61 protein-coding genes, 2 pseudogenes and 1 riboswitch (1 of these 64 running past the window's edge) are annotated in these 53,835 nt (G+C 37.4%); of the genes and pseudogenes, 21 read left to right on the top strand and 42 right to left on the bottom strand.

The features are described from left to right. Window positions 1-77: 77 nt before the first annotated feature. Window positions 78-362 (bottom strand): annotated as a pseudogene (locus tag PLX19_RS13880) (NUDIX domain-containing protein); the annotation flags it as partial. Between the two features lie 166 nt (window positions 363-528). Then, entirely contained in the window at window positions 529-1,737 is a 1,209-nt protein-coding gene (locus tag PLX19_RS13875; protein WP_272189225.1) for an NAD(P)/FAD-dependent oxidoreductase, read from the bottom strand. 572 nt (window positions 1,738-2,309) lie between these two features. Here PLX19_RS13875 and PLX19_RS13870 point away from each other — a divergent pair. The 4 genes from PLX19_RS13870 to PLX19_RS13855 all read left to right on the top strand — a co-directional run bounded on the left by PLX19_RS13870 (window position 2,310) and on the right by PLX19_RS13855 (window position 5,931). Beyond that, complete coding sequence (locus PLX19_RS13870) at window positions 2,310-3,299, top strand: NAD(P)/FAD-dependent oxidoreductase (RefSeq protein ID WP_272189224.1); 990 nt, start codon at window positions 2,310-2,312, stop codon at window positions 3,297-3,299. 207 nt (window positions 3,300-3,506) lie between these two features. Continuing rightward, window positions 3,507-3,983: a GyrI-like domain-containing protein gene (locus tag PLX19_RS13865; RefSeq protein ID WP_272189222.1), complete on the top strand. Its 477-nt coding sequence runs from the start codon at window positions 3,507-3,509 to the stop codon at window positions 3,981-3,983. 206 nt (window positions 3,984-4,189) lie between these two features. Further along, window positions 4,190-4,507 (top strand): DUF4870 domain-containing protein, encoded by a 318-nt coding sequence (locus PLX19_RS13860; RefSeq protein WP_272189233.1) that lies wholly within the window; start codon window positions 4,190-4,192, stop codon window positions 4,505-4,507. 173 nt (window positions 4,508-4,680) lie between these two features. Then, window positions 4,681-5,931, top strand: coding sequence for an MFS transporter (locus PLX19_RS13855; protein WP_272189220.1), 1,251 nt, complete (start codon window positions 4,681-4,683; stop codon window positions 5,929-5,931). A 16-nt stretch (window positions 5,932-5,947) separates the two neighbouring features. On the opposite strand, the gene PLX19_RS13850 is transcribed toward PLX19_RS13855, so the two are convergent. Further along, a complete protein-coding gene (locus PLX19_RS13850; protein ID WP_272189219.1) occupies window positions 5,948-6,838 on the bottom strand; it encodes a helix-turn-helix domain-containing protein in 891 nt (296 codons plus the stop codon). A gap of 97 nt (window positions 6,839-6,935) precedes the next feature. On the opposite strand from PLX19_RS13850, the gene PLX19_RS13845 reads away from it, so the two are divergent. After that, on the top strand, window positions 6,936-7,388 hold the full coding sequence (locus PLX19_RS13845; protein ID WP_272189218.1) for a DUF523 domain-containing protein: 453 nt from the start codon (window positions 6,936-6,938) through the stop codon (window positions 7,386-7,388). 794 nt (window positions 7,389-8,182) lie between these two features. Here the strand turns inward: PLX19_RS13845 and PLX19_RS13840 are convergent. From PLX19_RS13840 to PLX19_RS13810, 7 genes are all read right to left on the bottom strand, one after another. Continuing rightward, complete coding sequence (locus PLX19_RS13840; protein ID WP_429756838.1) at window positions 8,183-8,335, bottom strand: FbpB family small basic protein; 153 nt, start codon at window positions 8,333-8,335, stop codon at window positions 8,183-8,185. 576 nt (window positions 8,336-8,911) lie between these two features. After that, window positions 8,912-10,249, bottom strand: a complete 1,338-nt coding sequence (locus PLX19_RS13835) for an amino acid permease (protein WP_272189216.1) — start codon at window positions 10,247-10,249, stop codon at window positions 8,912-8,914. A 346-nt stretch (window positions 10,250-10,595) separates the two neighbouring features. Next, entirely contained in the window at window positions 10,596-10,766 is a 171-nt protein-coding gene (locus tag PLX19_RS13830; protein ID WP_272189215.1) for a hypothetical protein, read from the bottom strand. 86 nt (window positions 10,767-10,852) lie between these two features. Beyond that, on the bottom strand, window positions 10,853-12,106 hold the full coding sequence (locus PLX19_RS13825) for an ATP-binding protein (RefSeq protein WP_272189214.1): 1,254 nt from the start codon (window positions 12,104-12,106) through the stop codon (window positions 10,853-10,855). Window positions 12,107-12,559: 453 nt separating this feature from the next. Next, window positions 12,560-12,913 carry a HesB/IscA family protein gene (locus PLX19_RS13820; RefSeq protein ID WP_272189213.1) on the bottom strand — a complete coding sequence of 118 codons (354 nt, stop codon included), beginning with the start codon at window positions 12,911-12,913 and terminating at the stop codon, window positions 12,560-12,562. Window positions 12,914-12,954: 41 nt separating this feature from the next. Continuing rightward, window positions 12,955-13,821: a diaminopimelate epimerase gene (dapF, locus tag PLX19_RS13815; RefSeq protein WP_272189212.1), complete on the bottom strand. Its 867-nt coding sequence runs from the start codon at window positions 13,819-13,821 to the stop codon at window positions 12,955-12,957. A 252-nt stretch (window positions 13,822-14,073) separates the two neighbouring features. Further along, window positions 14,074-14,313 carry a YuzB family protein gene (locus tag PLX19_RS13810; RefSeq protein WP_098917996.1) on the bottom strand — a complete coding sequence of 80 codons (240 nt, stop codon included), beginning with the start codon at window positions 14,311-14,313 and terminating at the stop codon, window positions 14,074-14,076. 228 nt (window positions 14,314-14,541) lie between these two features. Here PLX19_RS13810 and PLX19_RS13805 point away from each other — a divergent pair, with 228 nt between their 5' ends. Continuing rightward, entirely contained in the window at window positions 14,542-15,612 is a 1,071-nt protein-coding gene (locus PLX19_RS13805; protein WP_272189209.1) for an NAD(P)/FAD-dependent oxidoreductase, read from the top strand. A 62-nt stretch (window positions 15,613-15,674) separates the two neighbouring features. Here PLX19_RS13805 and PLX19_RS13800 read toward each other — a convergent pair whose 3' ends face one another. From PLX19_RS13800 to PLX19_RS13790, 3 genes are all read right to left on the bottom strand, one after another. Continuing rightward, window positions 15,675-16,472 (bottom strand): nucleotidyltransferase domain-containing protein, encoded by a 798-nt coding sequence (locus PLX19_RS13800; RefSeq protein WP_272189208.1) that lies wholly within the window; start codon window positions 16,470-16,472, stop codon window positions 15,675-15,677. After that, window positions 16,460-16,750: a hypothetical protein gene (locus tag PLX19_RS13795; RefSeq protein ID WP_272189207.1), complete on the bottom strand. Its 291-nt coding sequence runs from the start codon at window positions 16,748-16,750 to the stop codon at window positions 16,460-16,462. The genes PLX19_RS13800 and PLX19_RS13795 overlap by 13 nt, the downstream gene beginning before the upstream one ends. A gap of 81 nt (window positions 16,751-16,831) precedes the next feature. After that, complete coding sequence (locus tag PLX19_RS13790; protein WP_272189206.1) at window positions 16,832-17,140, bottom strand: YuzD family protein; 309 nt, start codon at window positions 17,138-17,140, stop codon at window positions 16,832-16,834. A gap of 178 nt (window positions 17,141-17,318) precedes the next feature. Here PLX19_RS13790 and PLX19_RS13785 point away from each other — a divergent pair. Further along, window positions 17,319-17,537 (top strand): annotated as a pseudogene (locus PLX19_RS13785) (NifU family protein); the annotation flags it as partial. Window positions 17,538-17,825: 288 nt separating this feature from the next. Here PLX19_RS13785 and yutH read toward each other — a convergent pair. Continuing rightward, window positions 17,826-18,827 carry a spore coat putative kinase YutH gene (yutH, locus tag PLX19_RS13780; RefSeq protein WP_272189205.1) on the bottom strand — a complete coding sequence of 334 codons (1,002 nt, stop codon included), beginning with the start codon at window positions 18,825-18,827 and terminating at the stop codon, window positions 17,826-17,828. A gap of 117 nt (window positions 18,828-18,944) precedes the next feature. Here yutH and PLX19_RS13775 point away from each other — a divergent pair, with 117 nt between their 5' ends. Beyond that, window positions 18,945-19,436: a phosphatidylglycerophosphatase A family protein gene (locus tag PLX19_RS13775; protein ID WP_272189204.1), complete on the top strand. Its 492-nt coding sequence runs from the start codon at window positions 18,945-18,947 to the stop codon at window positions 19,434-19,436. Between the two features lie 146 nt (window positions 19,437-19,582). Here PLX19_RS13775 and PLX19_RS13770 read toward each other — a convergent pair whose 3' ends face one another. Continuing rightward, window positions 19,583-20,053: a GNAT family N-acetyltransferase gene (locus PLX19_RS13770; RefSeq protein WP_272189203.1), complete on the bottom strand. Its 471-nt coding sequence runs from the start codon at window positions 20,051-20,053 to the stop codon at window positions 19,583-19,585. Between the two features lie 173 nt (window positions 20,054-20,226). On the opposite strand from PLX19_RS13770, the gene PLX19_RS13765 reads away from it, so the two are divergent. Both PLX19_RS13765 and PLX19_RS13760 read left to right on the top strand, forming a co-directional pair. After that, entirely contained in the window at window positions 20,227-20,808 is a 582-nt protein-coding gene (locus PLX19_RS13765; RefSeq protein ID WP_272189201.1) for an NAD(P)H-dependent oxidoreductase, read from the top strand. Between the two features lie 71 nt (window positions 20,809-20,879). After that, window positions 20,880-22,240, top strand: a protein-coding gene (locus PLX19_RS13760) for an IS3 family transposase (protein WP_272189200.1) whose coding sequence is annotated in 2 segments (ribosomal slippage) — window positions 20,880-21,336 and window positions 21,336-22,240 — 1,362 coding nt in all. Because the reading frame shifts where the segments join, the coding sequence is not laid out codon by codon here. A gap of 50 nt (window positions 22,241-22,290) precedes the next feature. Here PLX19_RS13760 and PLX19_RS13755 read toward each other — a convergent pair. The 6 genes from PLX19_RS13755 to hepT form a co-directional block, all read right to left on the bottom strand. After that, window positions 22,291-22,824, bottom strand: coding sequence for an iron ABC transporter substrate-binding protein (locus tag PLX19_RS13755; protein ID WP_272189199.1), 534 nt, complete (start codon window positions 22,822-22,824; stop codon window positions 22,291-22,293). 152 nt (window positions 22,825-22,976) lie between these two features. Beyond that, window positions 22,977-23,426 carry a hypothetical protein gene (locus PLX19_RS13750; RefSeq protein ID WP_272189198.1) on the bottom strand — a complete coding sequence of 150 codons (450 nt, stop codon included), beginning with the start codon at window positions 23,424-23,426 and terminating at the stop codon, window positions 22,977-22,979. A 38-nt stretch (window positions 23,427-23,464) separates the two neighbouring features. After that, window positions 23,465-23,527, bottom strand: coding sequence for a tetracycline resistance efflux system leader peptide (locus PLX19_RS26220; protein WP_429757379.1), 63 nt, complete (start codon window positions 23,525-23,527; stop codon window positions 23,465-23,467). Window positions 23,528-23,829: 302 nt separating this feature from the next. Continuing rightward, window positions 23,830-24,594 carry a TIGR01457 family HAD-type hydrolase gene (locus PLX19_RS13745; RefSeq protein WP_272189197.1) on the bottom strand — a complete coding sequence of 255 codons (765 nt, stop codon included), beginning with the start codon at window positions 24,592-24,594 and terminating at the stop codon, window positions 23,830-23,832. A gap of 92 nt (window positions 24,595-24,686) precedes the next feature. After that, window positions 24,687-25,322: a helix-turn-helix transcriptional regulator gene (locus PLX19_RS13740; RefSeq protein WP_272189196.1), complete on the bottom strand. Its 636-nt coding sequence runs from the start codon at window positions 25,320-25,322 to the stop codon at window positions 24,687-24,689. Between the two features lie 72 nt (window positions 25,323-25,394). Beyond that, on the bottom strand, window positions 25,395-25,835 hold the full coding sequence (hepT, locus tag PLX19_RS13735; RefSeq protein WP_272189195.1) for a type VII toxin-antitoxin system HepT family RNase toxin: 441 nt from the start codon (window positions 25,833-25,835) through the stop codon (window positions 25,395-25,397). 148 nt (window positions 25,836-25,983) lie between these two features. Between hepT and glpX the strand changes: the two genes are divergently transcribed. The 3 genes from glpX (at window position 25,984) to PLX19_RS13720 (ending at window position 28,154) form a co-directional block, all read left to right on the top strand. Further along, window positions 25,984-26,955 carry a class II fructose-bisphosphatase gene (glpX, locus tag PLX19_RS13730; protein ID WP_272189194.1) on the top strand — a complete coding sequence of 324 codons (972 nt, stop codon included), beginning with the start codon at window positions 25,984-25,986 and terminating at the stop codon, window positions 26,953-26,955. A gap of 15 nt (window positions 26,956-26,970) precedes the next feature. Beyond that, entirely contained in the window at window positions 26,971-27,237 is a 267-nt protein-coding gene (locus PLX19_RS13725) for a DUF3055 domain-containing protein (protein WP_272189193.1), read from the top strand. Window positions 27,238-27,608: 371 nt separating this feature from the next. Beyond that, complete coding sequence (locus PLX19_RS13720) at window positions 27,609-28,154, top strand: cytoplasmic protein (protein WP_272189192.1); 546 nt, start codon at window positions 27,609-27,611, stop codon at window positions 28,152-28,154. Between the two features lie 88 nt (window positions 28,155-28,242). On the opposite strand, the gene PLX19_RS13715 is transcribed toward PLX19_RS13720, so the two are convergent. Beyond that, window positions 28,243-28,545: a YutD family protein gene (locus PLX19_RS13715; RefSeq protein WP_272189191.1), complete on the bottom strand. Its 303-nt coding sequence runs from the start codon at window positions 28,543-28,545 to the stop codon at window positions 28,243-28,245. Window positions 28,546-28,800: 255 nt separating this feature from the next. Between PLX19_RS13715 and PLX19_RS13710 the strand changes: the two genes are divergently transcribed. The 5 genes from PLX19_RS13710 to PLX19_RS13690 all read left to right on the top strand — a co-directional run bounded on the left by PLX19_RS13710 (window position 28,801) and on the right by PLX19_RS13690 (window position 32,208). Next, entirely contained in the window at window positions 28,801-29,373 is a 573-nt protein-coding gene (locus PLX19_RS13710; RefSeq protein WP_272189189.1) for a YhcN/YlaJ family sporulation lipoprotein, read from the top strand. 110 nt (window positions 29,374-29,483) lie between these two features. Further along, entirely contained in the window at window positions 29,484-30,260 is a 777-nt protein-coding gene (locus PLX19_RS13705) for a YhfC family intramembrane metalloprotease (protein ID WP_272189188.1), read from the top strand. A gap of 140 nt (window positions 30,261-30,400) precedes the next feature. Next, complete coding sequence (locus PLX19_RS13700) at window positions 30,401-30,979, top strand: histidine phosphatase family protein (RefSeq protein WP_272189187.1); 579 nt, start codon at window positions 30,401-30,403, stop codon at window positions 30,977-30,979. Between the two features lie 46 nt (window positions 30,980-31,025). Beyond that, on the top strand, window positions 31,026-31,718 hold the full coding sequence (locus PLX19_RS13695; RefSeq protein ID WP_272189232.1) for an N-acetyltransferase: 693 nt from the start codon (window positions 31,026-31,028) through the stop codon (window positions 31,716-31,718). A 22-nt stretch (window positions 31,719-31,740) separates the two neighbouring features. Further along, the gene (locus PLX19_RS13690; RefSeq protein WP_272189186.1) at window positions 31,741-32,208 is read left to right on the top strand and encodes a YbaK/EbsC family protein; all 468 of its coding nucleotides are present in this window, start codon (window positions 31,741-31,743) and stop codon (window positions 32,206-32,208) included. 29 nt (window positions 32,209-32,237) lie between these two features. Here the strand turns inward: PLX19_RS13690 and PLX19_RS13685 are convergent, their stop codons facing one another. Together PLX19_RS13685 and lipA are read right to left on the bottom strand one after the other, a co-directional pair. Continuing rightward, on the bottom strand, window positions 32,238-32,570 hold the full coding sequence (locus PLX19_RS13685; RefSeq protein ID WP_272189185.1) for a DMT family transporter: 333 nt from the start codon (window positions 32,568-32,570) through the stop codon (window positions 32,238-32,240). An 81-nt stretch (window positions 32,571-32,651) separates the two neighbouring features. Continuing rightward, window positions 32,652-33,548, bottom strand: a complete 897-nt coding sequence (gene lipA, locus PLX19_RS13680) for a lipoyl synthase (protein WP_272189184.1) — start codon at window positions 33,546-33,548, stop codon at window positions 32,652-32,654. A 189-nt stretch (window positions 33,549-33,737) separates the two neighbouring features. On the opposite strand from lipA, the gene PLX19_RS13675 reads away from it, so the two are divergent. Then, complete coding sequence (locus tag PLX19_RS13675; protein ID WP_272189183.1) at window positions 33,738-34,727, top strand: M23 family metallopeptidase; 990 nt, start codon at window positions 33,738-33,740, stop codon at window positions 34,725-34,727. An 18-nt stretch (window positions 34,728-34,745) separates the two neighbouring features. Here the strand turns inward: PLX19_RS13675 and yunB are convergent, their stop codons facing one another. From yunB to PLX19_RS13590, 17 genes are all read right to left on the bottom strand, one after another. Next, window positions 34,746-35,483: a sporulation protein YunB gene (gene yunB / locus PLX19_RS13670; RefSeq protein ID WP_020063096.1), complete on the bottom strand. Its 738-nt coding sequence runs from the start codon at window positions 35,481-35,483 to the stop codon at window positions 34,746-34,748. Between the two features lie 52 nt (window positions 35,484-35,535). Beyond that, complete coding sequence (locus PLX19_RS13665) at window positions 35,536-35,838, bottom strand: YunC family protein (RefSeq protein WP_272189182.1); 303 nt, start codon at window positions 35,836-35,838, stop codon at window positions 35,536-35,538. 69 nt (window positions 35,839-35,907) lie between these two features. Further along, window positions 35,908-37,299 carry a bifunctional metallophosphatase/5'-nucleotidase gene (locus tag PLX19_RS13660; protein WP_272189231.1) on the bottom strand — a complete coding sequence of 464 codons (1,392 nt, stop codon included), beginning with the start codon at window positions 37,297-37,299 and terminating at the stop codon, window positions 35,908-35,910. A 410-nt stretch (window positions 37,300-37,709) separates the two neighbouring features. After that, window positions 37,710-39,242 carry a thiol-activated cytolysin family protein gene (locus PLX19_RS13655; RefSeq protein WP_272189181.1) on the bottom strand — a complete coding sequence of 511 codons (1,533 nt, stop codon included), beginning with the start codon at window positions 39,240-39,242 and terminating at the stop codon, window positions 37,710-37,712. Window positions 39,243-39,470: 228 nt separating this feature from the next. Next, window positions 39,471-40,868, bottom strand: coding sequence for a Fe-S cluster assembly protein SufB (gene sufB, locus PLX19_RS13650; protein ID WP_272189180.1), 1,398 nt, complete (start codon window positions 40,866-40,868; stop codon window positions 39,471-39,473). A gap of 49 nt (window positions 40,869-40,917) precedes the next feature. Then, a complete protein-coding gene (gene sufU, locus PLX19_RS13645) occupies window positions 40,918-41,349 on the bottom strand; it encodes a Fe-S cluster assembly sulfur transfer protein SufU (protein WP_272189179.1) in 432 nt (143 codons plus the stop codon). Further along, entirely contained in the window at window positions 41,339-42,559 is a 1,221-nt protein-coding gene (gene sufS, locus PLX19_RS13640) for a cysteine desulfurase SufS (protein WP_272189178.1), read from the bottom strand. Before sufS ends, sufU begins: the two co-directional genes overlap by 11 nt. After that, window positions 42,559-43,851 (bottom strand): Fe-S cluster assembly protein SufD, encoded by a 1,293-nt coding sequence (gene sufD, locus PLX19_RS13635; RefSeq protein ID WP_272189177.1) that lies wholly within the window; start codon window positions 43,849-43,851, stop codon window positions 42,559-42,561. Before sufD ends, sufS begins: the two co-directional genes overlap by 1 nt. A 15-nt stretch (window positions 43,852-43,866) precedes the next feature. After that, window positions 43,867-44,652 carry a Fe-S cluster assembly ATPase SufC gene (gene sufC / locus PLX19_RS13630; RefSeq protein ID WP_272189176.1) on the bottom strand — a complete coding sequence of 262 codons (786 nt, stop codon included), beginning with the start codon at window positions 44,650-44,652 and terminating at the stop codon, window positions 43,867-43,869. A 235-nt stretch (window positions 44,653-44,887) separates the two neighbouring features. Next, complete coding sequence (metQ, locus tag PLX19_RS13625) at window positions 44,888-45,700, bottom strand: methionine ABC transporter substrate-binding lipoprotein MetQ (RefSeq protein WP_272189174.1); 813 nt, start codon at window positions 45,698-45,700, stop codon at window positions 44,888-44,890. 78 nt (window positions 45,701-45,778) lie between these two features. Next, on the bottom strand, window positions 45,779-46,444 hold the full coding sequence (locus tag PLX19_RS13620) for a methionine ABC transporter permease (protein WP_272189173.1): 666 nt from the start codon (window positions 46,442-46,444) through the stop codon (window positions 45,779-45,781). Then, a complete protein-coding gene (locus PLX19_RS13615) occupies window positions 46,437-47,462 on the bottom strand; it encodes a methionine ABC transporter ATP-binding protein (protein WP_272189172.1) in 1,026 nt (341 codons plus the stop codon). Before PLX19_RS13615 ends, PLX19_RS13620 begins: the two co-directional genes overlap by 8 nt. A 284-nt stretch (window positions 47,463-47,746) precedes the next feature. Continuing rightward, window positions 47,747-47,854, bottom strand: a riboswitch (SAM riboswitch). 127 nt (window positions 47,855-47,981) lie between these two features. Next, entirely contained in the window at window positions 47,982-48,326 is a 345-nt protein-coding gene (locus PLX19_RS13610; RefSeq protein ID WP_272189170.1) for a hypothetical protein, read from the bottom strand. A gap of 154 nt (window positions 48,327-48,480) precedes the next feature. Continuing rightward, the gene (locus PLX19_RS13605) at window positions 48,481-48,780 is read right to left on the bottom strand and encodes a thioredoxin family protein (protein ID WP_272189169.1); all 300 of its coding nucleotides are present in this window, start codon (window positions 48,778-48,780) and stop codon (window positions 48,481-48,483) included. An 11-nt stretch (window positions 48,781-48,791) separates the two neighbouring features. Beyond that, window positions 48,792-49,136, bottom strand: a complete 345-nt coding sequence (locus PLX19_RS13600; protein WP_272189168.1) for a toprim domain-containing protein — start codon at window positions 49,134-49,136, stop codon at window positions 48,792-48,794. 327 nt (window positions 49,137-49,463) lie between these two features. Continuing rightward, window positions 49,464-49,847 (bottom strand): glycine cleavage system protein GcvH, encoded by a 384-nt coding sequence (gene gcvH / locus PLX19_RS13595; protein ID WP_272189167.1) that lies wholly within the window; start codon window positions 49,845-49,847, stop codon window positions 49,464-49,466. A 42-nt stretch (window positions 49,848-49,889) separates the two neighbouring features. Then, window positions 49,890-50,255 (bottom strand): arsenate reductase family protein, encoded by a 366-nt coding sequence (locus PLX19_RS13590; RefSeq protein WP_272189166.1) that lies wholly within the window; start codon window positions 50,253-50,255, stop codon window positions 49,890-49,892. A 359-nt stretch (window positions 50,256-50,614) separates the two neighbouring features. On the opposite strand from PLX19_RS13590, the gene PLX19_RS13585 reads away from it, so the two are divergent. Beyond that, window positions 50,615-51,061, top strand: coding sequence for a DUF3978 family protein (locus PLX19_RS13585; protein WP_272189165.1), 447 nt, complete (start codon window positions 50,615-50,617; stop codon window positions 51,059-51,061). Window positions 51,062-51,206: 145 nt separating this feature from the next. On the opposite strand, the gene PLX19_RS13580 is transcribed toward PLX19_RS13585, so the two are convergent. Then, window positions 51,207-52,925 (bottom strand): methyl-accepting chemotaxis protein, encoded by a 1,719-nt coding sequence (locus tag PLX19_RS13580; RefSeq protein WP_272189164.1) that lies wholly within the window; start codon window positions 52,923-52,925, stop codon window positions 51,207-51,209. A gap of 447 nt (window positions 52,926-53,372) precedes the next feature. On the opposite strand from PLX19_RS13580, the gene PLX19_RS13575 reads away from it, so the two are divergent. After that, window positions 53,373-53,835: the 5' portion of a phosphatase PAP2 family protein gene (locus tag PLX19_RS13575; protein WP_272189163.1), read on the top strand. The gene runs 179 nt beyond the window's last position; 463 of the gene's 642 nt are visible here — the first part of the coding sequence; its start codon is at window positions 53,373-53,375; the stop codon falls past the right edge of the window.

Below are 53,835 nucleotides of genomic sequence, written 5' to 3'. Positions count from 1 at the left end.
CTTCTCAGAATGACAGTTCACTGTTGAACTGTAAGTTCGACAGCGCCTAAGCTTTTCACTTAGGAACGTGTCGCACCTCCTTTTGGATCTAAAAGAAAAATAATCATATTATCACTAATTTCATCCTGTATTACACCTGACCGCACACTTACGATTCCTTTCACACTCGTAACAATTCCTGTCTCTTCTAACACTTCACGTTGCACGGCTTGATCAATCGTTTCGCCTTCATTGACAAAACCAGCAGGCAATGACCATTTTCCTTTTAATCCGCCATATTTTTTTTTAACGACAAGCCACCTTCCATCTGACGTTACGACAAGACCACTTACCGCTAACCACACCTTTCCACGTTTACTCATTACTAGAAACCCCTTCCGGTCTAAAGGACAGAATATTCATTCTTTTCCCTCATTATACTACAAAGGTTCTAAAAGGTGAACGTGCCCTCTTACAAACACCTGAATATTCAGTAAAATAAAAAAAACAGAAATAGCTATGACAGCCATTTCTGTTTTAAATTACAAATTAATATAGTTTTAATTTACCTTTTTTAAGAACTAGTAAAGGTCCGCCAAGCATGAATAAGTAACGATTGTCGATTACTTTCTTCATGAATGAAGCTTTCCAACCAGTTAATTTTTTGCCCATTACAACGCCCATTGCATCGTCATGGCCTAATGAACATACAGAACCTTTGTTATCGAATACAAACTTCTGCATTTCGCCTTTACCACGAACAAGAACAGCTAAGTTATGTGCAATGTTGTAACCTTGTTGAATTGCGATTTGTGCTGTTGGTGGGTATGGACGGTTAATTTCTTCGTTAATAATTAACGCTGCATCACCAACCATAAATACTTCTTCATGACCTGGAGCGTGCATGTACTCGTCCACTTTTACACGGCCGCGCATTGCTTCAAAGCCAGACTCTTCTACAATACCATTACCGCGTACACCTGCAGCCCAAACTACAGTTGCAGATTTCAATAATTCTACATCGTCGCCGTTTGCAACAATAATACCTTCTTCATTTGCTTCTTTAATCGCCGTACCAATGCGGAATTCTACACCTTTTTTCTCTAATTGTTTTACAGCATACTCAACTAGCTCTGGGTCGAAACCAGGAAGTGCTGTTGGAGCAGCTTCAACACAAATGATACGTGCTTTTTCGCGAGGAACATCATACTCTTTGCAAAGCTCAGGAATACGATTTGCAAGCTCACCTACATACTCGATACCTGTAAATCCAGCACCGCCGACAACGATTGTAACTAACTCATCGCGTTTTTCTGAAGCATATAGAGAGAACATGTACTCCATATGATCACGAATTTGACGAGTTGCATTAATGTTAGCGATAGAGAATGCATGCTCTTTTAATCCTTTAATTCCAAACGTTTCAGACTCGAAACCAAGACCGATTACTAAGTAATCATACTCTAACTCACTATTTTTTAAGATAACGCGCTTTTCAGCTGCTTTAATTTCTACAACTGTGTCTTGTACGAAGTTTACTTTGTTTGTGTCGATTACATCTTTAATGTCTAAACGAACTTTATCGTGATGCAACGTACCAGCTGCACTTTCATGTAACCAAGTTGCTTGATAATGGTAGCTGTTATTATTTACCAATGTGATTTCAGCTTCACTTACAGATAATGTTTTTTGCAGACGAACAGTAGTAATCATTCCACCATAACCTGCGCCTAAAACTACGATTTTTGGCTTCTTCAAGCTAATCACACTCCTCTTCTTTATATAGATAGTTAAAAATAATAAAAATAGTGCTAAAACAAATTAAATGTTAAGAATGTACAGTTTTTCACATTCTTAACAAAACCAATAACAAGTTTGAAAAATGTTACGAAATTTGTCACAAAAAATTAATATTTTTACTTTCCTATATTAGTCGTTTTCTCTTTACTTTTCAAGCACTTGTAAAATTATCAATATTTTAAAATAACGTAGTCGTTTTAAGCTTTTCGACATTTCCTGAATCGCTAAGCGTATATAGCTTTTTAGCGATTTTTTCGCTTTCTGTTATGCCTTATATATATTTAAATTACGAAAAAATACACATAATTACCAAACATTACATCCTTTACTTATTGGCTAGTTTCTTCTATATAATAAATCTATATGAAGTGCATACACAATTCAGTCGTTTCTACGGTATTTTTTTATAAAATATGATATCATTTGTCTTGAGTGTGCTTGCACTCCGCTCATGGAAGTTTCGTATAACATACATACGAGTGTATATAGAAGAAGCACGAAAAATTTCCTAATTATAGGGGGAGTAAACAGTGACAGAAAATCAAAAGGTATACGACATCACTATTATTGGTGGAGGTCCAACTGGATTATTCACAGCTTTTTATGGCGGTATGAGACAAGCAAGCGTAAAAATTATCGAAAGCTTGCCACAACTCGGAGGTCAATTATCCGCATTATATCCTGAAAAGTACATATATGATATCGCAGGTTTTCCGAAAATTCGTGCACAAGAACTCATTAACAATCTAAAAGAACAAATGAGCAAGTTCGAACCAACCATTTGCTTAGAAGAAGCTGTACAAACGATAGAAAAACAAGAAGATGACGTGTTCAAACTTGTAACAAATAAAGAAACACACTATTCTAAATCCGTTATCATTACAGCAGGAAACGGCGCATTCCAGCCACGTCGTTTAGAATTAGAAGGCACAGAAAAATTCGAAAAAACAAACTTACACTATTTCGTTGATGATATGAATAAATTTGCGGGCAAACGCGTTGTTGTCTTTGGCGGCGGAGATTCTGCAGTAGACTGGACAATGATGTTAGAGCCAATCGCAGAAGAAGTTACAATCGTTCACCGCCGTGATAAATTCCGCGCACATGAGCATAGCGTTGAAACGCTACTGAACTCGCGCGCACAAGTGAAAACACCATACGTTCCCGTTGAACTGATCGGTGATGAAAAAATTAAACAAGTTGTCCTTCAACATGTCAAAACAGAAGAGAAAGTTGTCATTGATGTTGATGATGTCATCGTCAACTATGGATTCGTCTCTTCTCTTGGTCCAATTAAAGACTGGGGATTAGATATCCAAAAGAACAGTATCGTTGTAAACTCCAAAATGGAAACAAATATCCCTGGCATTTACGCAGCTGGTGATATTTGCACATATGAAGGTAAAGTAAAACTAATTGCATGCGGATTTGGCGAAGCACCAACAGCAGTAAACAACGCAAAAGCGTACTTCGATCCAAATGCGAAGCTGCAACCAATGCATAGTTCTAGCATGTTTTAATAGAAAGAGGATGATTCCAAAGGCACTTATGTGTCCTTGCGAATCATCCTCTTTTTTACGTCTCCAGCAATATATCGGCGATTCGACACACTTTAAAGACTCTTCGACGATGTTCGATAGACAATCCCCTATCCTCCGACTGTATAATTATGGTATAATCAATAAGAACACTTGTTCTTACGAAAAAAGAGAGAGGATGATACAATAATGCAACCTACGATTATAAAAAAAGAAGCTTTTCAAGCCATCGGGATTTCTATTACTACAAACAACGAACTGGAAATGTCCAGCGACGGAAAAATCCCTCACCTATGGAATCAATACTTCCAAAAACAAATCACCAACAAAATTCCAAACAAGGCTACGCAAACAGAAACGCTTGCACTATATTCCAACTATGAATCCGATGAAACAGGTCGCTATACGTTTACAATTGGTGTTCCTGTTTCCACTATCATTGATACACCAGAAAACATGACATCATTCACGATTCCAGCTGCTACATACGCTGTATTTACAACCCGTAGAGGGCCACTATCTGAAATCATCGCTGAAGCATGGCAAGGGATTTGGACCTGGTCAAAAGAAAATAAACGTGCGTTCACAACGGACTTCGAACTGTATGATGAACGAGCTTTCGATCCAAATGATGCTCAAGTTGATATTTACATTGCACTTGCTTAATACACCAAAAAGACACAGCGGCAGCTGTGTCTTTTTTCATGTTTATTCGTTCCTTGTTATATCGTTATAAAAGCCTTACATTCCATATCGCCGAATCTTACAAAACTGTTATGTTTCTGTAAGATTCGGCGATAGCAAGCCTACAAGTTCTCCTGCATAATAAACGTATAAACAACAAGCGAAAACAACTTTATGAGGTGATATATATGAATGGAAATAAAATATTAGCTGCTCTTTCATACTTTAGTGTTCTCTTTGCACCTATCCTGTTCCCGGTAATTGTTTGGATTGTAGGCGATTATGAAACAAGAAGTCATGCTAAACGTGCTCTATGGACACATCTTATTCCGGGCATTTCTACCATTATAGGACTTGCAGTATTAGGCATTATGAGTTTTGGTTTTAATCAGCCAGGTGCAACACTTGGTATTGGCGCATTGATTACCGTATGCATTTGCGGCCTAATTAGCCTATACTACTTTATTTGGAATATAGTAAAAGGAATTAAAGTCCTTAAAGGATAAAAACACAGCCACCCAATATCTCTCCTAAGAGACGTTTGGTGGTTTTTCCTTTTTCAACATAAAAAATACGCTGGGCAAATTTCGCTTTTTTGAATACAATAAAAAAGTATCTGTATAGAAAGAGAAGAAACTGTTAACAAAGATAAAAAGACATATGACAGAAAGGGATTCATATGGAGGAATTACAAAAAAGCAAACCCGTCCTACAAGAAATGGAAATGCCTTTATTAAAAAATACAAACTTCCTATTTCTTTGGGCCGCCACTCTATTTTCAAGCTTTGCCTTAGCATTTTTTACGTTTTCCCAAACGTGGTACATAGCAAAAACATTAAATTTAGAAGCATCACTCGGCGTTGTCTTTGTGGCTCTTAGTGTTCCGCGCCTTATCTTCATGATTATCGGCGGAGCTGTTGCAGACAAATTCCCGAAAAAGAACATCATGTTTTATTCTAATATTGTTCGGGCATTTCTTGTCACGATCATTCTCATTTGGTTTATTGTCGGTCACGTCACACTATACACATTTGCTTTATTTGCACTTTTCTTCGGATTAGCCGATGCCTTTTTCTGGTCTGCTGACGGTTCTATCTTACCTGAGCTCGTAGCGAAGCATCGTCTTACACAAGCAAATTCGCTTACACAAATGACGAACCAGGCATCAGTTATCCTCGGCCCTGTTCTTGGCGGGATACTGATTAAATTCAGTAATTATGAGACAATCTTTACTATAACCATTCTATTATTAATTGTCGCTGCCATACTGATTCAAAAGGTTCATTCAAATGTAGAACAAGAAGAAAAGCACAAAAATAAAGGCATGTTCACTTCTATTAAAGAAGGTATTCTTTATGTGAAAGAATCTTCGTTTTTATCAACATTCCTTATTTGCAGTGCCTTTTTGAACTTATTTTTAATCGGGCCAATGCAAGTCGGATTTCCACTGTTTGTTAAAAATGTACTGCACGGTGACTCTTTACAATTTAGTTATTTAGAAGCAGCGGTTGGCGGCGGGATGGCTATTGGCGCCGTTATCGTTGGACTACGAAACATTAGTCGCCGCCGTGGGTTATTTTGCATTATTATGATGCTATTGTCAGGTGTTTTCTTCCTGTCCATTAATTTCAGTACAACACTTTGGCAGGCGCTTCTTTCTGGCTGCTTTTACGGCATTACAATCGCTATGGCTATTGTGCCGTTAATGGCAATGATTCAATCGACTGTAAAAGAAGAAATGATGGGCCGCGTAATGAGCTTACTCATGTTATCATCAATGGGATTTATCCCGATTTCTTATGCAGTTACATCGCTTGCTTTAGCTGCTGGAATACCGATTGTTATAGTTATGAAAAGCGGTGCAATTGCGGTCATTGTCTTTGTACTCTTTATCGCAATCCGCGTTCCAACTGTACGGAAATTTGATTAACAGTAAGGGTTATGCTTCAAACGCATAACTCTTTTCTTTTTTTACATTCAAATGGATTATATAAAACAATCCCGCTGTTCCGCCTCGCCGCCGCCGCCCACTCTAATGCAACATCTAGAAATAACGCCTGTATCGTACTATACAAAAGCGCTCCAAAATCTTTGCGAATTTCACCGCACTTATACGCCCTGACCACACTTTTTGTCCGCCGCATGATTTGTACTTGTATATCATCTTGAGTCATCAGTTGCTCCCATAACAGCCCTACCTCGTACAAACCACTCTTTTTGTAAGCAAGTTCCACTTTACTCCAAGCAAAATTAATTGTTTGTGGATTTTGCGACATTGGTGCAATTGCATTTACAAATTGCTGTGGTATGTCATGACGACAATACGTTGCATCCATGTTATACGTTTTTGTTTTCTGTTTTATCTTTAAATTGTTTTCATAAACACTAGTTTCTATCTCCTCATTCAAGCGTTCCTCCTTACAGTCTCCTGTACTTTCCCCATTTTCACATACGGTCATTTGCATGCGGTCAATCATGCGGTCAACTGCCTGTTTCCGAAATACATACAAATTAGCACTATATCCGCCTCGCTTATGCCTTTCTTTTGTGAACACACGCTTAATAATCCCAAGTCGTTCAAGCTTTGCGACAGAACGGCGCACAGTTCGTATATTTTTCTCTATTTTCACAGCGATCGTTTCCATTAGCGGACATGCAACGCCAACTGTTTTTTGTTTTTCATTCACCGCATATCTCCCTAACAAACGAATGACTAGAAAATCCGTTTTGTTAATCTCCTTTTGATACTGCGTTAAAATTCGCTGCTGATAGGTGTTAAATTCTTCTTTATTTTGAAACTCACTATGTTGTTTCATTAATGAATACAATTTACTCATGTTCATCGCCCCCTTTTATAAATAAGAGAAAAAACATAAAAGTGGCGGAAGATTTTGTTGTATGATGGAAATAAATTCTTCCAAATGAGGTGAAGACGTGATTGTCATTAGTGCTTGTTTAGCTGGAATTGCTTGTCGTTATGATGGAAACGATAATCTCGTTGCAAAGATTGAAGAACTACTAGAAAAAGAAGAAACAATTCTTATTTGTCCGGAAGTGTTAGGCGGATTCCCAACGCCTCGTATGCCTGCTGAAATCATCGGAGGCAACGGAGATGATGTGCTAGATGGAAATGCGAAAGTTATAGATCGCGGCGGAAATGATGTGACAGAAATCTTTATTACAGGTGCCTACAAAGCGTTAGAGCAAATCAAAAATTTAAACCCTGAGTATATTATTTTAAAAGAACGCAGTCCGTCATGTGGAAGTTCTGTTATTTATACAGGGGAATTTAATGGGCAAAAACAAGATGGTTACGGCGTTACTACTGCATTATTTAGACGACATGGTTTTATAGTGATTTCAGAGGAGGCATTTATCAAAAAGTAAGGAGAGGGTCTTGTATTCCTCTCCTTACTTGATTTCTCCATAATTCCTCACTTATTAACGTAGTACCTATTCATAATTCGAACTTTTAGAATCTATGATTTCGGAATTGATGACTAAATTTGCGAAAGATTTTTAATATGAGATACTTCAGCGCCACACTTCTATCCGCCAAAAAATTTTCTATATAGAAACTAGAAGATACATAATGCTTGCTTATATCGGCATGTTCCATTCTATCATTCTATGCATATTATGTAATATCGCACTCAATAAATGAGAGATTATGGTACAACAAGAAGCCGCACCAGAAAAATTGATTTCAGTATGGACTGACACTTTAAGTGGGAGTCAAGATATCTTTGCTAACATTAATGAACAAACTCGCATCCCTATTATCAGCTGCCCTGCCAACATTATTAATTGTCGCTTGTATCCCAATAGATGCTGCCAGTAATACAAATATATATTACTAGTAATATAACCGTTAGCAATGCAGAACTAGAAACGTCCGTAAAAAAAGTAAAAGAAGATAACCCCATACTATATAAATCCATTTTGTTTCCATTTATATAGATAGTTATCTTCTTTTCATTTTCAGATATGAATTTATATTAATTTTCCAAAAAATAAATTGCCTCTATACAGTAAGTACAACATGCCCCGCACTTTCCTTCTTCTTTTGTTTGAAGCCTAGCACGCAACAAGAAACCGTTTCCATTTGAAACCAGACGCTTTTATCCCACCTAACAAGAAAGAGATTTTTCTGTCATTTTTTCAACTTATATATAGCTTTATTACGAGGCTGACTTTTTCATTTCATAACGCTGTTCAATGCGTTGTTCAATTTTTTCCATCTCTTGTTTATCATTTAGTATCTTTTGTTTATTTTCCTGTACCAATTCTTTAAATGATTTATTGAGAAATTTACAATGCTTTTTCACCTTCATCATTCCTCCTTATTTTCTATGAAACCAAGATTTAGAATGAAAAATACTCCGTAAAACTTTTCGTATTTCTTGTAAAAACATGTCTTTATTTGTCGAAAAGTTCTACTTAATTAGATGATACTATAACTTTCATTTTTTCAAAAGATAATTTTTTGAACATTTTGTGAAATTAATAAATTTTGACAAATTAACCCATTTAAATCCCCAACATATAAGTCGATACTATGCAGATGCAGCGAAAAAAGTTTTCACACAAAAAGAGCGTCCATCTTTAGACCATTGCCAATTTCCTATGCCGAGAGCTATAAATCACTTCTGAAGCAGATGTGAAGATTCGAGCTACTCTCTGGAGAATTTCTAGAAATGGAGGCAGACCACGGCACTAGTAACGACGTAAAATATGAGCAAGAGTGAACCAAGGGAAGCTGTATTTGAGTATTGATTTTACTCAAATACAGTAAGAAAAGCGCCCCTGATGCCAATGGCATCAGGGGCGCTTTTCTAAAGTTGATAGCAATGGCTTCACACGGCCTTTTTACTCCTATAAAATGAATATTCCTTTTAAACTGAGAATCATTATTTCGATTCCTTTCTTCCAACAAAAATAGATAAACCAGATAAAAGGATAAGAATACTTATGCATACAATAGAGTTAATTATATTACCTGCGTTGAACAAGAAGAAAATAAAAATAATTGCCAAGGCCGCTGCCGCAAACAAGGTGCTGTACGGGAATAACCACACACGAAAATACGGCATTTTAGAATACTGTTTACGCAACTTGAATTGCGCAAGGCAGATGCTAGTCCAAATAAGCAAAACAGTAAACCCTGGGATAGACATCATATAACCAAAGACGTGCTCTGGTGTAAGGAACGCGATAAAAGACCCAATTAATAAACCAGTGCAACTGACAAGAACTCCCCATATAGGAACACCGCGCTTAGTGAGACGAGAGAACAGAGAAGGCGCTTCGTTATTCTGTGCCAGAGAGTACAAAATGCGAGAAGTAGCATACATTCCTGAATTGGCAGCTGACAGCACAGCGGTCAATAAAATGAAGTTCATAATATGTGCTACACCTTGTAATCCAGTTGCAGAGAAAACCTGTACAAAAGGACTACCTTGCTTTCCTACTTCGTCCCAAGGGATAAGTCCAGTAATGATTAGAATAGGTAATGTATAAAATAAAACCACTCGGAACATGACCCCTTTTATTACTTTCGGAAGTGTCTGTTCCACGTTTTTCGTTTCTGTTACAGTTAACCCGATTAATTCTGAGCCTCCGAAAGAAAAGACGACTATTAGGAGTGCTGTAAAAATACTTCCCCATCCTTTTGGAAAGAATCCCCCGTGACTTGTATAATTTGTAAAGTATGTTGCTTCATGATTTGGAACGAAGCCAAATAACAAGGCAAAACCAAGCAAAATAAATAAAACAAGGGTAATAATTTTGAAACTCGCAAGCCAAAACTCTATTTCACCGTAAAGTTTGACGCTAACCAAATTGATAAAAAGAAGAAGCGCAGTACATGCTAAACTAAGTAACCATAAAGGAGCAGATGGAATCCAATATTGTAAAAAGCTCCCCCCTGCTAAAACCTCAACAATAATAACTAAAATCCAGTCGATCCAGTAGAGCCAACCAATGACAAAGGCGAAACGTGAACCAAAAGCTTTTTGAATCATCCCTTGAATGTTTAAACCAGGATAAGCAATAGCCATTTCCGCTATTGCACTCATAACAATGAGAAGAAGAAATCCTGCAAATAAATAAGAAAAAACAATGCCGGGTCCTGCAGCTGAAATTGTATCTGCACTTCCTTTGAAAATCCCTGTCCCAATCATCCCACCGATTGCCATAAGCCTAATATGGCGCGGTTGCAGTTCGCGTTTCAAGCTTTGTTGTGCCATGTTTACTCCCCCTTTAGTAATAAAATAGAAACACGGTTAATACCTTTTTCTCGAAAGTGATTACGTAACATCACTAACTGCTGCATAGCCCTCAAGTTGACTTAATATTTAAACTATACAATAATCTTTTTGATCTTGGCATATATTTTTGAAACGTATGCTGTGAGAATATGGCGGTGAACGTCTTTTGAAACATCCTAAGTTAATAAAAAGACCCTTTTTATTAACTTAATGATTTTATAGGTATCGTGATGTTTTTAACTTTCAGCCCTTGATTTTTGCTTAAAATAGAATTTTTTGTACAAAACAAAAAATAGTGGCGCTTTTTTCATCGCCACTATTTTTTCTATTTAGAAATGTTTTTGAGTATTTGAATGTTTTTATCTCTTTCCCCACCATCGGAAAGTTCCTCTGAAAATTCATGGTCTGCTTTCTTTCCTAATAGGAGTTCAGATGACCGAATTGTGCTGGATGGCAGATTATTATTCTGCGCTGCCTGTTCATTCCATTTTCCCATCAAAATCACCTCTTTTTTATTATTGAATTTTTGTCATGATTTTATTAAAAGTCTCTAATAAAAAAAGCGCTTGATTTCATCTTTAATCAGCAAGGTATAATGATAGAAAAGCACGTTCCTTTTCCTCGTGTACTCTCTATTTCTATATCTCCATTTAGCTCTTTAATAATGCTATACGCAATCATAGTGCCAAGCCCGGTTCCTTTTTCTTTTGTTGAATAAAATGGCGTGGCAATCCGCTTTATTTCTTGTTTGGACATTCCAACTCCTGAATCAATAATATCAATTACAAGATTACCCTTGATTTTTTGCGCATGAATTTGTAATACTCCGCCATCTTTCATAGCTTCAATTCCATTTTGTAAAATGTTAGTGAAGCACTGTTTTAATTTTTCAGGATTCGCATTTATATACAAATGCTCTGGAATATCTCTCTGTATTTCAACGTGATATGAAATTGCTAGCGGAGAAATCATATTTGTTATTTCTCGAAAAATACACCTTATATTTTGTGGTTTTTTTATTGTATTTTGTGGTTTTGTTAGAGATAAATAATTATTGATAATTAATTGTACGTTTTCTAATTCCATTAACATGATTTTCAAGTATTTATCTTGAGATGTTTTTGAAAGTTCATTTTCACGGAATAATTGAGCGAATCCATAGACAGTCGTTAGCGGGTTATGAACTTCATGTGCGATTGATGCCGCTAATTCACTAGCTGTATAAAATTTTTCAGCTCTTTGAATTTTTTCTTTCATTTTATATTTCTCAATCATTCCCTCTACTAAATAAACAGATAATAACCCTGTGAAGACGTTGACCACTACATAATTAATCAAAAATCCAATAAAAACCGTTTCGATTTTACCGTATATTTCAATTTCATTCATTATCCCAAAGATAGAAAAAAAAACCGTACAAATCAAAAGAAATAATGTGTTGAACAATATTTTTTTTCTCCTAAAATAAATGGGAATAAAATAACGTAATATTGTCGTAATCGTTGTAATGATAGTATATATAATAACCGATGAAAAAAAGCCGTTTCCCCCTAAGTAAAATCGATACGCAATATATACAATACTTATACAAATCATGCTTCTTGTGTTTCCGTACAGAAGCACTAAAAGAATAGGAATAAAACGCAAATCATAAATATACCCAACATGTAAATGAATTGGAAATGTCATGCAAAGAACAATTGCAATCGATGAAAGAAAAGAAATGAGTATATTGTTACATGCTCTTTTTTCTGTCTTATCTAACCAAAATACTTGATAACTAAGGATACAAATTATAATAATAAATGCATTTAATAGTAGTGTAGAAATTCCCATATTCTATGCCTCCCTAATTTTTTATAAGGGGGATAATACACGCTTCCTCGAAAAATCTTTTAATTTTATATTACGCTTTTTGAATTTACTAATTCGTTATGTTTTCCGGATTTAGAAATAATAGATAGGTATAAGTGCTTTTTATTGTTTATATTCATTCAGTGTAACGACGTACAAGAAAGAGAAACGGGAAAAAGCCATACAAAACATCATTTCTGAAAATTCTGTTAATTCAAAAAGAAAAACAATCTTCTATTATAGATAATTAACATTATACTAGCATGAAAATGAGCAAACAGCAATAAAAAACGTCAATTTTCTATCTTTTCCGACATTTCTCTATTGTATTACAAAATAAAAAAACCTCTTAACGAGTGAAATTTGTAATTCACCGTCAAGAAGGTTAGTATGATTAATCGTTATAGATGAACACTTCGCAAATGTTATTTAACGTTAACATTCCTCAGGCTTACCAGCATTCGTTGCCGTACGGAAAGATGATCCGCAGCCGCATGATGCGATCGCATTTGGATTGTCGATTGTAAATCCGCCACCAAGCATCGATTGCTTATAATCGATTTTTACTCCTTTTACAATTGGAGAACTTTCTTTATCAATAACAAATTCAACACCGAAAAATTCAAGAACTGTGTCGTCTTCATTTGGTTCTCTTTCAAATCCTAAGCCATAAGAAAGACCACTACATCCACCGCCGTGTACAGCAAGGCGAACGTATCTTTCTCCTTCCTCAGCATCTTTTAACATATCTTTAATTTGATATGCCGCTTGTTCAGTTACAGTAATCATAGAATCCACCTCCCTTTCTTCTCTCGTCCTATTATACATCTTTACTCTTCAATCTTATAATAATATACACCATTGCAAGTGACTTCTGCTGGGCCATTCATGAGAATTGTTCCTTCTTCTGTCCATGTAATCATTAAATCCCCGCCTGCTAAATGAACCGTGATTTCTTGGCCTTGCTTCATCTTTCCATTTAAGATTGCAGCTACAACTGCAGCGCATGCTCCTGTTCCGCATGCTTGTGTAATGCCAGAACCGCGTTCCCATACACGAAAATGCATTTCACGATCATTCAGTACTTCAATAAATTCGACATTTACGCTTTCTGGAAACATCTCATGTGTTTCTAATACAGGTCCTAATGTTGTAAGCGGAGCTTCTTCAATATCCTCTACAAAAATAACAGCATGCGGATTCCCCATTGAGACAGCCGTAAATGTATAACGGTGGTTATTATAGAGGAAATCTTCACGAATAAATGGCGTTTCCCCTTCGCCTAGCATCGGTAAATCAACGCGTTTCAACCTAGGTGCCCCCATATCTATTGTAGCCGAAGTTACAATTCTACCTTCAACTTTTACTTCTGCTGTAACGATTCCTGCTAACGTTTCAATTGTGAAAACATTCTCTTCTACTAGTTTATGTTCATATGCGTACTTTGCAACGCAGCGCAGTCCATTCCCGCAGCTTTTTCCTTCTGAACCGTCTTTATTAAAAATACGCATTTTCACAGGAGCAATATCAGAGGGACAAATTAAAATCATTCCATCGGAACCAATTCCAGTATTCACATCCGACACTTTTTCAGCAACTTGTGCAAGATGCTCTTCTGCAATTTGTTCCTCAAACATATTTACATAAATGTAGTTATTCCCAAGTCCATGCATTTTTGTGAAAGAAAATTGTGTCATCGTTATTTCACTCCAAAATTTTTGATTGTTATAAGTATAAAATGAGCGCTTTTTGAAAACAATAAGAATGTCCCCCGTTTCTCATATTCAACGACAATTTTGGCGTAACACTGTCGTACTTACACATATGGTGTAAGAAAAAAGCCCTTCACCAAAGGGCTTTCTTTTTTTGTATCTCCTAACTTGTTAGCCTGTTCTTTCGAAATAATTTTATGCGTTCAACTGAAAAAGACGCTGCCTCATTGCAACGCCCTAAAACATCGGATTTTCATCTAAATAATCATATACATTTTTCACAAGTTCATCCGGTGTTTCACCTTTTACAACTTCACCGTTTACAAGTGCATAAGGTCCTTCAAAACAAACGCCACAATACCCAAGACACCCATACTCAATCACATCTAAATTTGGATCTTTCTCTAATTGTTCACGTGCCTTTTGTGCACCATTTGCAAGGTTGCCAACACAAAATTCAATCAACGGTTTAATCAACCTTAATCCCTCCTGTATCTATTTCAAAGCTTGTCTTATAACAGTAAGCCTAAGATGTTTGTCTAAAATCGCTTTCACTTTCTTATTATTGTACAACAGAGTATGCATTCACGCATTGTTATTTGCTTCTAAATTCGATATAATTTGAATGAGTAAAGTCAAAATATTTTTGTAATATAAAAATTTCTATGATTAGGGGATATTTCAACAGAAAAGGGGTAATCCATCATGAAGCACCTCGTAATACTTGGTGGCGGCTACGGTGGAATGAGAGTTTTACAACGTCTTCTTCCGAGCAACCAACTTCCAGATGATGTTCAAGTGACATTAATCGACAAAGTACCGTATCACTGTTTTAAAACAGAATACTACGCATTAGTAGCAGGAACGATTTCTGAAACGCATATTCGCATTCCATTTCCAGAGCATCCACGACTAAATATTCAATACGGCACGATAACCAACGTTGATCTAGAAAACAAAGCTGTTCATCTTGAGGATGGTGAAGTTATCAATTATGATGACTTAATTATCGGACTTGGTTGTGAAGATAACTATCACAACGTTCCAGGAGCGAAGGAAAACACATATAGCCTTCAATCCATTGAGCAAGTTCGTCAAACATATCAACAACTAAATGGTTTAGAACCACATGCAACAGTTGCTGTTGTAGGAGCTGGATTAAGCGGTGTTGAAGTAGCAAGTGAGCTTCGCGAAAGCCGTCCAGACTTAAATATTTATTTATTTGACCGAAAAGATCGCATTCTTTTCCCGTTCCCAGAGAAATTAAGTAGATACGTAGAAGAGTGGTTTTTGAAACATAATGTTACAATTGTTCGCAACTCAAACATTACAAAAGTAGAACCAAATATTGTGTATAACCACGATGAACCACTTGAATGTGACGCAATCGTATGGACAGCTGGCATTCAAGCAAGTGAGATTGTTCGTAATCTGCCTGTCGAGCATGATAATAGCGGCCGGGTTGTATTAACAAAATATCATAATATTCCAGATTATGAGAATGCATATGTGCTAGGTGACTGCGCTGCACTGCCACATGCACCATCTGCGCAGCTTGCAGAAGGGCAAGGCGAACAAATTGTCCAAATATTATTAAAACGTTGGAACAATGAAGCCTTACCAGAAGAACTACCTGTCATTAAACTAAAAGGCGTTCTCGGTTCTCTCGGTAAAAAACACGGCTTCGGTTTACTCGCAAATCAGCCGTTAATGGGCCGCGTACCTCGCCTTTTAAAATCAGGAATTCTTTGGATGTATAAGCATCATAATGGTTAAAAAAACAAGAGCTGCACGGCAGCTCTTGTTTTTTTCTGTTGCTTTAAAGGGGAAGTTCCACTTTATCTTTCCCACCTCTTCTTACATTCCTCTATCCAAAATAACAAATACTGCTTCGTCATCTGAGCACGTCTCCATCTTGATAAAGACGGTTTTAACCCTTCTTTTTGACGAATCCAGTACACCTCTTGCAAAAGCGGCTCCCATTCTTTACAATACTTCACCATATATTGCAGCCCTTCATCTTTAGAAACAATCCGTTCCATTTCTAATGTGCATATAATACGGCCCATTGTCACAACTGCAGACTCTACCCATTCTGTAGCTAAAAATAAATATGGACGCTTTACTTTCTCACTCCAATATTGTTCCACATTGTATTTCATTGTGCTTATAACATCATCCCACGTTACTACATACGGAAGCTCATTTGCCTTTTGGCCCAAAACCGTAATACCGCAATTTTTTATCGTCCACCACGTCACAGAGTTAATGTCCCAATGGCCTTCCTTTATTTTTCCCTCTGAACAATATAAGTACGGTGACATCTCATGATTTTGCTTTCCTACATGAGCAAGCGGAATATACATTCCGTCCATTCGTTTACCGAGTTCATGTGTACTGAGCCTCTTATGTAATTCACGTATTTTCACTTTCTCTGCTTCACTGACTTGTTCTTTCATAACCGTTACAAAGTCAATATCACTCGTTTCGAGATGAAACGCAGCTAGTGCTAGTGAACCATATACATACACACCAACTAGCTTTTCATTCGAAATCATCCCCTGAAGTTCATTCACATATTGATGTAAGAAGAACTCCACTTCTTTTGGTATAGAATACTCCATTACGATACCCATAAATATACTCCTAACGCTGCTGCCACATTAGGAATCGCTGCAAATGCATTCGTTTTAGCAGATTGAAAGCGGGATTCCTTTCGCGTTGGCTTTTCCGAAGCAAATGTCCCCCTTGCTCCTAAAATAAATCCATCTATACAAAGAAATGCCGCACTAGCTAAGAAAAAGACGCCTAGCCAGCCTGCTAACGATTGAATCGCAGCTGTATCCCCTTTCATATAAGCAACACCACTGAGTACCAAAAGTCCGATAATCCCCATTACAAACCCCTTCTTCATCTCGTTCATCCTCCTAAGTATAGAAAAAGCCCCTGCGATTCATAATCTACGTTGCAAGAGCTCTGTAAGTGATAAGTTATATTATAAATATTTCTCAATTTCTTCGTATACATCCTTTAAGCGCGGATTGCCCTCTCCGACAATTTCATTATTCACGAGAACAACAGGATAAAATAAGTCTTCTTCAATGACACGCTCTACAAAAGCTCGTTTTTCTTCCTCTTCTTGCTCCTCATAAATATCCACATATTCAAAATGAAACTTCTCTTCTTGCCCTTCATATTTTCGTCCGATTGCCGCTTGCAGCCATTCATACGTTTCTGTTGAAGATGGCATTCCAACGCAGCTTGCACATACAACTTTCGCCCCGTACACACTAACTTTTATCATATTCGCTCCCCCATTTGCACATATATTTTTTTCTGTACCTCATTGTCACATATAAGAAGGAAACTTCCATAAACTATTTTGACAACGTAAGAAAGACATAAAAAATAGATTTTCCCCTGTATCTTGATTATAATAAAACTGATGAAAGGAGTCGATAAAAATGGAAAACGAAAACTTACACGAACAAGTAGTAGAAGTATTAGATAAATTACGTCCATTCTTACTTCGCGATGGCGGTGACGTAGAATTAGTAGATATCGAAGACGGTATCGTTAAATTACGCCTTCTAGGTGCTTGCGGCAGCTGCCCAAGTTCTACAATCACATTAAAAGCTGGTATCGAGCGTGCGCTTTTAGAAGAAGTACCTGGAGTAATTGAAGTAGAACAAGTATTTTAAATTTAAAAGCGAAGCCGACCGTTTAGCCCTGACGGCTAAGGTTCTTTCGCACAGAAAGTGTTTTTACTTTCTCGTGCGGAAGGTTCTTAGACGCGAAGGGCTGGGAGGCGGAGCTGGATAATGTAAAAGCGGAAGCGGCTCGCTCAGAACAAGAGGGGGATGGAGCTTCTGACATAGAGGCGCTTTTTGCCTCGGCGGAAGATGCGAAGCCACCGACTGTTCTAGCTGCTGAAGCTAGATAATCTAGAAGAAGAGACCCACCACGGTCTCTTTTTTCTAAATTACATACTATGTAAGCCAATCAAGCTTACGAATTCCTAACTTATCAATGGGTAAACGAATAAGATCATAAAACTGCTGAAGAAACTGTTCCGAATGATCTACGCGCTGCAAAATGGTGTCTAACTTATCTTGGTATACAGATTTTTGCGCCTCACTTCCCGCTAAATAATATCCTTCAACTGTTTCAAAATAATGAAGCGGAAAAAGAAGACGGGCAAATAGTAACCGCCATCCAAACGAAGATAATGGATAGTTCCGTTCGTAGTCGCTTATAAACTGCGCAATCGTTTCTTCCCAGTTCTCTCTTTTTTCAAAAGAAGTATGACGTACCCATTCGGCTAAGTCACGACTTGGATGGTCATATACCCAATCAACTGGCAGCTTTAATCGCTTTGTCTGACGCCAAAGCAAGGGTGTAAATCGTTCCTGACAAATGGTTGCAGCATCAGCAACTTGAGGAGTATCATCAATTTCTGTATCTACTACATATTGAATCGCATTTTCGGCAAGACCTAAGTAGTATGGAAATGATTCAATAAATAATTGTTCAAACATATCAGTAGGGTGACTCACCATTTTGGATTGCCAAAAACGTTCGAGCTGATCTAATCGTTTTTCCCAAAGCGACTTCCATTCACCAATTCGGCTGAGATGTTCAATTTCTTCAGAAAAGAATGCACCGCGCTTATGAAATACTGATAGCTCACTTCCTAATGAAGTGACATTACGCTCTAACGTACGTATTCCCTTTAACAAACAATAATTTTTTTCTTCTATCTCGCTAACGTAATAACCTTGTACGTTTGGCACAAACGTCGCAACGGTAATATCACCTTGCTGATTCATATAATCACTTAATTTCTTCATTTCAACAAGCTCTTCTTCTTGCAAATGATCCGTAGGAAGAAGCACATAAATTTTATTACGAACCCAAAAGCTGTTATAAGGACCAAGAGTTGTAAATTCTTTGACGTGTATATGATAGTTCTCATAAATATGTTGAATCATCATACTCGCCACCTATATTTTTTTCTATATATATATGAGCTGTTAATTAACTTTCATGCCTATGCACATCATAATTCTATACGTATACAATATTAAAAAGAAAAAAAGGTGATAAACATGACACAACGAAATGAACTACAAGAAAGAGCATTACAATTACTACAAGAACGCGGTGTAAAAATTGACGATATTGCAGAACTCGTTCATTTTCTTCAAAAAAATTATCATCCAAATTTAGCAATGGAAGAATGCCGTTATAATGTAGAACGCGTCTTATCCAAACGTGAAGTACAAAATGCCCTCATTACAGGAATTGAATTAGATGTTCTTGCGGAAAAAGGTTTGCTAAGTGCACCTCTTCAGGACATCATCCACCGCGATGAAGGATTATACGGAGTAGACGAAGTTGTCGCCTTATCTATCGTCAACGTATACGGCTCAATCGGTTTCACAAACTTTGGCTATATCGATAAATTGAAACCAGGTATTTTAAAATATTTAAACGATAAATCTACAGGTAAAGTTCATACATTCCTCGATGATATCGTTGGAGCGATTGCTGCTGCTGCATCAAGTCGCTTGGCGCATAGAGCTGCACATACTGAATAAGGCAAAACAAGAAAACCAGCTTCCATATAAAAAGAGCTGGTTTTCTTATTTATCCCGCTATTCGTGGGCAGTAATACCCCCACCTCGAAATCTAGCAAAAGTAAAAAAGTTAGGGGGAAAAACCTCCCACTGATTAAAGTTTCACTTTATCCCCCATACTCCATAAGCTGAAATTCTCTACCTCTACTCATAAAAGAAACTTTCTTCTGGAAACCTGCTTTCATGTATAGATGAATGGCCCGTTCATTAAAAGCAGCCACACTTAATCGAATGTTCTCTGGTCTAAACTTATCCTTCGCAAACTGCAATCCCGCTTGTAAAAAAGATATCCCCAGCCCATTTCCTGTTAACACTGGTTTCATCCCAAGTCCGATATCTATGGCGTGCTCACCTGTGTATAACTTCGCTTCTCTTCCGCCCGGCACCTGTGCATTATCCCCAAAACAAAAATAACCGATGAGTTCATCCTGTTCATCACAAACACCGTAATATGTACCATCAAGCAATTCTTTTAACGTTTCACCTTCACCAGTAAAACTATACAGTTCATACGGGGCCTCATATTGCCATGTATTGATTTCTTCTGCTTCTTCGATTGTAAGGTTATGAATGTTCATCTGTATGTTCTCCTCGCTTTCCTTATACTTATTCGCTCACACGAAAAGAATTCCTGTTATGCAAAACATCTTCTTTGCTTCCTCTTCAACAAGTAACTACAATAGTTACATAGGGGTGTTTTTGCCTAATTTTGAACATACTACTCACATATCCACATATAGGGGGACTGGTAATGAAACATTTAATCGTTTATGCACATCCGAATCCACAAAGCTTTAACCACGCAATTCTAGAAACAATGCAAGGACAACTACAAGAAAAAGGACACGAAGTACGCGTTCGCGATCTATATGCGACCAACTTCAATCCTGTATTAGCTACCGATGATTTCATTTCATTTTCACAAGGAAATACACCGGCTGATATTCAAGCTGAGCAAGAGCATATTACATGGGCAGATGTGATTACCTTCATTTATCCAGTCTGGTGGACAGGTCTTCCTGCCATCTTAAAAGGGTATGTAGATCGTGTATTCAGCCACGGATTTGCTTACGCATACGGTGCAAATGGCATTGAGAAATTATTAACAGGTAAAAAAGGTTTATTATTATCCACAATGGGAAACTCGAAAGAAAATTATGCTGCAAGTGGCATGTTTGAGGCAATCAAGAAAACAACAGGCGCAGGTATCTTTGATTTTACTGGTATCGAGACAGTAGAGCATGCTTTTTATACGAGCGTTCCTTCTGTGGATAACGAGACGAGAGAACAATACCTTAAAGAAGTGAGAGAGCTTGTGAATCGTTTGTTCTAGTGAAAAATCCACCTTGTGTGAAGTGCCCCCCAATTGTTAGACACGCTCTAACAATTGGAGGTGCTTTTTATATGCGGAAATTCTCTGAATCAGAAAAATTAGCCGCTGTTCAGCGTTATGTAGATGGAAACGAGTCATGCAAGACAATTGCCAATACACTTGGCATGGATAAAAGTGATTTACTACTTTTGATTAAACGATATGAATATCATGGAGTAAAAGCTTTTATAAAAAGCTATACAACGTATTCTAAGCAGTATAAACTAGACGTACTGAATTATATGAGCGAACATGGGACGTCGATCCGAGAAACAACTGCGATTTTCAACCTTTCCACAACGAATATGATTCGAACTTGGAAAAAACATTTTGAATCTGGTGGAATTGACGCCCTAGAACCAAAGGAAAAGGAGCGTCTATCTATGAAAAAAGAAACAAATAAACAAACGAAAAAAACAGCACCATCTGAAGGATCTTTTGAGGCGCTACAAGCCGAACTAGAGCGTTTACGTATGGAGAATGCATATTTAAAAAAGTTGAATGCCTTAGTTCAAAACAAGGAAGAATCACCAAACAAGACAAAACGCAAGTAGTCTATGAGCTAAGGACTGAATTCCCGGTGAAAGCGCTTCTACAACTCGCAGGTATCCCACGTAGCACGTACTATTACTGGGTGAAAAACGCTGGGCAACCAGACAAAGATGCGGAGCTGAAAACCTTAATTCAATTGATTTATGATGAACATGAAGGGCGTTATGGATACCGCCGTATTCGGGATGAACTCGAAAACCGAGGTCAACGTGTGAACCATAAAAAAGTGCAACGGATTATGAAAGAATTGGGCCTGAAATGTCTGGTGCGTATGAAGAAATATCGTTCGTACAAAGGTACAGTCGGCAAGATTGCATCAAATATCTTAAATCGAAATTTCAAGGCAGAAAAACCAAATGAAAAATGGGTAACGGATATTACGGAGTTTAAATTATTTGGTGAAAAGCTATACTTATCACCAATTTTAGATTTGTATAACGGTGAAATTATTACATATACAATCGGTTCAAGGCCAACCTATTCACTTGTATCAGATATGTTAAAACAATCGTTCGAGCGACTTTCAGAAGATGACAAGCTTCTGATCCATTCAGATCAAGGCTGGCATTATCAAATGAAACAATATAGATATGCCCTAAAAGAGCGTGGCATTACGCAAAGTATGTCGCGTAAAGGCAACTGTTACGACAACACTGTTATTGAAAATTTCTTTGGTATTATGAAATGTGAATTTCTGTATTTGAAGGAATTTGAAAGTGTAGGACAATTTAAGAAAGAACTAGCGAAATATATAAATTACTACAATCACAAACGAATTAAGGCAAAATTAAAAGGCCTGAGCCCAGTACAATACCGAGTTCAGACCTTAAACGCCGCCTAATGAAATAACCTGTCTAACTTTATGGGGTCACTTCAGTGAAGGTGGATTTTTCAGCTCCCCATAATTTTAGGAATATATCTTTGCAGAACTTCTTCTAACTCTTTTATATCTTCATTTCGAATTAATAAGTTTACATGATTATTCCACTTTTCTATACCGCGATCCAAAAAGACATTCTCTTGTGGAAACTGTCCCTGTACAAATGTTTTATAACCTTTTACTTCTTCATAAGGATAATAATTTATTCCATCCACAACTCCTGCTTCATAAACCTCGATGTCCTTTAACAATTGAATCGTTAAAAGGCTCATGAAACAAATTGTTACTGCATAAACTCCCGCTTGTAATAAAAACCTTTCAAAACTATCAATCTCGCCATTTGTATATTTAACATACGTTAAAATGAGTTGTGCAATGAAGTAAACGGGACAAAATAGCATAAACAAGCACCGTTTTGTCCGTCGATACATCGCAACCCGTTTTCCAACCTGCTTCTTTATATGCTTTACCTTATATATTTTCCATAATAGACATGCGAAGCCACATGTCATGAAAATAAGAATGACCATTAATACTGGATTCATTTCTATCCCCCCATACTTCTATCTTATCTAATTATTTTTGTATGAAAAATGCAATTTTGCATAATCGTCTTGTAGTCATCTCATACAAACTCTTGAAACATTCTGGTGAATGAAAAGAAGCCAAACAGTTTCGCTTGGCTTCTCAACATCAATTACAATTCATTTCTTCTACTATAAGCTACCGTATAGATGGTTGCACCAATTAATACGGCAACAATAAAAACGAGTAGTAAATTACTATACAAGTACGCTTTCGCATTTTGTATAGTAGAAAGTAAAGGATATTCTAGCATATGTTTTGTTAATAACCCGCCAACAATCGCTATCCCTATCCCTTCTGCTAAGAAGCATGCGAAGCTGAGAAATCCCATACCTGCACCGACTTCCTTTGACCCTAGAGCAGCCGCAACACTCGTAGAAATTACTGTTTTAACGAAGGAGAGTCCTCCAAACATTACGATCAGCATAGCAGAAACTAACCATGGTGTTTGATCAGCAAATAATGAAATGATAAAAAAGCTTGCAAGAATGAAAGATGAGCCAAGCCATAGAAAAGCCTTCTTCACATCAGTAAACATATAATTAGGTAAATCTTTTTCCATCAGGATGATACCCCCATATTAAAGGGGAACCACGCAGTTTATAGGGTAAATGATACGTTATCCCCTTGAATTTGTACCCTCATCGTTTTTCTGCACTTCATAAATACGCCCCCTCATCACATTTTCCATATTATACTATTTGTCTGTTCAGCAAGAAAGAAATAAAATCTCACACAATTCGCCCCCATCTATCACCAGAACGAATTTTTTATAATAAAGTGAAACTTCCATCAGTGGGACGGTTTTCATTCCCCACTGATGGTTAGTTGAACCAATCGGGCTTTTATGGGCAGTTATTCCCCACCTTTCTTCCTCGATTCTCTCTCAATTTTGGGGTCGGGACCTACTGCCCGCGAATAGCGAAATAAAAAATAGGCAATCGTAAATGATTGCCTATCTCTTCTTACATCTTCTCAATCCACTCCGTCAAACTGTGGACAACATGCGTCGGTTGCACGTCATATTCTGTTAACTTCTCCACAGATGTGACTCCTGTGTGGACAAGTAGTGTATCCATGCCCGCATTCATGCCTGCTAAAATATCAGTGTCGTAGTTATCCCCAACCATTAATGTTTCTTCTTTCGTTGTTCCGAGTACTTTTAATGCTTGCTCCATAATAACGGATTCTGGTTTACCAATGAAAGTTGGATTTACTGTTGTGGATACTGCTACAACGGATGTTAAGGAACCGTTCCCTGGTAATAAGCCACGTTCTGTCGGAATGGCAATATCACCGTTTGTTGAAATGAATGTCGCCCCGTTTCGAACAGCTAAGCACGCTTTTGCTAGTTTTTCATACGTCACTTCTCGATCTAACCCCACAACGACAAAATCCGGATTACTATCTACAAGTGTGAATCCTTTTTCCACAAGTGCATCACGCAAACCTTCTTCTCCAATCATATAGACAGAAGCATTTTGTTTTCTTTCATATATAAAATTCGCTGTTGCCATGCTTGTTGTAAATACTTGCTCTGGTGTAGCTGGAATATCAAACTGCAACAGCTTGTCTGCAACTTGCTCTGGTTTACGTGTCGAGTTGTTCGTCACAAATAAATAAGGTAAGTTCCGCTCTTGTAACGCTTTTATAAAATCACTCGCCTCTTCAATGCGTTCTTCGCCTCGGTACATTGTTCCGTCTAAATCAATTAAATAGCCTTTATACACACGTGTCACTCCTTTTTGATACTTACTCTTTTCTTATCGTATCCTTTTTTCCAAAAGAAAAAAACGCTTTTTCCAAAAGCGTCTCGTAATGTTCATTTTTTCTCTTTTATTTGATATGAACAGAAACAGTCTCCATCACACATACTTGATAACACTTTCACATCAGCATTTGGCAATAGTTTATTATACATACTTTTTTCATCATGACAAATTTGCGGAAACTTTGCTGCTACCTCCATTAACGGGCAATTTTGCTTTTGTAGGATGAAAGAACTTTCAGTTTCTTGTTCTACATGCACCATATATCCGTTTTTTTCTTGCATCACCGCAATTTCTTGTAAGCGCTCTAATGTTGTTTCCTTTCGATTCACACGTTTGGCTAATTGTTGTTCCATACGATTCGTTCTTGCCCGCAAAATCTTCTCAACGAGCTTCGCATCACCAATATGTTGCAAATCTTCTAACATCTCAACTGCAAATTTCTTATATTGCTTCGGAAACATGTCTTCTCCTTTTGCGCTTAAGCAATACACATACATCGGTCTTCCGACATGCTGCCGCACCATATTCACCTCAATAAGCTCATCCTTTTCGAGATTATTTAAATGACGGCGCACAGCCATCTCTGTAATTTGCAGCACTTCTGCTAATGTCGCAACAGTTTGTTCTCCTCTTACTTTTAAAAGTTGAAGAATTTCCTCTTTTGTGGACCGTGTCGCTTCCCCCATTTCTCAACCTACTTTCCTTTCCTACAGTTCTAATGGACCATGTTCATCATGGTCCATTAGAACAAAAATAATCTAATCTCCTGCAAACGCAGATACCGGACCAAGTTCTTGTTCCAAATAACGACGAATATTAGCAGGATATTGTTTTAGCATATCAATATGCTTTTGTACTGTATTATACACATCTGTGTGGTTCATATTTACATACTCTTGTACAATCATTCTCCGAAGACGAACAACTTCTTTTAAGCGTTCTCCTTCTTCATTTGTAACAACTTTTTCATCCATTAAAATATCAATAATGTCTTCATAGCTACCTGGGTCGCGCATAATAAATCCATCAATCATGGCATTGCCTACATCTAAAATACAATCGATCATGAGATGTGCCATACGCTCTAACGCATATTCATCAAGTGCTCCCTCATATTCTTGCTTCGTTTGAAATGCTGCAACAACTTTTTCTAAACACTGTAACATTTGTTCAATTTTTTTCCGATCTACAAAGTACATATATGTCACCTACCTGGTAATTAAAGCATTTTCATCACCAATTGTACCCTTTTATTCAAAAAAAATCGACAATTTTTCGAATTCACCTTTTTCTCGTTCTTTGCTATAGTTATATTTGTACGATTTTTGGAATTGGAGGAATGTCACAATGGAACGTGAACTCGCATTAGAAATTGTCCGTGTAACAGAAGCAGCAGCCCTGGCATCAGCACAATGGATGGGCCGTGGGAAGAAAAATGAGGCAGATGACGCAGCAACAACTGCAATGCGCACAATGTTTGACTCTGTTAACATGACAGGTACTGTTGTGATTGGCGAAGGGGAACTTGATGAAGCACCGATGCTTTACATTGGGGAAAAGCTCGGAACAGGAAACGGTCCAGAAGTAGACATCGCTGTTGACCCGTTAGAAGGAACAAATATCGTAGCGAAAGGTCTTGCAAACGCAATGGCTGTTATCGCTGTCGCTGATAAAGGAAACCTTCTACATGCTCCTGATATGTACATGGAAAAAATCGCGGTTGGTCCAAATGCAGCTGGTAAAATCAGCTTAGATGATCCAATTGAAAAAACAATTGAAATTGTAGCAAAAGCAAACAATAAAAAAATTCGTGACTTAACAGTTATTATCCAAGAGCGTGAACGTCATCAGGAAATTATTGACCGTGTTCGCGCAAAAGGTGCACGCGTAAAGTTATTCGGTGATGGTGATGTTGGGGCCTCTATCGCAACAGCCCTTCCAGGCACGGGAATCGACTTATTTATCGGTACTGGCGGTGCCCCAGAAGGCGTTATCTCTGCTGCTGCACTGAAATGTCTTGGCGGAGAGATGCAAGCGCGTCTCGTTCCAATGAATGAGGAAGAAGAAGCACGCTGCCTTACAATGGGCTTAGAAAATCCACGTCAACTGCTTATGCTAGATGATTTAGTATCCGGTGATGATGCAATTTTCTCAGCAACAGGTGTATCCGCTGGCGAGTTATTAGACGGTGTAAAATTCCTGGGCGGCGATTTAGCAGAAACATATTCAATCGTTATGCGCTATAAAACAAGAACAGTGCGCTTTATTAAAACGCACCACCATTTAGATCATAAACCACACTTAAATTTAGATATTTAAAAAGGAGTCATGTTCATGGAAGAACGTTTTTTTCTTTACGATGACACAGTAGAAACGAAAACACGTTTCGTAAGCTTTATGGGAGAAAACGAGCGTCATGATTTAGCGCTTTTGTACTCCGATCGTCATTATGGCAAAACAATTGTCCTTGATATGCAGCGCAATAAATTTGCAATTATCGGTCGTGACGATTTAGAAGAACCTGGCTACTTAGAACATGCATTTTCGATTTCTGAAGAAAATGCAGAAGAATTACGTTCGTTTTTATTTGAACTGTTGTAATCCATATCACCGGCTTGTCATAGAGCTGGTGATTTTTTCTTGTTACTTGTTTTGAATTTTCAGTTTAATATGATATACTAACGACAAATCTGTTTGGATAGAAAGGATGTTACACTACGTATGCCAACATTTACTTTGTAATGGATAAGCAACTGGATAGCATTACTCTCAAAAAAGCACAACGCTTTTTTCAAGGGAGTAGTCTGCCCAATTCCCATTACAAAGGAACGTAGCACATCTGCAGTATGATTGTTACGAAGGTTCCTCACAAGGGAACCTTCTTTTATTTTTCTCTTTTTTCTATATTTCATACCGCAAGACATCCAAATAGATGTCTCACGTTCCTTTATCTAAATACGAGGTGAAGGAAAATGCAGAACGTACAACTTTTTTGGAACTTATATAAATCAGAATTAGAAACAACTATAGAAAAACATTGTAAAAATTGTGGTCACACAGTTCTTTTTACTGACACAGACATTCGCCGGCATAACGCGAACGGTAAAAACATTTATCGTTTTGCGATTTACAAATGTAGCAAAGGGCATACTTGGAACAGAAAATTACGCATTTACAAAACCTACTCTGAGCATGCTAAAACAGTCGACACGTTTCAGGAAGAGCACCAAGAATCGCTAAGCAACATTTCAATTTTGTTCTATCAAAATGAAGGAATAACCGAACTAACCATTCTATTACAGTCCGTTCACGGAGTATTTCGCATCGACAAAGCACTCGCCACCTATATTTCAGAATGGAGCCGTACAGTCATTACAGAAAAAATTAAAGATGGAGTTATTCAACTAAACGGTCAACAGATTAAACCAAATACCAAACTTGCTGCTGGTGATTGTATTTCTATATGCATTCAGTCTACTTGTCATACGACGAGTCAAGCGGCTAAAACAGAATCATAAATATAGTAACCACTTCAACACATCCGTAAAAACTGAATTATATTAAAAGGTAGAAGGAGCTGACTTTTTAAAAGCCAGCTCCTTCTTTTTACTTCTTCACTTTTCTCACTACAAAATATGAGCACCCAAAATTACAGTACTCATATAAATACTCTGATAACGTACTAATTTTTGTGTCATACGTTGCGCGCTGGTTACTATCATCAAAAAAGCCGCGCAAACGAAGTTGATCATAGCCCCAATCGCCTACAATATAATCATATTTATTTAAAATTTCTGCATAACGAGCTTTAAATGCTTCTTCATTAAATCCATTTCGTTTCTCTTCTATTACTTCATACTGGATATTATTCACATAAACTGTAGTGCGAATCTCCTGCTTCTGCTCCATTTTCCAATCCCTTTCCTCTTCTTTCTTCTTTTTATCGTATCATAAAGCCACAAAACCAACAATTTCAAATACAAAAAACCTTCTTAGTGGGAAATGCTATAAGGTGAAACTTCCTTTTGGGATGCTTTTCTCCAAAAGGTTAGCCCTCACCAATCGGGCTCTTACGGGTAGTTAACACTATCTTGCTTTCTCTAACCATTACTGCCCGCTAGAGCGGGGGAGAATGAAACTTTCATCAAGAAGGAGAACATCATCATGAAAAAACAACTGCTCTTATCCCTTCTCACTCTTTCCATCTTTGCTGGATGTCAAACAAAGAAAGCAGAAATGAAACGTGAAGAAGGAAGCCGAGTACTCGTATCAGAACATAAAGACCTATACGGGAAGGACGTACCAAACCGCATGTTAACAAGGGTTGGCTATTCTCACAAACAAAAAGATGAAGTATCCAATCGCCAAGTTGGTACCATTAACAAAGAACGATTAGCAGAAATGATTACAGATTTAATTGTGAAACTACCAGATGTGATGAATGCCGCAACACTTGTAACAGATGACGAAATTTTTGTTATCTACCGAGCAAACACGACAGACCCAGCTTTAGTTGCTGATCAAGTACAAAAAACAGCACTGTCTATCGTTCCCCGCTATTACAAAGCATATGTATCAACAGAACAAAAATTAATATCACAAATTCAAGGACTAAAATCAGGCACATTAAACGATAAAGAATATGCCCAAACACTTGATATGCTCAAACGCGAAATGAGCAAAAACCCGCACTTAAATAATACACAAACAGATACAATGCCTAATACACTGAAGTAAAGCACTACCAAATCAAATAACCTGGGAAGATAATCTCAGGTTATTCCCTAAACATTTCACCGTTTTTCAGGCATAATATAGAATATATATATTAGAAAGTGGTGAAATTTATGGTTTCAAATGCAGCAATTGGAAGTATAATCGTCCAAATCGCGATTTCTGTTCTTATTCCGATTATTGCCCTCATTTATTTTCGGAAAAAGTATAAAATTTCTTTCAAAATTGTCGGTGTCGGAGTTGTATTTTTCATTGGATTCTCACAAATTTTAGAGAAAACGTTACATGTATTTATATTGGGAAATCCAGCGACAGCTTCACTGTTAAAAAATTCGTTTATCTATGCCCTATATGGCGGATTAACAGCTGGCATTTTTGAAGAACTTGGACGTTTTATTGCCTTTTACTTTTTACTCAAAAAGTATCAGGAATATAAAGACGGTCTCGCTTACGGAATTGGTCACGGAGGGATTGAATCATTATTAATTGGAGCAACTGCTGGAGCCCAAACCCTTGTATTTGCTTTCGCGATTAATAACGGCACTTTCGCTAAAATGATTGAAAAAGTACCACAGCTCAGCGCCGTCCAAGACGCATTAGTACATAATCCACCTTACCTCTATTTATTTGGTGGCGTAGAACGAGTCGTAGCTTTTATTATGCAAATTGCTCTTACAATGCTTGTCTTATACGGTGTAAAGTATAAAAAGTACATGTTTGTAGGATTAGCAGTATTTCTTCATGCGTTTACTGACTTTTTTGCAGCACTTTACCAACGCGGACAAATCCATTTGTTCGTAATCGAAGGACTTATGATACTGTTTGGTATCGGTGCTTACATGATTATTCGTAACATAAAGAAAAAATTCACATTAGAACATGCAAGCTAAGCCGAGCCGGCTTAGCTTTTTCTTTTGTAAGTCCAATCTCCTAATAATTAGAAAGAAGAGGATTTTTCACTCTATTTGTCGAAGTACGTACAGGTTCGCCTATATAACTTTCACTAACTATTAGAAGAGAGGGATGAATTATGAAGAAATTAATTGTTGTCCGCCATTGCATGGCAACTGGACAAGAACATGATGCTCCCCTTACAAAAATAGGTGAGCATCAAGCAAAGGACCTTGCCAATTTTCTCATTACAGCACGGCTTCCAATCGACAATATTATCTCTAGTCCCTTTACTCGTGCTATCCAATCCATTACACCTTATGCATCACATATACAACTCCCGATTCAGGAGGATGAGCGGTTAACTGAGCGTATATTAAGCGGCGCTCCAATGAGTAACTGGCTACAAATGTTAGAGCAGACTTTTACAGAAACAGATGTCGCCTTTCCTGGCGGAGAATCTACGCGCCAAGCGACAGAGAGAGTTCAATCACTTATCCACAGCATATTACAAGATGATACACAAAAAGTAACACTACTCGTTACACACGGTAACTTATTCACACTCATCTTAAGGATTTTTGACGAAAGCATCGGTTTTTCCACTTGGAAAAGCTTAAGCAATCCAGACGTATACGAAATTACGATTGAACAAGATGCAGCAACTATCCATAGATTGTGGGGGATACATTGTGAAATGGATTCACGTAACTGCTGATAATTTAGAATCAGAACACATTTGCTGTGCTATATCTGACAAGAGAATGGCACGCGGAGTCCAGCAAAAGAAAGCATGGTTACAAAAGCGAATTGAAGAAGGACTTGTCTTCAAAAAGTTAGATGTAAATGGAAAAGTATTTATTGAATACCTTCCAGCTGAATACGCCTGGGTACCTATTATAGCTCCAGGATATTTGTGTATAAACTGCTTTTGGGTATCCGGACGCTTTAAAGGGCATGGGCACGGCGCGGCATTGTTAGACGAATGTATACAAGATGCAAAAAGCAGTGGTAAACACGGTGTTGTTGTAATTTCAAGCAAGAAGAAACGCCCGTATTTATCTGATGGGAGCTATTTAAAGAAAAAAGGATTCGAAGTTTGTGATACGGCACCACCTTACTTTGAATTACTCGTGTATAAGTTTGATTCTGGGACACCTGCTCCACAATTTCATACGAGCGCAAAAGAAATGCATGTTGAAACGCAAAATGGATTGGTTGTGTATTACACAGATCAATGCCCTTTTACTGATTATTATGCCCAACAAGAATTGAATGAAATTGAACAAGAATACAATATTGCCATTCAGCGTAATAAAATTTCAAACCGGGAAGCTGCCCAAACTGCGCCGTGTGCCTTCACAACATATAGCGCTTTTTATAATGGACAATTTCTTACCCATGAAATTATAAACAAGAAGAAATTCGAAAAGTTGTGGAAAACATCCCAAAAGTGAAACGAAAGGAGCTTGCATTCCGATGTATGAAGAAGTCATCTCGTTATTACATAAAACGAATGTTTTATATGAGAAATTTGAACACGAACCTATTTTAGATTACGAAACAGATCGGCTCATTCGAGAGCGCCTCGGCTTAGATGGCGAACCGAGTAAAAGCCTGTTTATGAAAACAAAATCTGGGGATTATTATGTCTTTTTTACGTTAGAAGGGTCTCGTTTTGATATAAAGCAAATGAAAGACATCATTGGTACACGTGTATCACTTTGTTCACCTGATGAACTAAGAGAGCAAACAGGATGCATTTCAGGATGCGTTGCTCCGTTTGGTTATACACAAGATGTAACGATTATTGTGGATTCTTCTATTTATCAATGCGAAAAAATATTAATTTCGCCCGGCGTCCCTGAATTTACAATTTCTTTATCCACAGAAGAATTACGAAAAATTTTATCCACATGTGGAAACACTGTCTTAGAATATGGATGAAACAAGAGCTGAACATTTCAGCTCTTGTTTCATCCATGTGCACTGGAACCCGACATATTTAATACAACAACTCCGCCAATAATAAGTACTAAGCCAACGAGTGTCTGCCATGTAAAAGCATCCTTCCAGATAAGAACACCGATTACTGCCGTTAACGCTGTTCCAACTCCTGACCAAATCGCATAAGCGGTGCTAATTTGAAGGTGCTGCAATGTTTGTGACAAAAAATAAAAGGCAGATGCAAACCCAAGAACAACTGCGATACTTGGCCATACCTTCGTAAAACCCTCTGATAGCTTTAGCATCGTTGTTCCAAAGACTTCACTCACAATTGCAAATGCTAAAAAAATAAATCCTTTCATAAGCTTCTCCCTTTCTATATCTAATCAATCTTTCCCGAAAAAAAATCCCCCTTAGCTCATTTACTAAGAAGGATCTCCTCATTATTTTGCTTGTACTGTATTCTCTTTTGCAGATTGTACTTGCTCATCAGCATGGTAAGAAGAACGCACAAGTGGACCAGCCTCACAGTGACTAAAACCTTTGCTAAGTGCAATTTCTTTTAGCTCTGCAAATTCTGCTGGTGTGTAATATTTAATAACCGGTAAGTGCTTTTTAGACGGCTGTAAATATTGACCAAGCGTCAAAATGTTAACGTTGTTTGCACGCAGGTCATCCATTGCTTCGATAATATCTTCTGTTGTTTCACCAAGTCCAAGCATGATGCTTGATTTTGTAGGAATGTCTGGCTGCATTTCTTTTGCACGACGTAAAAACTCTAATGAACGATCATATTTTGCTCTTGCGCGAACTCGGTCAGATAATCGACGTACTGTCTCAATGTTATGATTTAAAATATCAGGACGTGCATCCATTAACATTTTTAAATTCTCTTCTACCCCACCCATATCAGATGGTAAAACTTCAATAGACGTAAACGGACTTTTACGACGAACAGCACGTACTGTTTCTGCAAAAACAGCTGCTCCTCCGTCTTTCAAATCATCACGTGCAACCGCTGTTATAACAACATGTTTTAAGTTCATTTGATCCACGGAATCCGCTACGCGTTCTGGCTCTTGCAAATCAAGCTCTGTTGGTAAGCCTGTTTTAACAGCACAGAAGCGACATGCACGTGTACAAACTGCACCTAGAATCATAAATGTTGCTGTTTTACGAACAGCCCAGCATTCGTGAATATTCGGGCATTTCGCCTCTTCACAAACGGTATGAAGGTTCTTAGAACGCATCATTTTCTTTAAGCCTGTATAGTTTTCATTTGTATTTAATTTAATTTTTAACCATTCGGGCTTGCGCTTGTATTCTGTTTGTTTTGTCATGTTCATCAACTCCGCACAATATGAAATAGTTTACCGTGTTCGCTCTTTTCAATGTAACATATCTATTCTATCGTATGAAAGCGATTTGCTCAAATGAAGATTGCAAGAATTCTTTCCAATTATTACTTATAATGAAATATCGTGTATATCTCACACTAAAGGTAGTGATTCGGAAAGGAGCTTACTACCGTGCATCGAAAACTTTTCCTTTTGCTTTTTATTTCTTTTTTTCTTCAGGCGAATATTGTGCATGGGGAAGAAAACAAGCAAGATATATATAAGAAGCGAATGACATTATACAAAGAAATGGAGACCGTCTCTCTTATTCCATGGTACTACTTCGCTGCGATTGATCAATACGAGCGAAATATTCGTTCTGTACGCCGCGATATTCCGAAAAAGCCAGATGCTACGATTTCAATTTATTTCAAACCAGAAATGTGGGCTGGCCCAGCTAATCCAAACTTACATGATACAAAACCTTATACAATTTCCTTATTTGGCGGCATCGGTTTAGACGGAAACGAGGATGGATTAGCGGATGCAAATAATGAAAAAGATGTTCTCTACACAATGGCTACCATAATAGGAAAACAAGGGGAAAATCGAGAACAATTAAAAATTATGCTGTGGGAATATTATCAGCGATCAAAAACAGTAGAGTTAATATTAGGGTATGCTCGTATGTATAAACACTACAATCGAATTGATTTAGAAAGAAATGTCTTTCCCCTTCCCATTCACAGCAACCATAGCTACCGCAGCACATTTGGTGCGAAACGAAGCTTTGGCGGACGGCGTATGCATGAGGGAACAGATATTTTCGCCGGGCACGGTGTACCTGTTCGTTCTACTTGCTATGGCATTATTGAAACGAAAGGGTGGAATCGCCTTGGCGGCTGGCGCATCGGTATTCGCGACTTATACAACAACTACCACTATTACGCACATTTAGGCGGATTTTCAAAAGAAATAAAGCTTGGACAAATCATTGAACCAGGAACCGTCCTTGGGTTTGTTGGCAGCACTGGCTACGGTCCTCCTGGAACAGCTGGTAAATTCCCTCCTCACTTGCATTTTGGGTTATATAAAGATAACGGCTATACAGAATGGGCATTTGATCCATATATGCATTTAAGCTTATGGGAACGAAAAGAACGCATGAATATGAAGAAATAACAAAAAAAGCGGAAAACATTAGTTATCCGCTTTTTTCTCTTTCTTCTCCGGCGCAACCACTCCGCCGCTTCCATAATATCCAGGCACCTCACCTTGAATAATACGAGTTGCTACCGGAATATCTTGTTTTACCGTAACTTCTTTCGTATGAAACGGAATAATCACCTGAAGCGTCACTTCAATTTCCATCACAATTTTAATCGCAGTATTATTAATGCCGTGCGGCTCAAAATCTTGCTTAATATTCGTATACACATCGCCAATCGTTGTAAATGTAATCGGAATATCTGGACCTATATTACCAAGCAAAGCATTGTCTGTAATTCTACCGAGTGGAACAGATAGTGAAGGCCCACCTTCTTCTGGTATCCCTAGCGCCTTCGTATCCCCTTTTTCTGCTTGGTGTAAATATTTTTCTATGTACGTTGTAGTCGAGGTTAAAATCTCATTCACTGCTTCTGTGTTCACATCCATCGTGGCCACTTTTCCGTTCTTATCAGTTTGCACTTTCATTAATGAATCAACGTTGATGCCTTGTGCAACCCTATCTTTCACTGCCTTCGTCATTACAACTGTCGCCGTCCGCTTCGTTTGCATTTCCGCATACCTCATTACCGTTGGGCGAATGCTTTTATTCACAAGCCACAAGCCTTGTAAGGTAAGAAAAACAAAAATAGCGAATGAAATAAGCAATACGTAACGAAATGGCAATGGTCCTTTCCGAAATCGAGAAGTTCGGGGGCGAAACGCACGCATAACAAAATCCCTCCTTCTTACACATGTATATGCAAAAAAGAGGGACGATATATTAAATCATTTTTAACAATGCTTTTTTTCCAATTGTACCAGCTGTAATTCCTAATCTCTCTGCCTCAACCGTAACCGACTCAAGGGGCGCTTCTAACAACTGCTCAATTGTTCTAACTCCAACGGCGCGTCCCGCAAGAATGCCGCGATCGCTTAACTTTTCATTTAATAACGCCACATCCAGCGCACCGCACATAATATATCCTTTATCGCTCATAACAGCTAACAGATTTGTTTTCGGAAGCTGTACACTCACTGCTATAAACGTATGTTCATTTATGATAATAGGTTCCATATTAACCATAGTTCACACTCCTCTCTCTTTATCTGTATGAAAAGAGAAAAACGAATGTGAATAGGGCAACGCAGCAGACTATAATTTTACAGATGATGCATATGTCAGTAATGTATTGGTCAAAACATCACGGAGTAGTTCCGGCATATAATATTCTTTTTCAGATACAACTGCCAGTTCTGGATACAAATAGCCGAACGTGAACATATCAATCGTCCCTACTGTGTAAATCCGTTCTAGGTCCAATGATTCTCCGTTAATTATGACATCTTCGAGTAATATTTTATTATTCGGAATCGTATCTGGGATCACTTCAACACCCGCATATATCATTTTCCCCATAACTTTTCCGCGGAATCCTAAGCCCTTCACTTCAAGCTGTTCCATACTCGGACGACGCGCTTTCAAAATCACATCTCGCAATGTTTTTCCTGTTATCTGCAAACGGCACGGGTTAATTGGATGTGGGCAAATCCGATGAATATCCCCTCGTGTCACGACACCTTCTTGTAGTCCTTCGAGTAGTACGCCTGCATTTACAATACCAATTTCGGCATTGCACCATTCTTTCAGAGAATCAGCAAGCATATGAGTAAATTTCGTTTCTTGAAACCAATCCATTTCTAGTGGTTCTTTTAAAGTGACAACAGGCTCTGCCATGATGAGCTTACTCTCTTGCTCCAATTCTTCTAATAAAGCATGAGATGCGCCGTATGCACCTAATCGCTTCGTGTTAATTGCTCTGCCATCTTTTTTCGTCACTTTCTTTGTCTCTACATCCACCGTTATTTGCACATGTCCGACATAATGTCCCCACTTCTCACCGCAGCAAAGAAGTGTTTCATTCACCAATACGCCGCGTTCAAATAAATGGTGAGTATGTGCGCCTAAAATAACATCTATGTCATAATGCTCTGCCATGTATTCATCAGCATTTTTCCCTAAATGAGACAAGACAACAATGACATCCGCCTGCGAACGTACCTCTTCTAAAATGGATTCTAAATGCAGATACGGATCTTCAATATGCCAATCTAGCTTCGCATAAAAATCAGGATATGCGACTGTTAAACCAATGAATAGGACGGTAATTCCGTTATCAAGCGTTTGCAGTACATATGGTTTCACCCACTTCGGACGAGTTCGGTCACTTTCAAATAAATTAGCAACAAGCACTTCAAAATTCGCATCGTCATAGAGATGAGCCAACTGCTCTTTAGCAAGAGTAATCCCTTCATTGTTCCCAATCGTTACATAATCGTACAATGCCTCATTTAGAAGCTGCACATTTCCCCTTCCACTCGTTGCCTCAGAAATCATATGAAAACGATCAACGTGATCGCCAATATCTAATGTAAACACCGCCTCATCAGCAGCAAGACGACGCTTTTTCTCTTCTAACACAAAACGAGAAATTTGCGGCCAATTTTCAAAATGACTATGTATATCATTCGTATGATAAAGATGAATTGTAACTTCTTGCAGAGAAAAAACCTCCTCTCAATTCCATACTTCTTGTTTACGCTCTATATAAACTTGAATCCTGTAAATACTTTTCGCCTTTTCTTGCTATTTTACATTGTACTCTCATTGAAGGAAAAAGCAAAAATTTCTTCTTTAAAAGGTAAGGACTGATTAAAAAGATTTTCATGTGTCAAATACGGTCGAATGGTCTTTATCCCGCTATTCGTGGGCAGTAAAGGCTGGAGAAGAGCAGGGAAGAAAACTGCCCGTAAAAACCCGATTGAGCGGGCTTTCCATCAGTGAGAAAAGCGTCACTGATGGAAGTTTCACTTTATTTCGTGTCGAACCGCCGATAAATTTCTAGTCATGAAAAAAAACGCCCTGTAAACAGGGCGCTTCGGACGTATACATCACCTTTAATTATGACTAATATTATAAGTTGGGTATAATGTTGTTCCGCTAATCCAAATTTTGATTTCATTTGTTAACGGAACATTTTGTTCATTAATAACTGTTCTCCACCATTCCCATGCAAGGCCTGTACACTCTCTTGCTAAGACTTTTACATTTTTTGCATTCGGTGGAAGTGGTATAACTGTAGAGAAATGAGCCGTTTTGTCTTGGTTATTTCCTTCCCAAGTTTTATGGGTTAATACTTCTTTTCCATTCCCATCATACGAAAATTCATCCCAAGATACATCAAATTGAGCAACATATGCACCATAATGATCAAGCCTCATTTTAGCGCTAGAGTATTCTGTAGTTGTAGTCTCGATATAATCTGTATTGTTATGAACAGCAGCAGTTGCGTTATCTTTTAAGAAAGTGCTTGTGTATGAAATTGGGTATGCCGGATTTTTAGAACTTAATTCTGCATTATCTTTAATAATATTTCGGATTTCATTAAAATCTTTTGTAACAACCTTGTTATGCTCTTTTGCATCTCCGCCTAATACTACAGCAGTAAAGGTACTGTCTTCAAAAATATCTTTGTACTGTCCACTCGCTTCAACGCCTTGACCCTTAATTAAGGCTTTAAAAGCAGCTTGTACATCTTTGCTTTTAGATGATGTTTCTAACTTCACATAAACTGTTCTACCATAAGCTACATTTGACACCATAACAGGCGGAGCCTCATTACTTACCCCTTTACGAGTTAACTCATCAAACGTAACACTATTATCAAAAAGGTCAGATGGATTGTTTGGTAGTTCTGCACTTACTGTATAAAAGATTTGCTTATATGCCGCAACCATCACTTTTTTCTCTCCATTTGCAACAGCATTAAAGTCAATATTCAGTGCATTGTCAAGATATTTAGCGTTAACATTAAGAGCACTTGCGATTTGAGATTTACTATACACCATAGATTCTGTATACTGCATTCTTGCAGGTAACGTATTTGTTTTTGAATACTTTTCATTCCAAGTAGATACTAACTCATCTACTGCTCCAGACACATTACCATATGTAGGATTTTGGACAGTAACTGTATTTTCTTTTCTCATGCCAGGTAAGTCGATACTAATATTCAAAGGTTTTCTCTTAGCCACTAATAAACTAGGCTGATTATCTGCAAAAGCTTTATTTGCAAGTTGTACTGCCCCTGGATAAGTACGATTAGCCACAGAATCAATAATTGAAATATCGACTGGTGAAGTTGTAAGTGATTTTTTCTCACGTTCAACTACTACGAATTTACCATTTGAATTTGTACCTTCTTTCGGAACAAAACTCTCTACTTTATCACCATTTACTGCTAAAACCTCTTGATTGTTATACTTTAGATTTGCTATACCAGTATCAATGCCACTAGCATTTTTTGCCTGATCAGCTGAAGTACTTTTAGGTGTTTCAGCGAAAGAAATAGATGAATAATTAAAAGTGCATAAACCAATTGATAAACATGCTAGTAATTTTATTCCTTTAACCTGATTTAAAAACTTCAAAAAACTCGCCTCCTTTTTTAGGAAAATTATATCATATATTCCCTCCTTTTCGTTTAATTATTTTAATATAATAAAAAACAAATAAAAAAAACTAAGAACGGAAGTAAGAAAACTTCGCCAAAAATAAAATACGTGTCCGAACGACTTAAGCACGTAAAGGTGAAAGTCACTACAGACACGTATTTCCCTCAAAAGATTGAAGGGTATCATTTAAGGAGTTGGGACCCCCTATCCAATACTACCTTCCATCTCAAATTTGATTAAGCGGTTCATTTCTACTGCGTATTCCATTGGAAGTTCGCGAGTAAATGGCTCGATGAAACCCATTACGATCATTTCTGTTGCTTCTTGTTCAGAAATACCGCGGCTCATTAGGTAGAATAATTGTTCTTCTGATACTTTTGATACTTTCGCTTCGTGCTCAAGTGAAACGTGATCATTTTTGATCTCGTTGTAAGGAATTGTATCAGATGTAGATTGGTTATCCATGATTAATGTGTCACACTCGATGTTTGAGCGAGAGTTTGTCGCTTTTGGTCCGAAGTGTACAATACCACGGTAAGTTACTTTACCACCATGTTTTGCAATCGATTTAGAAACAATTGTTGAAGATGTATTTGGTGCTAAGTGAATCATTTTCGCACCAGCATCTTGGTGTTGGCCTTTACCAGCAATCGCGATTGATAATGTTAAACCGCGTGCGCCTTCACCTTTTAAGATAACAGCTGGGTATTTCATCGTTAATTTTGATCCGATGTTACCGTCAATCCATTCCATCGTTGCGTTTGCTTCACAAACTGCACGTTTTGTAACTAGGTTATATACGTTGTTTGCCCAGTTTTGGATTGTTGTATAACGGCAATATGCATCTTTCTTAATGATGATTTCTACCACCGCACTGTGAAGTGAGTTTGTTGTGTAAACAGGTGCCGTACAACCTTCTACGTAGTGTACGTGTGCGCCTTCGTCTACGATAATAAGCGTACGTTCGAATTGTCCCATATTTTCAGAGTTAATACGGAAATACGCTTGAAGTGGTGTATCAACTTTTATACCTTTTGGAACGTAGATAAATGAACCACCAGACCAAACTGCAGAGTTTAATGCAGAGAATTTGTTATCAGTTGGTGGGATTACTTTTCCGAAATGCTCACGGAAAATATCTTCATTCTCTTTTAATGCGCTATCTGTATCTTTGAATACGATCCCTAGTGCTTCTAGGTCTTCTTTCATGTTGTGGTATACAACTTCAGATTCGTACTGTGCAGATACACCCGCTAAATATTTTTGCTCTGCTTCTGGAATACCTAATTTATCAAATGTTGCTTTAATTTCATCAGGTACTTCATCCCAAGACTTCTCAGATTTCTCAGATGGTTTTACGTAGTACGTAATTTCATCAAAGTTTAAATCATTTAAATCTCCGCCCCATTGTGGCATTGGCATTTCATAGAAGTGATCAAGGGATTTTAAACGGAAGTCTAACATCCACTGTGGTTCTTCTTTCATACGTGAAATTTCTTCTACGATTTCTTTTGTTAAACCGCGCTCAGCACGGAAAATCGAAACGTCTTTATCTTTGAAACCATATTTATAATCGCCGATATCTGGCAGCTGTTTCGCCATGTTCGTATGTCCCTCCTTGGATAACCTCTTTTTTAGGAAGTGATCTGCATTACTTCTCTTCGTCCAAGCCTTTTTCTAACGCTTTCCAAGCTAATGTTGCACACTTAATACGCGCTGGAAATTTGCATACACCTTGTAATGCTTCAATATCTCCTAAATCAATGCTGTCATCATACTCTTTTCCTAGCATCATATCAGAGAAAATTTTCGAAAGCTTAAGCGCTTCTTCAATTTTCTTTCCTTTTACTGCTTGCGTCATCATAGAAGCGGAAGACATGGAGATAGAACAACCTTCTCCTTCAAACTTCGCCTCTTGTACAATCCCATCTTCTACTTTCATCGTAAGTTGAATACGATCGCCGCAAGTTGGATTGTTTAAGTTAACTGTAACACTATCTTCTAACACGCCATGGTTACGAGGATTTTTATAATGATCCATAATAACTTGGCGATATAACGTATCTAAATTATTAAAAGACATTTGTGAAATACTCCTTTGTTTTCGTTAGCGCTTCAACAAATGTATCAATTTCTTCTTTTGTATTATATAAATAGAAGCTTGCACGTGCTGTAGAGGAAGCTTTTAACCACTTCATCAGCGGCTGTGCACAGTGATGTCCTGCACGAACCGCAATGCCTTCTACATCTAATACTGTCGCCACATCATGCGGATGCACTTCCTCGATATTAAATGTAACAAGACCAGCGCGATGCTTTGGTCCATAAATTGTAACGCCATCTACTTCTGATAGTCTTTCTAAAGCGTACTGCGCTAATTCATGCTCATGCTTTTCAATATGATCAAGACCGATTTCTTCTAGGAAATCAATTGCCGCTCCGAGTCCAATTGCATTACCGATAATCGGTGTACCTGCTTCAAACTTCCACGGAAGCTCTTTCCACGTAGAATCTTGTAAGTCTACGAAATCGATCATTTCACCGCCAAATTCAATTGGCTCCATATTCTCTAGCAATTCCTTCTTACCATATAATACGCCGATACCTGTAGGCCCGCACATTTTATGAGCGGAGAATGCATAGAAATCACAATTTAAATCTTGTACATCCACTTTCATATGAGGCGTACTTTGTGCACCATCAACGACCATGATTGCACCATTTTGATGGGCGATTTCTGCGATTTCTTTTACAGGATTAATCGTTCCAAGCACGTTTGATACGTACATGATAGAAACGATTTTCGTATTTGGTGTAATTGTTTGACGAACATCTTCAATAGAAATGGTTCCGTCTTCTTGAAGAGGAAGATATTTTAGTATTGCGCCTGTTTTCTTCGCAACTTGTTGCCAAGGAATGATATTACTATGGTGCTCCATGTAAGAGATAACAATTTCATCGCCTTCTTTTACATGTTCCATACCGTAACTTGCCGCAACTGTATTTAACGCCGTTGTTGTACCGCGTGTAAAAATAATTTCTTCCATCGATTTCGCATGAATAAACTTACGAACTTTCTCGCGTGCACCTTCATACGCATCGGTAGCTTTCGTACCGAGCGTATGAACACCGCGATGCACATTCGAGTTGTACTCTTTATAGTAACGTTCTAACGTTTCAATGACTTGAATTGGTTTTTGAGAAGTTGCCCCGCTGTCGAAATAAACAAGTTGTTTGCCGTTCACCTTTTGATCAAGAATTGGAAACTGTTTGCGTATTTCATGAATATCCATTAGCGAACTTTCCTTTCGATTACCTCAACAAGCTGTGCTTTTACTCCTTCAATTGGAAGCTCATTTACTACAGGTGCTAAGAATCCATGGATGACTAGACGCTCTGCTTCTTTCTTCGGAATACCACGGCTCATTAAGTAGTATAGTTGTGTAGGATCTACGCGTCCTACAGAAGCTGCGTGACCTGCCATTACATCGTCTTCATCAATTAAAAGGATTGGATTTGCATCACCGCGTGCTTTTTCATTTAACATAAGAACGCGAGAAGATTGCTGTGCATTTGATTTAGATGCACCGTGCTCAATTTTACCAATTCCGTTAAAGATAGATGTTGCACTATCTTTTTGAACACCGTGTTTTAAGATGAAACCTTCAGAGTGTTTACCGAAGTGAACAACTTTTGTTGTAAAGTTTTGCGTTTGATTGCCACGGCCGATTGTTACTGTTTTTGTATCAGCAAATGAACCGTCGCCCATTAAGTTCGTTACGTTCTCAGAAATTGTGTTTCCATCGTTCATAAGACCTAATGCCCACTCAAGACGGCCGTCTCGTCCAACTACGCCGCGGCGGTTTACGTAAGATGTCACGTCTTTCGCTAATAAGTCAACTGCACCAAATTTCACTTGTGCGCCTTGCTCTACAATGACTTCCGCCACGATATTTGCAATACCTGTAACAGTTTCATTTGCCACGTAGTTTTCTACATATGTTGCAGAACTATTTGCATCTGCAACAAATAATACGTGGTTATAAACATTTGCTTCTTCGCCGTCTACTAAGAATACAGCTTGAAGCGGTGTTTCAAGAACAACATTTTTCGGAACGTATACAAACGCACCGCCATTGATTAGTGCAGCATGAAGTGCTGTTAAGCGATGCTCGTCAACTTTCACGCCGTCCTTCATTAAATACTTTTGTACTAGTTCAGCATGCTCAGTTGCAGCTGTTACGATATCTGTTAAAATAACGCCTTTTGTTTTTGCTTCTTCTGCTAAAGAAACAAATGCAGTTGTACCAGTGCGTTGTACAAGTACGTTATTATTTTCATCAATTATATTTTTCACTGCTTCTGGAAGTTCTTCTAAAGAACCTACAGGCTCTTGCTTTGTAGTTTTACCTTTGCCGATAAAATCCCATTTATCAATTTTCGTTTTATCTGGCGTTGGCATTGGAAGTTCAGTTGCTTTAGCAAGAGCTTGTAAGCGGAACTCAGTCAACCAAGCAGCTTCATTCGCTTCGCTTGCAAATTGACGGATAGAATCTTGATCGAAAGGTAATGTACCAATTGTCATGTTTATGCTCCTCTCTTACGCTTCTTGCTCTTCTGTTTCGTCTTCAATACCTAGTTCTTTTTTAATCCAGTCGTAACCTTCAGCTTCTAAACGTTGTGCAAGCTCAGGACCTCCAGATTTCACAACACGACCATTCATCATAACGTGTACATGATCTGGAGTGATGTAATTTAATAAACGTTGGTAGTGCGTAATCATTAAGCAACCGAAATCTTCGCCGCGCATTTCGTTAATACCTTTAGATACAACTTTTAATGCATCGATATCAAGACCAGAGTCAATTTCGTCTAAGATTGCGATTTTTGGCTGAATCATCATTAATTGAAGAATTTCGTTACGTTTTTTCTCACCGCCAGAGAAACCTTCGTTTAAGTAACGTTGTGCCATTGATGGATCCATTTCTAGGAATTCCATATTTTTATCTAATGTACGGATAAATTTCATAAGAGAAATTTCATCGCCTTCCGCGCGTCGTGCATTAATTGCAGAACGTAAGAAGTCGGCATTTGTTACTCCGCTAATTTCACTTGGATATTGCATTGCTAAAAATAGACCAGCTTGTGCACGCTCATCTACTTCCATTTCTAATACATCTTCACCGTCGATGATGATGCTACCTTGTGTTACTTCATATTTTGGGTGACCCATAATTGCAGAAGATAAAGTTGATTTACCCGTTCCGTTAGGTCCCATGATTGCATGGATTTCTCCACCTTTTACTTCAAGGTTTACACCTTTTAAAATTTCTTTGCCATCAATTGATACATGTAAATCTTTAATCGTTAATGTAGAACCAGCCATCTCTATACCTCCAATAATTCTCTATATACATTTTAAAAATTCCTAAAACGTTCACATTCTCATTTTATTCTCATTCTAATTTTATATCAAATAAAATGATATCGCAAACGTTAAAAAATGTAACAATTTTTCTACAAATACGAACAGGAATATTCTGCACATTATATTATGATACACCTTTCTTCCTAATTATATAAAGAAAAAAGGGCCGAGAAATTCCAGCCCTTTTTTCACCTTATTCACTTACAGGAAGCACTGCTCCTTTATATTCTTTCTTAATAAAATCTTGAATTTCTTTTGAATGTAATACTTCTATAAGTTCTTTAATTTCTTTTCTGTTTTCATCCCCTTTACGAACAGCGATAATATTTGCGTAAGGAGAATCCGATCCTTCAATTGCAATTGCATCTTTTGTTGGATTTAATTTTGCATCAATTGCATAGTTTGAGTTAATGAAAATTGCATCACCTTCATTGTTCTCATATAACTTTGGTGTAAGACCTGGTTCAACATCCGTTTTAAATTTCAAGTTTTTCGGATTTTCTACAATATCTTTTTCTGTCGCTTTTACAACATCTACGCCATCTTTCAGTTTAATAACGCCGCCTTTTTGCAGAAGTGCTAACATACGTCCGCGCTCTGATACGTTATTACTCATAATTACTGTTCCACCACTTGGAAGGTCTTTTAAACTTTTGTATTTCTTAGAGTAAATTCCCATAGGTTCTAAATGAATTTTTCCGGCATTTACAAAGTTATATCCTTTTTCTTGGATTTCCTTCTCTAAATACGGAATGTGTTGGAAATAGTTGGCATCAAGATCTTTACTAGCTAACGTTTGGTTTGGTAGTATATAGTCTTGGAATTTTTTCACTTTTAATGTAATACCCTTTTTCTCTAACAATGGTTTCGCTTTTTCTAAAATAACCGCATGCGGTACGTTAGAAGCACCCACTACAAGTGTTTTCTTATCTTTTTCGCCGCTACCACAAGCAGCTAATACAAATACAAATACAGCAATAAGTGCTGAAAATAATACCTTTTTCATATTCTGACACCCTTTCTTTTCTAAATATTCTAAATAGTTGTTTTATAAAAAGTCTTCGTCTGAAACGAAAACTCCTCTTTATCTTTTATCAAGTCGCTTCGTAAAGAAGTCACCAAGCACTTGAATAATAAATACGATTACAAGCACAAGAATTGTTGCCATGAGAGTTACATCGCTATTGTTGCGCTGGAATCCTTCTAAATAAGCAAGTGTCCCAAGACCGCCTGCACCAACTACTCCAGCCATCGCTGTGTAGCCCACAAGTGCAATCGCCGTTACTGTAATACCCGAAATGAGTGCTGGCAAAGATTCTGGTATCAGTACTTTTAAAATAATTGTACTCGTCTTTGCCCCCATCGCTTTCGATGCTTCGATGACACCTTTATCAATTTCACGAAGGGCAATTTCAACCATTCTCGCATAAAACGGCGCCGCTCCAACAATTAATGCTGGCAGTGCAGCACTTGCTCCAAGAATTGTGTTTAGAAGAAACTTCGTAAACGGAATCAGTAAAATAATTAAAATAATGAACGGGATAGAACGGAAAATATTTACAAACGTACCGATTATAACATTGACTGGTTTGTTCTCCCATAAATTATCTTTTCCTGTAAGGAACAGTAATAACCCTAGAATAAGACCAAATACAAATGTTGCCAGTGTGGCAATTGCCGTCATATATAGCGTTTCCCCGGTAGCTTCTAGCATTGTATCCCAATCGACATTTTGAAGCAGATTATCCATGTGCAATCACCTCCAGCTCGACTTGCTCTTGTTGAATCGTTGCAATTGCTTTTGCAATCACATCTTCGTCGCCATTTAAGTGGACAATTAAGCTTCCATACGCCCCGTTTGCCGTTTGTGCAATATTCCCTTGCAAAATGCTCACTTCCACTCCATCTTGCTTCATTAAATCTTGTAAAACTGGTCTTTCTACTGCTTCACCAATAAATTGCAGTTTCACGACCTTTCCTTCCGGATATTTCTCTTCTAAATGCTCGATTGCTTCATCCGCATCTTCAGAATCTGTTATTTGCTTAACGAAGCGCTTTGTAATGTCTTGCTGCGGATTACGAAATACATCTAACACGCTGCCACTTTCAACAATCTTCCCTTTTTCCATAACTGCAACGCGGTTACAAATTTTTTGAATGACATGCATTTCATGTGTAATAAGTACAATTGTTAACCCAAGACGCCTATTAATATCGAGAAGCAAATCTAAAATTTGATCTGTTGTTTCTGGATCTAACGCTGACGTTGCTTCATCGCACAATAATACTTTCGGATTATTCGCTAGCGCTCTCGCAATACCAACGCGCTGCTTTTGTCCACCACTTAGCTGAGATGGATACGCATTTCCTCGCCCTTCTAAACCAACAAGACGAATTAATTCATCTACACGCTGATCTCGTTTCTCTTTTGTCACCCCAGCAATTTCAAGCGGGAAAGCAATATTTTCACGAACAGTTCGTGACCAAAGCAAGTTGAAGTGCTGAAAAATCATCCCGATTTCTTGACGTGCTTCGCGAAGTTCCTTACCTGTAATTGCCGAAATTACACGCGCTCCAATCGTAATCTTTCCAGACGTTGGTTTCTCCAACTGATTAAACAAGCGAATTAACGAACTCTTTCCGGCACCACTATAACCGATAACGCCGAAAATCTCGCCTTTTTCTATTTGTAAATTCGCATCATCCACAGCAGTAACATCACCGTGTTTAGAACGATATATTTTCTTTACATTCTCCAATATGATCATAGATGTCACCTCTTTTTTAATTAAAAAGCATAAGCGGCTCGTTCAGCTCTGACCAGCTAAGGTTCTCGCGCACAAAAGATGCTTTTTATCTTTTCGTGCGGGAGGTTCTTAGACGCGAGGAGCTAGCCGTTGAAGCTAGATTATAAAAGCGTAAGCGGCTCTCCGCCATCACTATAAAAACGTTTTGTTGTTCAAGCATCCTCCTTACACCGAGACAACAAAAAAACCTTTCTGCTTTAAAATGAGCAGAAAGGTTTATATACATAAATTACTATTATCCTTTCCTCTCATCTCTCAAAGCATTCGCTTTGCAGGAATTGGCACCATTTCAACATAAGTTGACGGTTGCCGGGTTTCACAGGGCACAGTCCCTCCACCTCTCTTGATAAGAGAAAATCAGATATAAATTTCGTCTGATTTTATCGTTATGAAGTTTTCGTTATTTTATGTTTTGAATTGTATCAACGCATGAAATAGATGTCAACAGAAATTTTTAGCAAAAAATAAACTTTCTGAAAGTTAAGCGCCAACTCTTAACGGTTTGCAAATATGAAATACCGATTCTAATAATAACATCGTTCGATAAGTCCCTTTATATGTAATCGCATTTCGGCGCAATAGCGACTGCAAGCGGACTTGCCCTGTAATCAACAATCGCAAATCTGTTTCTTGAAAACAAACAAGCTGTTCTGTTCCCACCGCACCATTTATAAGTTCAATTTTCTCTCTTGAAATATTTAATGAATAACATTCATCTTGGAAAGTAAAACAAACAATCTTCTCGAATTGTGGTAATAATGGTTCTAAGTGACATTGCGTATTGGCATATGTTACAAATGATTGAAGCAGTGAATACAATTTCATCTTTATCACACTCCTCATATCACGTTTTACATATAACCATTCCATTTTTATAACGCGCTCTCCTGTATCATTCTCTCGACAAAAGCTGTACCAAAAAACATTTATTCCTTACTATTTCCCAAGAAATATGTCGAGGCGGCAAAATTTTTGCCGCCTATTGTAATTCCATATATAAATATTCCACAGATTGAAATGCATATATTTTCTTTACAAGCTGATTCTTCTCAAATATAAGTAAACACGGAACACTTTCAATTTGATACTCCCGCGCAAAATGCGGTGCATAATTTACATTCAGCATTCCAATTTCTAAATGAGACAACGCTGCCTCAACAACCGTTAACATTTTTTTCGCAAGCTGACACGTACCACACATTGGCGTATATACGTATAACACCGTTTTTTCTTGGTCTCTAACTGCAGCTTCTGCTTCATGTCCTGTCCAATCAATCATTGTACCATTCCTTACCGTAAAAATTCTGTATAGACGTCAATGTCAGCTCCCCATAAAACGTTCGCTAAATGAGATGACGGTGCAGTCGCAACCTCTCGATACGAACGGTCGATGTAAATATGTTCAGCATGTGGAAATTCTCGGCGAAACTGTTTGCGTAATTTCTCTCCTGCATCATCTGCATCCACAAGAACATATACTTCTTTATCATACAGCTGGTCAATGAGTTCATCCATTTTCGACAAACTAATTGTACCATTTGTACAAACAATTTCCACCGGTTCTCTAATAATCGTTTCGATCTTTCTCTTATCTGACTTACCTTCAACAATAATTACTTTTTCCACATAGACCACTTAGCATCACCCGATCAGCATATACTATGATACAACCTTGTCTTTAGTATATAGTATATTCGATATTTTAATGTTGTTTCCTGTTTATTTTTGTGATTAAAAGCGGAAGCGGCTTGCTCAGAATGTGAGGGGGATGGAGCTTCTGACGTACAGGTGCTTTTTACCTCGCAGGAAATGGCCCTGACCGCTTCTATGCATGGCCAGATGTTCTTGCGCACCTAAAAAGAAAGGTCTTTTTGTTGGTTTTTCAATCGGCATTTCATATAATACAAATACCTTTAAAAACTGCACAACTAAAAAAGACAGCTCTCAGCTGTCTTTTTCAGATTAGTCTTGATTAATCATTTCTTCGTATTGTTCTGCAGTTAATAATTTCTCTACTTGACCTGCATCTTCAAGCTCAACTTTAATCATCCATGCACCTTCGTATGGAGACTCGTTAACAAGCTCTGGCTTGTCATTTAAATCTTCGTTTACTGCTACAACTTTACCTGCTACAGGCGCGTATAATTCAGAAACTGTTTTAACAGACTCTACACTTCCGAATGGCTCGTCAACTGCAATTGTTGCACCAACTTCAGGAAGTTCAACGAATACGATATCTCCTAATTCGTGTTGTGCGAAATCTGTAATACCGATAATAACTTGGTTGCCTTCAACTTGTACCCATTCGTGTTCTTCAGAGTAACGTAATTGTTTTGGAATGCTCATGTCTGTACCTCCAATGAATGTTATTAATTATGTAAAAGCACCTTATTGGTACTTTTTCCACACGCTTTCAAATTGCTCTTCGTTAAAGCCAACCGTTACATCATTACTGCCTGTTACAATTGGTCGTTTGATTAACATGCCATCAGAAGCGAGCATGTCCAACATTTCTTCTTCACTTGCATCTTTTAGCTTTTCCTTTAACCCAAGCTCGCGGTAACGCATTCCACTTGTATTAAAGAATTTCTTTAGTGGTAATTCACTATTTTCATATATACTACGAAGTTCCTCCTTAGAAGGTGGATTTTCAACAATATGAACCATTTCATACGCTACATCATTTGCATCTAACCATTTTTTTGCCTTTTGGCATGTTCCACATTTTGGGTATGAATAAAATGTTACTGACATACATTCACCTACTTTTCACTAACCTTTATCCTTATCATATAAGAAATATTTTTTCATTTCAAACTTTTACTTATTTCGCTAGAAATTTCTTTTATCCTGCAAAATTTTTATTTTTTTTACAGGTTCTTAAAAACATTTTACTATCGAAAAAAATTATCTCAACAGAATATCCATAGACGTTGATATATAGTTTTTAAAATACAGAATGTTATATTAATTTATATTGTTTTTTAATAAATCATCATGTATTCTCTTTAATGAACAATAAAAAATTACCCTTATGTATTACTTGAAATTTTTATATTAGTTCTTTTGTTCTATATGTTATAGCACATAAAGAAAAGGAGATTATTTATTATATGGAGCTACCAATTCGCACAGTAATCCAGCAACAAATTTACGAATTTCCAGATCAAACTACAATCCAGTTGCAACTTGAAGAGCTCGATAAGTTCACCGATACAAAGTTAAAAACAACAACATTTTCCATTACTATAAACAAAGAAATTCTCCAGTTTCAAATAACAACACAAAGCGGCATAAAAAATGAAAATATGTATTGTAAAACGCATGCCATTCCTGTAAAGGCATTTCACTACATCCTTGTATCGACACAAGAAGATTCAGAGCAAATGAATGCGCATATACAAGTATTTGGACATCAAGGTGAATTTCTCTTACACGAGAAACTTTCTTTACATCATATAAATGGCGTTTGTGCAACGAGTTCGGGATTTACAGACTTTTTAGCACCATTAAATGAAAAGATTACCAAATATATCAATATATATAACCAATCTATTTAAGTCCTTGCATGATATTTTATTGAAATAATAATACTGCAAAAAAGAAGAAAAAGAGACGACTGTCAAATCCCCACTACTTAAACGCTAACACATTTTGAAATTGGGGGCTTTTTAATTAGCCGTCTCTTATATTTATAGATAATGTTTATCCTTCAATTTTAAATTGTGAAATCAATCCTTCTAACTCTTCAATTTTTCCTTTTATTTGCATAGATTGATTTGTTATTTCTGTAATTGACGATGCTTGTGTTTGAATTGCTTGTACAGTCTGATTCGTATCTTTCGCTACTTTTGTAGAAGTTTCTGATACTACCAATAATGAAGCGTTAATTTCTTCTGTTCCAGCGGACATTTCTTCTGTTGTCGCTGAGACTTCTTGAATTTGATGTGATATTTTATGAATGTCTTTCATAATAATTGAAAATGCTTGGTCTGCTTCATTAGCAGCATTTCTTCCTTGTGTTGCTTCTTCTTGCCCTTTTTTCATGATTTGAACAGTATCTTTTGTATCTTGTTGGATAGACTTAATTAAATCATTAATTTCACTTGCCGATTGCTTTGACTGTTCAGCTAAATCTCTCACTTCAGCTGCAACAACTGCAAAACCTTTACCATTTTCTCCTGCACGAGCTGCCTCAATTGCAGCATTTAAAGCAAGAAGGTTTGTTTGCTCCGCAATATTCGTAATCGCATTTAAAGCTTTATCGATGTCTTGCGTACGCATAACAAGACGTTCTATTACCGTAGATGTTTCCTCAACAACTTTATGAACATTATTCATTTGCGTAATAGATTGCTTGATAACTTCACTTCCACTATTCACACGATCTGTTGTGACAACAGCAACTTCAGCAACAGTTGATGCGGATTCAGCTACTATTTGAACGCCATCTGCTACGTCATTCATTGCTATCGAACTCTCTTGAATACTCGTAACTTGTCCTACTATTTGTTTGTTCACTTCGTGAATTGTTTGAACAGCTTCGGTAGAGATTTGAGATGCCTGTTTTGTATTCTGTAACATGCTATCTGTAGAGGAAATAATTTCTTCTGTCGTTATTTTGATTTTCTCCATTAGTTGTTGCAAGTTATCTAACATATGATTAAAAGAAGTAACGATATTTCCTAATTCATCATTTGATTCATAGGAAGTACGTATCATTAAATTACCATTTGCCACTTGTTCCATATCATGCTGCAGTAAAGCAATTGGATTCCTAACGGATCTTTTAATAATATATCCAATGAATATAATACTAATAGCAGCTATAACTGAAATAACAATAAACATAAGCACTGCATCCCGCGCACTATTGATATTATTTTCCTGTAATTTTTCTGCTTGATTACTATTATAGCTGATGAGCTCTTGAATAGATTTAGCTGTTTTTTGCATGCTAGGATCGACTTCTTTTAAATAGTAAGCATACGCCTCTTCATTTTTATTTTGAATTGCTAAACCTTTTGATTTATCTATATGCGTTCTTAATTCACGAAGATTGTTCTGAAAATTTTCATATAATTGTTTTTCTTCTTGCGAGCTTATTCCAGACTCATACTTTTTTAATAACTCATTATTTTTGTTTCGTGCTTGCTCCATGTTACTTACTAATTGTTCATTTCTTTGTTCGTCTGTTGTAATCATAAGTTCTGTCAGGTTCTTAAGTGTATAATGAAAATTAGATTCTACAGATTCTATCCAGTAAATCGGAAGTAACCTTTCTTTATACATACTTGCAGAAGCTTCACCTGTTTTCTTTAATCCCATAACTCCTATGATCGATAAAAGAATACATGCAATAGTGGCTGTAATCATTAACATGTTTAATTTTGTACCAATTTTACTATTTTTTAGAAATGACATTAAGTCACGGCCTCCTTGTTTATCTTTATATTACGTTAAATAGTTTATAATAAAAAAAGAGAAATAGCGATATGTAATATGTATCGTTATTTGTCTTTTCTTTGAATAAATAAGGTGGTTAATAAAAAAAGATTATAGAACGTTTTGACTGTGCCAATTCTCTAGCTAGCGTTTTAAACAAACGTTTGATTAGTGCCATAAAATCGAACATACTACTTAAACAAACGTTTGATTAAGGCATAAAAAACGAACATACTACTTAAACAAACGTTTAATTAATGGTAACTTCTCTTAAGCACACCCGCATCAAGACCTCATAATATGATATAGTGACAAAACTGTAAGGTTATTTGTAAAAAATGTTAGAAAAATCGATGGTTCATTTATATGTTTTATATTATAATTTTTCAAGTTCTAAGTTATTACATTACAAATAGGAGAATTACTATGAAAAATAATAAGTTTTCAGCCTTTATCCCATTATCTTACCTACTCCTACTTATACCTGTAAGTGCCCTTTATGACGTGCTCAATCACTCCACAGTAGGCGCTGTAAATGTAACAACAAAAATAGATGAATGGATTCCATTCACAAAAGAATTTATCGTTCCATATTTACTTTGGTTCCCTTATTTATATGGCGCTCTTATTTATTACTGCTTTGCAGATCGAAAACTCTATTATGTTACATTAAGTAGTGTCCTATTCGGGAAACTCACTTCCTTTAGCGTCTATTATATGTGGCAAACAACAGTAACACGCCCTGAAGTAATCGGCAATGATGTATTTGCTAATTTAGTACGCTATATTTATAGTCTCGATCAACCGGTGAATTGTTTTCCTAGTATTCACGTACTCACAACATTTGTCATTATGATTACAGCCTTTAAGCGAAAGGAACAAAGTAAAT

Source organism: Bacillus sp. BP-3, from assembly GCF_028401955.1.
Classification (GTDB): Bacteria; Bacillota; Bacilli; order Bacillales; family Bacillaceae_G; genus Bacillus_A.
This window is presented reverse-complemented; position numbering and strand designations above follow the sequence as displayed.

Coding starts and splice junctions, on each gene's coding strand:
- PLX19_RS13695 (WP_272189232.1), top strand. CDS start 31,026: ATGGCACGCGGAGTCCAGCAAAAGAAAGCATGGTTACAAAAGCGAATT.
- yunB (WP_020063096.1), bottom strand. CDS start 35,483: ATGCGTGCGTTTCGCCCCCGAACTTCTCGATTTCGGAAAGGACCATTG.
- PLX19_RS13710 (WP_272189189.1), top strand. CDS start 28,801: ATGAAAAAACAACTGCTCTTATCCCTTCTCACTCTTTCCATCTTTGCT.
- sufC (WP_272189176.1), bottom strand. CDS start 44,652: ATGGCTGGTTCTACATTAACGATTAAAGATTTACATGTATCAATTGAT.
- yutH (WP_272189205.1), bottom strand. CDS start 18,827: ATGATTCAACATATTTATGAGAACTATCATATACACGTCAAAGAATTT.
- PLX19_RS13805 (WP_272189209.1), top strand. CDS start 14,542: ATGAAGCACCTCGTAATACTTGGTGGCGGCTACGGTGGAATGAGAGTT.
- PLX19_RS13865 (WP_272189222.1), top strand. CDS start 3,507: ATGCAACCTACGATTATAAAAAAAGAAGCTTTTCAAGCCATCGGGATT.
- PLX19_RS13750 (WP_272189198.1), bottom strand. CDS start 23,426: ATGGAAAAAGATTTACCTAATTATATGTTTACTGATGTGAAGAAGGCT.
- metQ (WP_272189174.1), bottom strand. CDS start 45,700: ATGAAAAAGGTATTATTTTCAGCACTTATTGCTGTATTTGTATTTGTA.
- hepT (WP_272189195.1), bottom strand. CDS start 25,835: ATGTACTTTGTAGATCGGAAAAAAATTGAACAAATGTTACAGTGTTTA.
- PLX19_RS13715 (WP_272189191.1), bottom strand. CDS start 28,545: ATGGAGCAGAAGCAGGAGATTCGCACTACAGTTTATGTGAATAATATC.
- glpX (WP_272189194.1), top strand. CDS start 25,984: ATGGAACGTGAACTCGCATTAGAAATTGTCCGTGTAACAGAAGCAGCA.
- PLX19_RS13685 (WP_272189185.1), bottom strand. CDS start 32,570: ATGAAAGGATTTATTTTTTTAGCATTTGCAATTGTGAGTGAAGTCTTT.
- PLX19_RS13800 (WP_272189208.1), bottom strand. CDS start 16,472: ATGGGTATCGTAATGGAGTATTCTATACCAAAAGAAGTGGAGTTCTTC.
- PLX19_RS13615 (WP_272189172.1), bottom strand. CDS start 47,462: ATGATCATATTGGAGAATGTAAAGAAAATATATCGTTCTAAACACGGT.
- PLX19_RS13705 (WP_272189188.1), top strand. CDS start 29,484: ATGGTTTCAAATGCAGCAATTGGAAGTATAATCGTCCAAATCGCGATT.
- PLX19_RS13580 (WP_272189164.1), bottom strand. CDS start 52,925: ATGTCATTTCTAAAAAATAGTAAAATTGGTACAAAATTAAACATGTTA.
- PLX19_RS13665 (WP_272189182.1), bottom strand. CDS start 35,838: ATGGTTAATATGGAACCTATTATCATAAATGAACATACGTTTATAGCA.
- PLX19_RS13765 (WP_272189201.1), top strand. CDS start 20,227: ATGAAACATTTAATCGTTTATGCACATCCGAATCCACAAAGCTTTAAC.
- lipA (WP_272189184.1), bottom strand. CDS start 33,548: ATGACAAAACAAACAGAATACAAGCGCAAGCCCGAATGGTTAAAAATT.
- PLX19_RS13770 (WP_272189203.1), bottom strand. CDS start 20,053: ATGAACATTCATAACCTTACAATCGAAGAAGCAGAAGAAATCAATACA.
- PLX19_RS13825 (WP_272189214.1), bottom strand. CDS start 12,106: ATGGGAATTTCTACACTACTATTAAATGCATTTATTATTATAATTTGT.
- PLX19_RS13725 (WP_272189193.1), top strand. CDS start 26,971: ATGGAAGAACGTTTTTTTCTTTACGATGACACAGTAGAAACGAAAACA.
- PLX19_RS13720 (WP_272189192.1), top strand. CDS start 27,609: ATGCAGAACGTACAACTTTTTTGGAACTTATATAAATCAGAATTAGAA.
- sufD (WP_272189177.1), bottom strand. CDS start 43,851: ATGACAATTGGTACATTACCTTTCGATCAAGATTCTATCCGTCAATTT.
- PLX19_RS13835 (WP_272189216.1), bottom strand. CDS start 10,249: ATGGCACAACAAAGCTTGAAACGCGAACTGCAACCGCGCCATATTAGG.
- gcvH (WP_272189167.1), bottom strand. CDS start 49,847: ATGAGCATTCCAAAACAATTACGTTACTCTGAAGAACACGAATGGGTA.
- PLX19_RS13700 (WP_272189187.1), top strand. CDS start 30,401: ATGAAGAAATTAATTGTTGTCCGCCATTGCATGGCAACTGGACAAGAA.
- PLX19_RS13860 (WP_272189233.1), top strand. CDS start 4,190: ATGAATGGAAATAAAATATTAGCTGCTCTTTCATACTTTAGTGTTCTC.
- PLX19_RS13855 (WP_272189220.1), top strand. CDS start 4,681: ATGGAGGAATTACAAAAAAGCAAACCCGTCCTACAAGAAATGGAAATG.
- PLX19_RS13795 (WP_272189207.1), bottom strand. CDS start 16,750: ATGAAGAAGGGGTTTGTAATGGGGATTATCGGACTTTTGGTACTCAGT.
- PLX19_RS13620 (WP_272189173.1), bottom strand. CDS start 46,444: ATGGATAATCTGCTTCAAAATGTCGATTGGGATACAATGCTAGAAGCT.
- PLX19_RS13775 (WP_272189204.1), top strand. CDS start 18,945: ATGACACAACGAAATGAACTACAAGAAAGAGCATTACAATTACTACAA.
- PLX19_RS13585 (WP_272189165.1), top strand. CDS start 50,615: ATGGAGCTACCAATTCGCACAGTAATCCAGCAACAAATTTACGAATTT.
- sufS (WP_272189178.1), bottom strand. CDS start 42,559: ATGGATATTCATGAAATACGCAAACAGTTTCCAATTCTTGATCAAAAG.
- PLX19_RS13840 (WP_429756838.1), bottom strand. CDS start 8,335: ATGAAGGTGAAAAAGCATTGTAAATTTCTCAATAAATCATTTAAAGAA.
- sufU (WP_272189179.1), bottom strand. CDS start 41,349: ATGTCTTTTAATAATTTAGATACGTTATATCGCCAAGTTATTATGGAT.
- PLX19_RS13605 (WP_272189169.1), bottom strand. CDS start 48,780: ATGATTGATTGGACAGGACATGAAGCAGAAGCTGCAGTTAGAGACCAA.
- PLX19_RS13590 (WP_272189166.1), bottom strand. CDS start 50,255: ATGTCAGTAACATTTTATTCATACCCAAAATGTGGAACATGCCAAAAG.
- PLX19_RS13610 (WP_272189170.1), bottom strand. CDS start 48,326: ATGAAATTGTATTCACTGCTTCAATCATTTGTAACATATGCCAATACG.
- PLX19_RS13740 (WP_272189196.1), bottom strand. CDS start 25,322: ATGGGGGAAGCGACACGGTCCACAAAAGAGGAAATTCTTCAACTTTTA.
- PLX19_RS13850 (WP_272189219.1), bottom strand. CDS start 6,838: ATGAGTAAATTGTATTCATTAATGAAACAACATAGTGAGTTTCAAAAT.
- PLX19_RS13690 (WP_272189186.1), top strand. CDS start 31,741: ATGTATGAAGAAGTCATCTCGTTATTACATAAAACGAATGTTTTATAT.
- sufB (WP_272189180.1), bottom strand. CDS start 40,868: ATGGCGAAACAGCTGCCAGATATCGGCGATTATAAATATGGTTTCAAA.
- PLX19_RS13820 (WP_272189213.1), bottom strand. CDS start 12,913: ATGATTACTGTAACTGAACAAGCGGCATATCAAATTAAAGATATGTTA.
- dapF (WP_272189212.1), bottom strand. CDS start 13,821: ATGACACAATTTTCTTTCACAAAAATGCATGGACTTGGGAATAACTAC.
- PLX19_RS13830 (WP_272189215.1), bottom strand. CDS start 10,766: ATGGGAAAATGGAATGAACAGGCAGCGCAGAATAATAATCTGCCATCC.
- PLX19_RS13755 (WP_272189199.1), bottom strand. CDS start 22,824: ATGAATCCAGTATTAATGGTCATTCTTATTTTCATGACATGTGGCTTC.
- PLX19_RS13790 (WP_272189206.1), bottom strand. CDS start 17,140: ATGATAAAAGTTAGTGTGTACGGGGCGAAAGTTGTATGTGCAAGCTGC.